Source organism: Agrococcus sp. ProA11 (assembly GCF_039880525.1).
GTDB classification, from domain to species: Bacteria; Actinomycetota; Actinomycetes; order Actinomycetales; family Microbacteriaceae; genus Agrococcus; species Agrococcus chionoecetis.
This window is the reverse complement of the sequence record NZ_CP156989.1, coordinates 2085820-2141843: the sequence shown is the minus strand read 5'-3', so window position 1 is coordinate 2141843 and position 56024 is coordinate 2085820. Positions and strand designations below refer to the sequence as shown.

The 56024-nt window shown below is 71.3% G+C and carries 52 protein-coding genes and 3 tRNA genes (1 of these 55 running past the window's edge); 34 read left to right on the top strand and 21 right to left on the bottom strand.

The genetic code is table 11. From position 1 onward, the window contains the following. Window positions 1-21: 21 nt before the first annotated feature. From ABG090_RS10255 to ABG090_RS10240, 4 genes are all read left to right on the top strand, one after another. Complete coding sequence (locus tag ABG090_RS10255; RefSeq protein WP_347754382.1) at window positions 22-1323, top strand: aspartate kinase; 1302 nt, start codon at window positions 22-24, stop codon at window positions 1321-1323. Further along, on the top strand, window positions 1320-1856 hold the full coding sequence (gene ectA, locus ABG090_RS10250) for a diaminobutyrate acetyltransferase (RefSeq protein ID WP_347754381.1): 537 nt from the start codon (window positions 1320-1322) through the stop codon (window positions 1854-1856). The genes ABG090_RS10255 and ectA overlap by 4 nt, the downstream gene beginning before the upstream one ends. Before the next feature lie 20 nt (window positions 1857-1876). Beyond that, complete coding sequence (gene ectB, locus ABG090_RS10245) at window positions 1877-3154, top strand: diaminobutyrate--2-oxoglutarate transaminase (RefSeq protein WP_347757590.1); 1278 nt, start codon at window positions 1877-1879, stop codon at window positions 3152-3154. Window positions 3155-3237: 83 nt separating this feature from the next. Then, window positions 3238-3621, top strand: a complete 384-nt coding sequence (locus ABG090_RS10240) for an ectoine synthase (RefSeq protein WP_347754380.1) — start codon at window positions 3238-3240, stop codon at window positions 3619-3621. A 23-nt stretch (window positions 3622-3644) separates the two neighbouring features. Here the strand turns inward: ABG090_RS10240 and ABG090_RS10235 are convergent. Next, window positions 3645-3717 (bottom strand) — tRNA-Lys (locus ABG090_RS10235). 70 nt (window positions 3718-3787) lie between these two features. Between ABG090_RS10235 and ABG090_RS10230 the strand changes: the two genes are divergently transcribed. The 6 genes from ABG090_RS10230 (at window position 3788) to pstB (ending at window position 9491) form a co-directional block, all read left to right on the top strand. Beyond that, window positions 3788-4417 (top strand): DNA-directed RNA polymerase subunit beta, encoded by a 630-nt coding sequence (locus ABG090_RS10230; protein ID WP_347754379.1) that lies wholly within the window; start codon window positions 3788-3790, stop codon window positions 4415-4417. An 83-nt stretch (window positions 4418-4500) separates the two neighbouring features. Beyond that, window positions 4501-5103: a hypothetical protein gene (locus tag ABG090_RS10225; RefSeq protein ID WP_347754378.1), complete on the top strand. Its 603-nt coding sequence runs from the start codon at window positions 4501-4503 to the stop codon at window positions 5101-5103. A 361-nt stretch (window positions 5104-5464) separates the two neighbouring features. Continuing rightward, entirely contained in the window at window positions 5465-6571 is a 1107-nt protein-coding gene (locus tag ABG090_RS10220; RefSeq protein ID WP_347754377.1) for a phosphate ABC transporter substrate-binding protein PstS, read from the top strand. Window positions 6572-6684: 113 nt separating this feature from the next. Next, a complete protein-coding gene (gene pstC / locus ABG090_RS10215) occupies window positions 6685-7623 on the top strand; it encodes a phosphate ABC transporter permease subunit PstC (RefSeq protein ID WP_347754376.1) in 939 nt (312 codons plus the stop codon). 2 nt (window positions 7624-7625) lie between these two features. Then, window positions 7626-8705, top strand: coding sequence for a phosphate ABC transporter permease PstA (gene pstA / locus ABG090_RS10210; RefSeq protein WP_347754375.1), 1080 nt, complete (start codon window positions 7626-7628; stop codon window positions 8703-8705). Window positions 8706-8711: 6 nt separating this feature from the next. Beyond that, window positions 8712-9491 carry a phosphate ABC transporter ATP-binding protein PstB gene (gene pstB / locus ABG090_RS10205; RefSeq protein ID WP_347754374.1) on the top strand — a complete coding sequence of 260 codons (780 nt, stop codon included), beginning with the start codon at window positions 8712-8714 and terminating at the stop codon, window positions 9489-9491. Window positions 9492-9639: 148 nt separating this feature from the next. Here the strand turns inward: pstB and ABG090_RS10200 are convergent, their stop codons facing one another. From ABG090_RS10200 to ABG090_RS10185, 4 genes are read right to left on the bottom strand one after another with little or no spacing between them, the layout of a single operon-like run. Further along, complete coding sequence (locus ABG090_RS10200) at window positions 9640-10590, bottom strand: NUDIX hydrolase (protein WP_347754373.1); 951 nt, start codon at window positions 10588-10590, stop codon at window positions 9640-9642. Next, a complete protein-coding gene (locus tag ABG090_RS10195; protein ID WP_347754372.1) occupies window positions 10587-12845 on the bottom strand; it encodes an RNA degradosome polyphosphate kinase in 2259 nt (752 codons plus the stop codon). The genes ABG090_RS10200 and ABG090_RS10195 overlap by 4 nt, the downstream gene beginning before the upstream one ends. A 12-nt stretch (window positions 12846-12857) precedes the next feature. Beyond that, window positions 12858-13691 carry a mycothiol synthase gene (gene mshD / locus ABG090_RS10190; RefSeq protein WP_347754371.1) on the bottom strand — a complete coding sequence of 278 codons (834 nt, stop codon included), beginning with the start codon at window positions 13689-13691 and terminating at the stop codon, window positions 12858-12860. Then, window positions 13688-14332, bottom strand: a complete 645-nt coding sequence (locus tag ABG090_RS10185; RefSeq protein ID WP_347754370.1) for a winged helix-turn-helix domain-containing protein — start codon at window positions 14330-14332, stop codon at window positions 13688-13690. Before ABG090_RS10185 ends, mshD begins: the two co-directional genes overlap by 4 nt. 156 nt (window positions 14333-14488) lie before the next feature. Between ABG090_RS10185 and ABG090_RS10180 the strand changes: the two genes are divergently transcribed. Genes ABG090_RS10180 through ABG090_RS10160 form a run of 5 tightly spaced genes read left to right on the top strand, consistent with a single transcriptional unit; the run spans window position 14489 to window position 17447 of the window. After that, entirely contained in the window at window positions 14489-14776 is a 288-nt protein-coding gene (locus ABG090_RS10180) for a hypothetical protein (RefSeq protein WP_347754369.1), read from the top strand. A gap of 59 nt (window positions 14777-14835) precedes the next feature. Beyond that, window positions 14836-14958: a hypothetical protein gene (locus ABG090_RS10175; protein ID WP_347754368.1), complete on the top strand. Its 123-nt coding sequence runs from the start codon at window positions 14836-14838 to the stop codon at window positions 14956-14958. A 3-nt stretch (window positions 14959-14961) separates the two neighbouring features. Then, a complete protein-coding gene (locus tag ABG090_RS10170) occupies window positions 14962-15579 on the top strand; it encodes an FABP family protein (protein WP_347754367.1) in 618 nt (205 codons plus the stop codon). After that, window positions 15576-16652 (top strand): folate-binding protein, encoded by a 1077-nt coding sequence (locus tag ABG090_RS10165; RefSeq protein WP_347754366.1) that lies wholly within the window; start codon window positions 15576-15578, stop codon window positions 16650-16652. The genes ABG090_RS10170 and ABG090_RS10165 overlap by 4 nt, the downstream gene beginning before the upstream one ends. A 48-nt stretch (window positions 16653-16700) precedes the next feature. Further along, complete coding sequence (locus ABG090_RS10160; RefSeq protein ID WP_347754365.1) at window positions 16701-17447, top strand: phosphoglyceromutase; 747 nt, start codon at window positions 16701-16703, stop codon at window positions 17445-17447. Between the two features lie 66 nt (window positions 17448-17513). Here the strand turns inward: ABG090_RS10160 and phoU are convergent, their stop codons facing one another. Further along, window positions 17514-18212, bottom strand: coding sequence for a phosphate signaling complex protein PhoU (gene phoU / locus ABG090_RS10155; protein ID WP_347754364.1), 699 nt, complete (start codon window positions 18210-18212; stop codon window positions 17514-17516). Between the two features lie 139 nt (window positions 18213-18351). Between phoU and ABG090_RS10150 the strand changes: the two genes are divergently transcribed. Then, window positions 18352-19503 (top strand): ATP-binding protein, encoded by a 1152-nt coding sequence (locus tag ABG090_RS10150; RefSeq protein ID WP_347754363.1) that lies wholly within the window; start codon window positions 18352-18354, stop codon window positions 19501-19503. Continuing rightward, window positions 19500-20180, top strand: a complete 681-nt coding sequence (locus ABG090_RS10145; protein WP_347754362.1) for a response regulator transcription factor — start codon at window positions 19500-19502, stop codon at window positions 20178-20180. The genes ABG090_RS10150 and ABG090_RS10145 overlap by 4 nt, the downstream gene beginning before the upstream one ends. Window positions 20181-20183: 3 nt before the next feature. Here the strand turns inward: ABG090_RS10145 and ABG090_RS10140 are convergent, their stop codons facing one another. Next, window positions 20184-20645 carry a hypothetical protein gene (locus ABG090_RS10140; protein WP_347754361.1) on the bottom strand — a complete coding sequence of 154 codons (462 nt, stop codon included), beginning with the start codon at window positions 20643-20645 and terminating at the stop codon, window positions 20184-20186. A gap of 95 nt (window positions 20646-20740) precedes the next feature. After that, window positions 20741-21223: a DUF1648 domain-containing protein gene (locus ABG090_RS10135; RefSeq protein ID WP_347754360.1), complete on the bottom strand. Its 483-nt coding sequence runs from the start codon at window positions 21221-21223 to the stop codon at window positions 20741-20743. Between the two features lie 107 nt (window positions 21224-21330). Between ABG090_RS10135 and ABG090_RS10130 the strand changes: the two genes are divergently transcribed. The 4 genes from ABG090_RS10130 to rlmB all read left to right on the top strand — a co-directional run bounded on the left by ABG090_RS10130 (window position 21331) and on the right by rlmB (window position 25769). Next, on the top strand, window positions 21331-21819 hold the full coding sequence (locus ABG090_RS10130; RefSeq protein WP_347754359.1) for a CarD family transcriptional regulator: 489 nt from the start codon (window positions 21331-21333) through the stop codon (window positions 21817-21819). 105 nt (window positions 21820-21924) lie between these two features. After that, window positions 21925-23124 carry a 2-C-methyl-D-erythritol 4-phosphate cytidylyltransferase gene (ispD, locus tag ABG090_RS10125; protein WP_347754358.1) on the top strand — a complete coding sequence of 400 codons (1200 nt, stop codon included), beginning with the start codon at window positions 21925-21927 and terminating at the stop codon, window positions 23122-23124. 246 nt (window positions 23125-23370) lie between these two features. Beyond that, window positions 23371-24798 (top strand): cysteine--tRNA ligase, encoded by a 1428-nt coding sequence (gene cysS, locus ABG090_RS10120; protein ID WP_347754357.1) that lies wholly within the window; start codon window positions 23371-23373, stop codon window positions 24796-24798. Then, window positions 24795-25769, top strand: coding sequence for a 23S rRNA (guanosine(2251)-2'-O)-methyltransferase RlmB (gene rlmB / locus ABG090_RS10115; RefSeq protein WP_347754356.1), 975 nt, complete (start codon window positions 24795-24797; stop codon window positions 25767-25769). The genes cysS and rlmB overlap by 4 nt, the downstream gene beginning before the upstream one ends. Window positions 25770-25772: 3 nt before the next feature. Here rlmB and ABG090_RS10110 read toward each other — a convergent pair whose 3' ends face one another. Then, window positions 25773-27077, bottom strand: a complete 1305-nt coding sequence (locus ABG090_RS10110; RefSeq protein WP_347754355.1) for a DUF4032 domain-containing protein — start codon at window positions 27075-27077, stop codon at window positions 25773-25775. A 75-nt stretch (window positions 27078-27152) separates the two neighbouring features. Next, entirely contained in the window at window positions 27153-28226 is a 1074-nt protein-coding gene (ugpC, locus tag ABG090_RS10105) for a sn-glycerol-3-phosphate ABC transporter ATP-binding protein UgpC (RefSeq protein WP_347754354.1), read from the bottom strand. A gap of 170 nt (window positions 28227-28396) precedes the next feature. On the opposite strand from ugpC, the gene ABG090_RS10100 reads away from it, so the two are divergent. Beyond that, window positions 28397-29311: a thioredoxin domain-containing protein gene (locus ABG090_RS10100; RefSeq protein ID WP_347754353.1), complete on the top strand. Its 915-nt coding sequence runs from the start codon at window positions 28397-28399 to the stop codon at window positions 29309-29311. Next, the gene (locus ABG090_RS10095; RefSeq protein ID WP_347754352.1) at window positions 29311-30303 is read left to right on the top strand and encodes a thioredoxin domain-containing protein; all 993 of its coding nucleotides are present in this window, start codon (window positions 29311-29313) and stop codon (window positions 30301-30303) included. The genes ABG090_RS10100 and ABG090_RS10095 overlap by 1 nt, the downstream gene beginning before the upstream one ends. 114 nt (window positions 30304-30417) lie before the next feature. Here ABG090_RS10095 and ABG090_RS10090 read toward each other — a convergent pair. Continuing rightward, window positions 30418-30489 (bottom strand) — tRNA-Thr (locus ABG090_RS10090). 86 nt (window positions 30490-30575) lie between these two features. On the opposite strand from ABG090_RS10090, the gene ABG090_RS10085 reads away from it, so the two are divergent. Continuing rightward, a complete protein-coding gene (locus tag ABG090_RS10085) occupies window positions 30576-31577 on the top strand; it encodes a DMT family transporter (RefSeq protein ID WP_347754351.1) in 1002 nt (333 codons plus the stop codon). Here the strand turns inward: ABG090_RS10085 and msrB are convergent. Continuing rightward, window positions 31561-31962: a peptide-methionine (R)-S-oxide reductase MsrB gene (gene msrB / locus ABG090_RS10080; protein WP_347754350.1), complete on the bottom strand. Its 402-nt coding sequence runs from the start codon at window positions 31960-31962 to the stop codon at window positions 31561-31563. The two genes, ABG090_RS10085 and msrB, sit on opposite strands and share 17 nt — an antisense overlap. Before the next feature lie 72 nt (window positions 31963-32034). On the opposite strand from msrB, the gene ABG090_RS10075 reads away from it, so the two are divergent. From ABG090_RS10075 to groL, 3 genes are all read left to right on the top strand, one after another. Next, complete coding sequence (locus ABG090_RS10075; protein ID WP_347754349.1) at window positions 32035-32391, top strand: DUF3263 domain-containing protein; 357 nt, start codon at window positions 32035-32037, stop codon at window positions 32389-32391. Then, window positions 32388-32945: a LytR C-terminal domain-containing protein gene (locus ABG090_RS10070; protein ID WP_347754348.1), complete on the top strand. Its 558-nt coding sequence runs from the start codon at window positions 32388-32390 to the stop codon at window positions 32943-32945. The genes ABG090_RS10075 and ABG090_RS10070 overlap by 4 nt, the downstream gene beginning before the upstream one ends. 153 nt (window positions 32946-33098) lie before the next feature. Next, window positions 33099-34718, top strand: coding sequence for a chaperonin GroEL (gene groL / locus ABG090_RS10065; RefSeq protein ID WP_347754347.1), 1620 nt, complete (start codon window positions 33099-33101; stop codon window positions 34716-34718). A 515-nt stretch (window positions 34719-35233) separates the two neighbouring features. On the opposite strand, the gene ABG090_RS10060 is transcribed toward groL, so the two are convergent. From ABG090_RS10060 to ABG090_RS10035, 6 genes are all read right to left on the bottom strand, one after another. Further along, window positions 35234-35524 (bottom strand): WXG100 family type VII secretion target, encoded by a 291-nt coding sequence (locus tag ABG090_RS10060; protein WP_347754346.1) that lies wholly within the window; start codon window positions 35522-35524, stop codon window positions 35234-35236. A 62-nt stretch (window positions 35525-35586) separates the two neighbouring features. Beyond that, the gene (locus tag ABG090_RS10055) at window positions 35587-37185 is read right to left on the bottom strand and encodes an ATP-binding protein (RefSeq protein ID WP_347754345.1); all 1599 of its coding nucleotides are present in this window, start codon (window positions 37183-37185) and stop codon (window positions 35587-35589) included. After that, window positions 37186-37881 carry a response regulator transcription factor gene (locus tag ABG090_RS10050; RefSeq protein WP_347754344.1) on the bottom strand — a complete coding sequence of 232 codons (696 nt, stop codon included), beginning with the start codon at window positions 37879-37881 and terminating at the stop codon, window positions 37186-37188. Window positions 37882-37923: 42 nt separating this feature from the next. Beyond that, window positions 37924-39576, bottom strand: a complete 1653-nt coding sequence (locus ABG090_RS10045) for a DNA repair helicase XPB (protein ID WP_347754343.1) — start codon at window positions 39574-39576, stop codon at window positions 37924-37926. Between the two features lie 180 nt (window positions 39577-39756). After that, on the bottom strand, window positions 39757-41400 hold the full coding sequence (locus ABG090_RS10040; protein WP_347754342.1) for a helicase-associated domain-containing protein: 1644 nt from the start codon (window positions 41398-41400) through the stop codon (window positions 39757-39759). Then, window positions 41400-41711: a hypothetical protein gene (locus ABG090_RS10035; RefSeq protein ID WP_347754341.1), complete on the bottom strand. Its 312-nt coding sequence runs from the start codon at window positions 41709-41711 to the stop codon at window positions 41400-41402. Before ABG090_RS10035 ends, ABG090_RS10040 begins: the two co-directional genes overlap by 1 nt. Window positions 41712-41805: 94 nt before the next feature. Between ABG090_RS10035 and ABG090_RS10030 the strand changes: the two genes are divergently transcribed. From ABG090_RS10030 to ABG090_RS10020, 3 genes are all read left to right on the top strand, one after another. Next, complete coding sequence (locus ABG090_RS10030) at window positions 41806-42180, top strand: cold shock domain-containing protein (RefSeq protein ID WP_347754340.1); 375 nt, start codon at window positions 41806-41808, stop codon at window positions 42178-42180. Continuing rightward, window positions 42164-42748, top strand: a complete 585-nt coding sequence (locus ABG090_RS10025) for a DUF3027 domain-containing protein (RefSeq protein ID WP_347754339.1) — start codon at window positions 42164-42166, stop codon at window positions 42746-42748. The genes ABG090_RS10030 and ABG090_RS10025 overlap by 17 nt, the downstream gene beginning before the upstream one ends. 125 nt (window positions 42749-42873) lie before the next feature. Then, the gene (locus ABG090_RS10020) at window positions 42874-44007 is read left to right on the top strand and encodes a hypothetical protein (protein ID WP_347754338.1); all 1134 of its coding nucleotides are present in this window, start codon (window positions 42874-42876) and stop codon (window positions 44005-44007) included. Window positions 44008-44018: 11 nt separating this feature from the next. Here ABG090_RS10020 and serC read toward each other — a convergent pair whose 3' ends face one another. Next, a complete protein-coding gene (gene serC / locus ABG090_RS10015) occupies window positions 44019-45119 on the bottom strand; it encodes a phosphoserine transaminase (protein ID WP_347754337.1) in 1101 nt (366 codons plus the stop codon). A gap of 96 nt (window positions 45120-45215) precedes the next feature. Between serC and ABG090_RS10010 the strand changes: the two genes are divergently transcribed. The 4 genes from ABG090_RS10010 to ABG090_RS09995 all read left to right on the top strand — a co-directional run bounded on the left by ABG090_RS10010 (window position 45216) and on the right by ABG090_RS09995 (window position 47892). Then, entirely contained in the window at window positions 45216-45887 is a 672-nt protein-coding gene (locus ABG090_RS10010) for an iron dependent repressor, metal binding and dimerization domain protein (protein WP_347754336.1), read from the top strand. A 156-nt stretch (window positions 45888-46043) separates the two neighbouring features. Continuing rightward, on the top strand, window positions 46044-46838 hold the full coding sequence (locus ABG090_RS10005) for a C40 family peptidase (RefSeq protein ID WP_347754335.1): 795 nt from the start codon (window positions 46044-46046) through the stop codon (window positions 46836-46838). A 99-nt stretch (window positions 46839-46937) separates the two neighbouring features. Continuing rightward, window positions 46938-47738, top strand: a complete 801-nt coding sequence (locus ABG090_RS10000; protein WP_347754334.1) for an NlpC/P60 family protein — start codon at window positions 46938-46940, stop codon at window positions 47736-47738. An 82-nt stretch (window positions 47739-47820) separates the two neighbouring features. Next, window positions 47821-47892: transfer RNA gene (locus tag ABG090_RS09995), tRNA-Arg, on the top strand. Between the two features lie 17 nt (window positions 47893-47909). On the opposite strand, the gene ABG090_RS09990 is transcribed toward ABG090_RS09995, so the two are convergent. Continuing rightward, complete coding sequence (locus ABG090_RS09990; protein ID WP_347754333.1) at window positions 47910-51632, bottom strand: hypothetical protein; 3723 nt, start codon at window positions 51630-51632, stop codon at window positions 47910-47912. Further along, on the bottom strand, window positions 51632-56024 hold the 3' portion of the coding sequence (locus tag ABG090_RS09985; protein WP_347754332.1) for a hypothetical protein. It continues 2342 nt past the right edge of the window; the window shows 4393 of its 6735 coding nt (coding positions 2343-6735); its start codon lies off the right edge, out of view — the gene reads right to left on this strand; its stop codon occupies window positions 51632-51634. Before ABG090_RS09985 ends, ABG090_RS09990 begins: the two co-directional genes overlap by 1 nt.

The following is a 56024-nucleotide window of genomic DNA, read 5'->3' as shown; positions in this document are numbered from 1 at the left end:
GTTCACTGACCGAGGAGATGCATGTCCCTGATCGTCCAGAAGTACGGCGGCTCATCCGTCGCCGATTCCGACCGACTGCAGATGGTCGCGCGCCGCATCGTCGCCACCCGCGACGCCGGCCACGACGTGGCCGTCGTGGTGTCGGCGATGGGCGACACCACTGACGAGCTCATGCAGCTGGCGCTCGGCGTCTCCTCCAAGCCCGTCGCGCGCGAGCTCGACATGCTGCTCACCTCCGGCGAGCGCATCTCGACGTCGCTGCTCGCGATGGCGCTGCAGGAGCTCGGCCACGACGCCGCGTCCTTCACGGGCGTGCAGGCGGGGCTCCGCACCGACGAGGAGTTCGGCGACGCCCGCATCCTGGAGGTGCAGCCGGGCAGGATCCAAGCCGCCATCGCCGCGGGCACCATCCCGATCGTCGCTGGCTTCCAGGGCGGGTCCGCCGACCAGGGGGTCACGACCCTCGGCCGCGGCGGCTCCGACACCACCGCGGTCGCGCTCGCGGCGGCGCTCGGCGCCGACATCTGCGAGATCTGCACCGACGTCGACGGCCTGTTCACCGCCGACCCGCGCGTGGTGCCGCACGCCCAGCGCCTGCCGCAGCTGACGACCGAGGAGGCGCTCGAGCTGACCGCGCACGGCGCCAAGGTGCTGCACCGCCGATCGGTGGAGATCGCTCGCCGGCACGATGTGCCGCTGCGCGTGCGCTCGAGCTTCGGCGCCGGCGCCGGCACCTGGGTCATCGACCGCCCCATCGCACCCGAGCTCATCGCAGATCCGACCACCGCAACACCCGAGGAGGCCTCCGTGGAACAGTCCATCGTCAGTGGAGTCACGCACACCGATGACCAGTCCATGCTGACCGTGGTGGGGGTGCCGGATGTGCCGGGCACGGCCGCCGCCATCTTCGCCGTCATCACCGGCGCCGTCGCCACCGTCGACATGGTGGGGCAGACGCACACCGCCGCCGACACCGGCCTGATCGACTTCTCGTTCGCGCTGCCCGGCGACGACGCGACGCGCGCGGCCAAGGCGCTGCAGCGCGAGCAGGAGCGCCTCGGCTTCGCAACCCTCACGCTGACCGACGACGTCGGCAAGGTGTCGATCGTCGGCAACGGCATGCGCTCGAGCCCGCAGGTGTCGGCGCAGCTGTTCGAGGCGCTCAGCGAGGAGGGCGTCACGGTGCACCTCATCGCGCAGAGCGAGATCCGGCTGTCGGTGGTCGTGCCGCTCGAGCAGCTCGAGCACGCGACGCGCGTGCTGCACCGGGCCTTCGGCCTCGATGCGGCCGAGATCGCCACGGTCGCGGGAGTCGCAGCATGATCGGCACCATCTCGCTCCGGTCGCCGCGACTCGACGAGGGCGCCGCCCTGTGGGCGCTCGCGCGAGACAGCGAGCGACTCGATCTGAACGCGCCGTACGCCTACATGATGTGGGCGCGCGACTTCCACGCGACCACGATCGTCGCCGACGTCGACGACGAGATCGTCGGCTTCATCACCGGCTACTGGCGCCCCGACAGCCCCACGACGCTGATGGTGTGGCAGGTCGCCGTCGACGAGCGTCACCGGGGTCGCGGGATCGCCGGGCGCATGCTGGACGCGCTCGCGGAGCGCACCGGTGCGGCAGCGGTCGAGACGACCATCACGCGCGCCAACGAGGCCTCGGTGCGACTGTTCTCGTCGTTCGCCGAGCGCCGCGGCGCCGAGCACGACGTCACCGGCCTGTTCGACGTCGAGCACTTCCCGGGCGACGACAGCTGGGAGCCCGAGCTGCTGCACCGCATCGCCCCGCTGCGCGCCGAGCCGCGCGAGGAGACCGACGCACTCAACGCCATGGAGGAGGCCATCCGATGATCAACGCCACGACCACCACGATGGAACGGCCGGACGCACGGAGCACCGGCGCAGCCGACAGCGACACGAGCGTGTTCGAGCGCCGCGAATCCGCGGTGCGCTCCTACGCCCGCTCGTGGCCCGCGGTGTTCGCCGCCGCGGCCGGCGCCGAGCAGATCACCGAGCAGGGCGAGACCTACCTCGACTTCTTCGCCGGTGCGGGCGCGCTCAACTACGGTCACAACCACCCCGTGCTGCAGCAGGCGGCGATCGACTACCTCGCCAGCGGCGCCGTCGTGCACTCGCTCGACACCCACACGCCCGCGAAGCGCGCGTTCCTGGAGGCGTTCGAGCAGCACATCCTCGCGCCGCGCGGCCTCGATCACCGGGTGCTCTTCCCCGGCCCGACCGGCACGAATGCGGTCGAGGCGGCGCTGAAGACCGCGCGCAAGGCCACCGGGCGGCAGACCATCGTGTCGTTCACGAACGCGTTCCACGGCATGACGCTCGGCTCGCTCGCGGTCACGGGCAACGCCAAGAAGCGCGCTGCCGCCGGCGTGCCGCTGCCGTTCGGCGTCACCGCGCCGTACGAGGAGCCGGGCATGGATGCGGTGGCGTGGCTCGAGCGCGCGTGGTCCGACAGCGGCTCCGGCATCGACCTGCCGGCGGGCGTCATCGTCGAGACGGTGCAGGGTGAGGGCGGTCTCCGCGTCGCGAGCGCCGAGTGGCTGCGCGCGCTCGCCGACCTGTGCGCCCGCTTCGGCGTGCTGCTCATCGTGGACGAGGTGCAGACCGGATGCGGCCGCACCGGCACGTTCTTCTCCTTCGAGGCCGCTGGCATCGTGCCCGACATCATCTGCGTGTCGAAGTCGCTCTCCGGCTACGGCATGCCGATGGCGCTGACCCTGCTGCGGCCCGCGCTCGACGTGTGGCAGCCGGGCGAGCACAACGGCACCTTCCGCGGCTTCGCTCCCGCGTTCGCGACCGCGACGGCCGCGCTCGAGACCTTCTGGGCCGACGGCGACTTCGCCGCTGCGGTCCGCGCCAAGGCCGAGGCGCTCGACGCCGGGCTGCAGCGGATCGCGGACGACTCCGGCGCCACCCTGCGCGGTCGCGGCATGCTGCGCGGCATCCGCTTCGAGGACCCCAGCGTTGCCGGCCTCGTCGCAGCGGCGGCATTCGACCGCAAGCTGCTGGTCGAGACCTCCGGATCGAACGACGAGGTCGTGAAGCTCATGCCCCCGCTCACGATCACCGATGAGGAGCTGCAGCGAGGCATCGCGCTGCTCCACGAGGCAGTGCGCGCCGCGACGGCGTGAGCTGACTCCGCACCCGACACCACGGCGCCCGACACCACGGCGCCCGACACCGCGACGCCCGACACCACGACGAGAGGACACCCATGAAGGTCATCCACATCGACCAGCTCGACAGCACCGACCGCGACGTCGACCACGGCACCTGGCGCAGCCGGCGCTTCGTGCTCGCCGACGACGAAGTCGGCTTCTCCTTCCACGACACCCTGCTGCGCGCGGGCACCGAGACCGAGATGTGGTACGCCAACCACATCGAGTGCGTCTACGTCTACCAGGGCGAGGGCACGCTCGTGAACCGCGAGACGGGCGAGGAGCACCCGCTGCGCCCCGGCACCATGTACCTGCTCGACGAGCACGACAAGCACACGGTCAGGGCGGAGACCGACATCCGCTGCGCCTGCGTCTTCAACCCGCCGGTCACCGGTCGTGAGGTGCACGACGAGCACGGCGTCTACCCGCTGCTGCGCTGAGGCGGCGTCGCCCGCGCGACCGGTGGGCCCGGTGGGGCTCGAACCCACGACCAGCGGATTAAAAGTCCGATGCTCTACCGACTGAGCTACAGGCCCGTCACTCCAGAATAGGGGCGACGCTCGCTGGACGCGCACTGCAGGGCAGCCGTGGGAGGATCGTCAGCCCATGGCTGACGACTTCCACCGCCCCACCCGCTTCTCCAACGACTGGTTCGAACGAGTCGAGGGCGATGTCGACCCGGTCGTGCGGCTGCAGCTCGCCAGCGAGACGGCGAACGCACTGCTCTCCCGTGTGCGCTCCGGCGCCGACCCCGAGGTGGTCGAGCGCATCCTGCGCGTCGCGCGCGAGGATGGCATCGACATCGTGGCCGAGCTCTGGTCGCAGGCGCGCCCGCACACCCTGCCCGGCACGCTGTGGCGCGTGCACCTGCTGCACGCGCTCGTGACGCAGCGCGCAGACGAGACCTCCCACCTCTACCAGGCGGGGGCGGATGCGCTGCAGACAGCAGCGCCGGTCGTGGCCGGAGTGCCGGCACCCGCAACTCCTGCGGAGCTGCGCTCCCTGTCAGAGACGATCCTGCGCGGCGTCTTCTCCGGCGACTTCGCGATGGCGCTCGACCGCGCGGCCGCGTTCGCCACCGTGACCGCTGCGGGTGCCGTCCACGTCGCGCACGAGGATGAGCCGGTGCATCCGGAACGAGCACGAGCGCGCACACTGATGGCGGGCCGGCTGACGGACATCGCGGAGGACCTGCGCGTCAGCGCTGGCATGTGGCGAGCCGACTCGCTCGCCTGAGCGAAGACGCTTGGAGTTCCCAGCGTTCCAGACGTATCTTCGGAGCGTGGCGGCCCGCAGTCGCCGATCGATCGGAGACGCTCATGCTCAAGGCCCGCCGCCCCGCCGCAGCCGCACTGATCCTCGGTGTCGGCGCGCTCGCCCTCACCGGCTGCTTCTCGCCGCCGCCGCTGCCGTCGGCCGCCCCCGAGCCGCCTGCTGCGCCCAGCACGAGCGCCGAGCCTTCGCCGACGGGGGAGCCTACGGAGCCCACCGAGGAGCCGACCACGAGCAGCGAGCCGGCTGCCTCGGGCGACCTGCCGTTCACGGTCGATGACGGACTCGGCGATATCTGGTCGTTCGACGTCGTCGAGCTGGTCTCGAATCCGCCGTTGAGCTCGGGCGAGCCCGAACCGGGCACATACGTGGTCGGGGTGATCATCGACGCCGAGCACGTCGAGGGCGGGGTGAGCTTCGCCAATTGCTTCGACATCCTGGTCGAGGGCTCCGACGGCGAGATCTACGACTACGCGGACACGATCGGGATCACGCCCGAGGACGACATCTACTTCGCCGACGACGATGCCTTCACGGGCGCCGTCGCGGCGGTGCAGCTACCAGAGGGCGTCGACCCGGTGAGCGTGACGATGCGGTCGACGTACGGCCACCCCGAAGTCGAGGATGTGGTGATCAATATCACCTCCTGACGGCGAATCCGATGCCGCTTGGAGCGGCGATCGTTCCCGTGTTCGCAGTGAGCAAACCGGCCTGCGTGTCGGAGCGAGGCTCGCTACGCTGGCTGAGCCGGGCCGCGTAACCCCGGGCTCCAATATTCGCCGCTGCGAGCGGCCATCCGCCGAGAGGCGTTCGCGGCCCGGCTCTCTCCTGCCGGCAGCGGTCCCCGCGGCGGCGTACCGCGTTCGCGGCGCACGCAGCGCTGTTCACCGTCCGTTCACCTGCCGGGGCCCTTCGCGCCACTCGGGGTGCCTAGCGTGTACCTCGGCGCGCTGATGCGTGCCTGATCCAGGGCGGAAGCGCCCTGCACCACACCACCCCGGAGGGAACACCGTGAAGTTCACGAAGCTTGGCCGCGCTGCGGTCGTCGCCGCAGCAGGTGCGCTGCTGCTCAGCTCCTGCGCCGCCAACGAAGGCACGGAGACCGCGCCCGAGGGCGAGGGTGCCTCGGGCGAGACGCAGCTGTCGGGCAACCTGGCAGGGGCGGGCGCCTCGTCGATGGGCGCCGCGCAGGAGGCCTGGATCGCTGGCTTCCAGACCCAGAACCAGGACGTCAACATCACGTACGACCCCGCAGGCTCCGGCGCCGGCCGCGAGCAGTTCATCGCCGGCGGCGTCGGCTTCGCCGGCTCGGACGCGTACCTGAAGGATGAGGAGCTCGAGGGCACCTTCGGCGCCTGCGCTCCCGACAGCCTCCCGGTCGACCTGCCGATCTACATCTCGCCGATCGCCGTCATCTTCAACGTCGAGGGCGTCGACACGCTCAACCTCGACGCGAGCACCATCGCGCAGATCTTCTCCGGCGAGATCACCAACTGGAACGACCCGGCGATCGCCGACCAGAACCCGGACGCGACGCTGCCGGATGCCACCATCACCGCCGTGCACCGCTCGGACGACTCGGGCACGACCGAGAACTTCACCGAGTACCTGGCCGCCACCGCGGAGTCCGACTGGAGCGAGGGCGTCTTCGAGACCTGGCCGTCCACCTACGGCGGTGAGGGCGCGCAGGGCACCTCTGGCGTCGTCGACGCTGTGACCAACGGCACGAACACGATCGGCTACGCGGACGCCTCGCGCGCCGGCGGGCTCGGCACCGTCGCGCTGCAGGTCGGCGAGGAGTACGTGCCGTTCACCGCGGAGGCCGCCGCCGCAGCGGTCGACGCGTCGCCGCGCGTGGAGGGCCGCCACGAGGGCGACCTCGCCGTCGAGCTCGACCGCACCACCACCGAGGCCGGCGTCTACCCGCTCGTGCTCATCTCCTACGCGATCGCCTGCACCGAGTACACGGATGCCGACACCGCTGAGCTCGTGAAGGGCTACCTGAGCTACATCGCCTCGGAGGAGGGCCAGCAGGCCGGAGCCGAGAACGCGGGCAACGCCCCGATCTCTGACGACCTGCGCGCCGAGATCCTCGCGGTCGTCGACACCATTCAGTAGGCAATACTGGATCTGCATCCCGCACGCCTTCTGGCCTGCACCGCCTGTCCGGGGCGAGACCATCGCCCCGGACAGGCGCATTCGTCCGGCACTCCGACCTCGCAGGGAGCCTCATGACTACCGCTGCACCGGCCGCACCGCGCTCGGCAGTCACCAATCGGCCCGCCGACATCGTCTTCCGCGCGATCTCCACGACCGCTGGCGTGCTGATCCTCATCGCGCTCGGCGGCGTCGCGATCTTCCTGGTCGCGCAGGCCGTGCCCGCGATCATCGGACCGATCCCGGAGTCGGAGGGCGCCAACTTCTGGGCCTGGGTCTGGCCCATCACCTTCGGCACCCTCTGGTCCGCGTTCCTGGCCATGATCATGGCGGTGCCGCTCGCAGTCGCGATCGCCCTGTTCATCACCCACTTCGCACCACGCAGGTTCGCGCAGTTCCTCGGCTACGTCATCGACCTGCTCGCCGCCATCCCCTCGGTCATCTACGGCCTCTGGGGCATCGTCGTGCTGGCTCCGTTCTTCCAGCCCGGCTTCGCCTGGTTGGCCGAGAACCTCGGCTGGATCCCGCTGTTCTCGCCGCCGGCCTCCGGCACCGGCCGCACCATCCTCACCGCGGCCATCGTGCTCGCGGTCATGGTGCTGCCGATCATCACCGCCCTCTGCCGCGAGATCTTCCTGCAGACGCCGCGCTTGAACGAGGAGGCCGCGCTGGCGCTCGGCGCGACGCGCTGGGAGATGATCACGATGGCGGTGCTGCCGCACGGCCGCTCGGGCATCATCGCCTCCTCCATCCTGGGCCTCGGGCGCGCGCTGGGCGAGACGATGGCGGTCGCCATGGTGCTCGCCTCGTCGGGCGCCGTCACCTTCGCGCTGATCGGTTCGCAGAACCCCTCGACGATCGCCGCGAACATCGCGCTCCGCTTCCCCGAGGCGCACGGCATCACCGTGAACATGCTGATCGGTTCCGGCCTGGTGCTGTTCGCGATCACCCTGCTGGTGAACGCCATCTCCCGCGTGATCATCGCCAAGACCACGGTCGACGGAGGTCGCTGAGCATGAGCACCATCACCCCCTCGCGCCAGGCGCAGAACCCGCTCACCGCCGGTCAGCTCTCGAACTGGGCGCCATGGGCGCTGCTGGGCGCCTCGATCGCGGTCGGTGTCGCGGTGGCGGCGCTGCTCGCCGGCGCCGCCGGCTCCGCGTTCAGCATCGTGGTCGTCGCACTCGTCGGCTACGTGCTCTACCTCGTCTCCATCACCGTCGTCAGCCAGCTGATCGAGGGCGGCCGCCGTGCCACCGATCGGCTCGTCACCGGCATCGTCGTGGGCGCCTTCCTGCTCGCACTCATCCCGCTCGTCTCGCTCATCGTCACCGTGGTCGCCAACGGCGTCGCGCGCTTCGACCTGCAGTTCTTCACCTACTCGATGCGCAACGTGGTCGGTGAGGGCGGCGGCGTCGTGCACGCGATCGTCGGCACCGTGCTCGTCACGCTCTGGGCGGCGATCATCTCGGTGCCGGTCGGCATCTTCACGGCCATCTACCTGGTCGAGTACGGCAAGGGGGCGCTGGCGAAGGCGATCACCTTCTTCGTCGACGTCATGACCGGCATCCCCTCCATCGTCGCCGGCCTGTTCGCCTACGCGCTGTTCGCGCTGTTCGCGGGCGAGGGTGTGCGCAGCGGCATCGGCGGCGCGGTCGCGCTCAGCCTGCTGATGATCCCCACCGTCGTCAGGTCCACAGAGGAGATGCTGAAGCTGGTGCCGAACGACCTGCGCGAGGCGTCGCTGGCGCTGGGCGTGCCGAAGTGGCTGACGATCGCGAAGGTCGTGCTGCCCACGGCGCTCGCGGGCATCGTGACGGGCGTCACGCTCGCGATCGCCCGCGTGATCGGCGAGACCGCCCCGCTGCTCATCATCGCGGGCTTCACGACCAACATGAACTACAACGTCTTCGACGGTCGGATGATGACGCTGCCGGTGTTCGCCTACAACCAGTACGTCAGCCCCGGCGTGCAGGAGCAGGCCTACTTCGACCGCGCGTGGTCGGCGGCCCTTGTCCTCATCCTCATCGTCATGATCCTCAACATCGGCGCGCGCGTCATCGCGCACTTCTTCGCGCCGAAGTCTGGAAGGTAACGCAGCATGTCCAAGCGCATCGAGATCAACGACCTCGACATCTACTACGGCGCCTTCAAGGCTGTCGAGGGCGTCTCCGTCGACATCGAGCCCCGCGCCGTCACCGCGTTCATCGGCCCGTCCGGCTGCGGCAAGTCGACGGTGCTCCGCTCGATCAACCGCATGCACGAGGTCATCGCGGGCGCGTGGGTCGACGGCGAGGTGCTGCTCGACGGCGCCAACCTCTACGGTCCCGGCGTCGACCCGGTCAACGTGCGTCGCCAGATCGGCATGGTCTTCCAGCGCCCGAACCCGTTCCCGACCATGACCATCCGCGAGAACGTGCTCGCCGGCGTGCTGCTCAACAACAAGCGGATGTCGAAGAGCGACCAGGACGACCTGGTGGAGCGCTCGCTGCGCGGCGCCAACCTCTGGAACGAGGTCAAGGACCGGCTCGGCGTACCGGGCTCCGGCCTCTCCGGCGGCCAGCAGCAGCGGCTCTGCATCGCCCGCGCGATCGCCGTCAGCCCCGAGGTGCTGCTGATGGACGAGCCCTGCTCGGCCCTCGACCCGATCTCGACGCTCGCGATCGAGGACCTCATCGAGGAGCTCAAGACCGAGTACACGATCGTCATCGTGACCCACAACATGCAGCAGGCCAGCCGCGTGAGCGACAAGACGGCGTTCTTCAACATCGCCGGCACCGGCAAGCCGGGCAAGCTCATCGAGTTCGACGAGACGACCAAGATCTTCTCGAACCCGAGCGTGCAGGCCACCGAGGACTACGTCTCCGGCCGCTTCGGCTGATCCCGCCGGCGCCCGATGGCGGCCGCCGGCCGCCCATCCCGTTCCCACGAGAGGACGGATCGGCCCTTCGGCACCCAGGGGAGGACGGATCGTCCTCTCCCGGGCGCATGTCCTCCATTCGGAGCACAGCCGCGCGACGCCGCCGCCGCTACAGCTCGCGCGCCCCGTGCGTCTCGAGCGCCACGAGCGCGGGGACGTCCCCGGCGCTCACGTGCAGCACGGTGAACTCGGCCGTGTGCAGCATCGATGCGCGATGCGTGCGCTCCGACTCCAGCCCATCCGCCGCATGCACCACCGCGGTGACGATCTCGGGGATGACCGGGGCGTGACTGCACAGCACCGTGCCGCGGCGCCGCTGCACCGCCTTGGCGACGCGGCGCTCGATCTCGGCGCGCGGATGCTCGGGTGACTCCTGGCTGATGAGCGCCGTGGGCTTCGGCTTGACGCCCAGCAATCGGCTGAGCGGTTCCACGGTCTGCTGGCAGCGCACCGCATCGGACGTCATGATCCGCTCCGGACCGTAGGCCGCGATGCCCGGCGCGATCAGCTTCGCCTGCTTCTCGCCGCGGGACGTGAGCGTGCGCTCCGCATCCGCTCCCTCCCAGTCGAAGGGGTTGGCCGCCTTCGCATGCCGCAGCGCGATGACCGCGAAGGTCTCGGCGTGCCCGTCGGCGAGTCGCTGCTCGAAGACCTCGATCACCTCGGTGTCGTGCCGGTAGGTGCAGCGCGCCTTCGCCTCGGCCACCGGCAGCCACTCGAGCGCCAGGATCTCGTCGTTGGGGGAGAAGCGCGCGTCGGCGACGGTCTGCTCCGAGACGCGGGCCTGCCAGTAGTAGACGACCTTGTCGCGGCCGTCCGGCAGGCGGTACTCGCTCTGCGGCAGGGGCGCGCCCAGCGTGATGGCGAGCCCGGTCTCCTCCTCGATCTCGCGCACCGCGCATTCCGGCAGCGTCTCGCCCGGGTCGAGCTTGCCCTTCGGCAGCGAGAAGTCGCGGTGCTGCGTGCGCTCGACAAGCAGCACGAGCGGCTCGCCGTCGACGAGGCGCCACACGAGCGCCCCCGCGGCCAGCACGGGTCTGGCCGGGTTCGTCGGCGTCACCGCGACGACCGCTTCCGGCGCTGGATCTGGATCATGCGGTCGCGGTGCAGGTCGTCGAGCAGTGTGCCGTCCTCGGCGGTGAAGCGGCGCGTCCAGGTGCCGTCGGGCTCGCCCCACCAGGAGGCCGTTTTCGGCGACATCGCCTTGTCGAAGTGCTGCGAGATGTCGAGCCGGTGCTCGGAGGAGGAGAGCTGGATGAGCGTCTCCACGCGGCGGTCGAGGTTGCGGTGCATCATGTCGGCCGAGCCGATGAAGACCTCCTCGTCGCCGTCGTTCCAGAAGGCGAACACCCGCGAATGCTCCAGGTAGCGACCGACGATCGAGCGCAGCGTGATGTTCTCGCTCAGCCCCGGCACGCCCGGCTTGATCGAGCAGATGCCGCGCACCCAGATCTGCACCTCGACGCCCGCGCGGCTGGCGCGGTAGAGCGCGTCGATGATCTGCTCGTCGACGATCGAGTTGATCTTCAGACGGATGCGCGCCTTGCGGCCGGCGAGCGCCGTGCGGGTCTCGCGGTCGATGCGCGAGAGCAGCCCCTTGCGCAGGTGCCTGGGCGCGACGAGCAGCCGCTGGTACGACTTCTCCTTCGCGTAGCCCGAGAGCTCGTTGAACAGCCGCGTGATGTCGCGGCCGACCTGGTCGTTGTCGGTGAACAGGCCGAAGTCCTCATAGATGCGGCTCGTCTTCGGGTTGTAGTTGCCGGTGCCGATGTGGCAGTAGTGCCGCAGGCGACCGTTCTCGCGCCGCACGATCATCATGAGCTTGCAGTGCGTCTTGAGCCCGACCATGCCGTAGACGACGTGCACGCCGGCCCGCTCCAGCTGCCGCGCCCAGCGGATGTTGGCCTGCTCGTCGAAGCGCGCCTTGATCTCCACCAGCGCCAGCACCTGCTTGCCGGCCGCGGCCGCGCGGATCAGCGCCGCCACCACCGGCGAATCGCCGGAGGTGCGGTACAGCGTCTGCTTGATCGCGAGCACGTCGGGATCCTCGACGGCCTGCTCGAGCAGTGCCTGCACGCTGGTCGCGAAGGACTCGTAGGGGTGGTGGACGAGCACGTCCTTGCGCGTGATCGACTGGAAGAAGTCGGTCGCCTCATCCTTCTCGGTCGGCAGGAACGCGGCGGCGGTGACCGGCACGCGCTTCGTGTAGCGCAGGTCGGGCCGATCGAGGTCGCCGAGCTGGAACAGCCCGGTGAGGTCGAGCAGGCCCGGCAGCTTGTAGACCTCGTTATGCGTGATGCCCAGCTCGTCGACGAGCAGGCCGAGGGTGTCGTCGTCGATGTCCTCCGACACCTCGAGGCGGATCGGCGGCCCGAACTTGCGCCGCGAGAGCTCGTGCTCGAGCGCCTTGATGAGGTTCTCGGTGTCGTCCTCGTCGATCGTCATATCCTCGTTCCGCGTGACGCGGAACAGGTGATGCTCGACGACCTCCATGCCGGAGAACACCTCGTCGAGGTTGTTCGCGATCAGGTCCTCGAGCGGCAAGAAGCGCTGCGCGCCGCCGACGCGCTCGAGCTCGACGAAGCGCGGCAGCACCGCGGGCACCTTGAGCCTGGCGAACTGCTCCTCGGGCTCGCCCGGCACGCGCACGCGCACCGCGAGGTTGAGCGACAGGCCGGAGATGTAGGGGAACGGATGCGCCGGGTCGACCGCGAGGGGCATCAGCACCGGGAAGATCTCGTCGTCGAAGCGCTGCGACATCTCCTCGCGCTCGGTGTCGGTCAGATCCTCCCAGCGCTCGACGTGGATGCCGGCCGCGCGCAGCTCGGGCATGAAGTCGGTCTGCGCGGCATTCGCGTGCCGCAGCTGCAGCTGGTGCGCGTGCTGCACGATCTCGTCGAGCAGCTGCTGCGCCGCCGTGCCCACGTTGGTCGGCACCGCGAGTCCCGTGGCGATGCGCCGCTTGAGGCCCGCGACGCGCACCATGAAGAACTCGTCCATGTTGGAGCCGAAGATCGCCAGGAAGCTCGCGCGCTCCAGCAGGGGGGTGTTGCGATCCTCCGCCATCTCCAGCACGCGCTGGTTGAACTCCAGCCATGAGAGCTCGCGATCGACGAACCGATCGGCGGGCAGGCCGTCCTCGGTCGCGACCCCCTGCATCTCGGCCGACCAGGCGAGCTCCTCGTCGAAGTCGTCGCGATCGAAGTCCGCCTCGTTGGCGTCGTGGAAGGTGTGCTCCTCCTCGAGCGTCTTCGGGGCTCGCTCGATGCGCGGCTCCTCGGTGGTGCCGGGCGCTGTCGTGGTGCCGTCGCTCATGTGCTCATTGTGTCAACTGCTGCTGGATAGCGCGTGCCGCCATCGCACATCGATCGCCCACTGCTCGAAGCCCGCGCGCCGGTAGAGCGCCAGTGCGGCGTCGTTGTCGCCCTCGACGTAGAGGTGTGCGGCCGTCGCGCCCAGCGCGCGCATCCGCACGAAGGTGGCGTCGAGCATCCGTCGCCCCAGACCCGCGCCCTGGATCGCGGGGGAGACGCCGAGCACGTACAGCTCGGCCACGTCGCGATCCCCGTCGGGCTTCACCCAGGTGAAGGCGTCGAGGCCCGCCTCGCCCGGCAGCACGATGAGGTTCGCGTCGTCGTGCCAGGGCTCGGCCATGCGCGCCTCCAGATCGGTGAGCGACATCCGTCCCTGCTCGGGGTGAGCGGCGAACGCGGCCGCGTTCAGCGCCAGCAGCGCGGATGCGTCGCTCGGCGCATAGGGCCGAGTGCCGTCCGGCAGGCGGTCGTCATCGGTGCTCGCGGGCGGCACGGGCGCGCGCAGCTGCAGCAGCGTGCGGACGCGCTGCATGCCGAAGCGCTCGGCGATCGCGCGCGCCGCGGGCAGGTCGCCGTGCGCCCAGGCATCGAAGCCGCCGAGCTCCTCGACCAGCCGGGTCACGAGCGCCGTGCCGAGCCCGCGGCCACGACGATCCGGATGCACGGCCAGCTCGACCTCGCCCTCCGCATCGCTCACGACCGCGAGCGCGTCCGCGTCGCCGACCGCGCGTCGCTCGCCGCGGCGCAGCTCGACGAGCGCCTGATCGTTGAACGGCGGCACGCCGTCCGCGGCGAGGCAGGCCGTCCCCAGCGCCTCGACGCGCTCGAACGCTGCGCTTGCGCTCATGAGGGCTCCGCCCGTTCGAATCGGTAGCCGACGCCGCGCACGGTGCCGATGAGGCTCTCGAGGTCACCGAGCTTGGCGCGCAGGCGTCGCACGTGCACATCGACCGTGCGGGCACCGCCGAAGTAGTCGTAGCCCCACACCTCGCTGAGCAGCTGTTCGCGGGTGAAGACGCGCGCGGGGTTCGAGGCGAGGAAGCGCAGCAGCTCGAACTCCTTGAAGGTGAGGTCGACCGGTTTGCCGTCGAGCGTCGCCTGGTAGCTGGGCTCGTCGATCGTCAGTCCGCTCGACGAGATGGGCCCCGCGACGCGCGCGGCCGCGAGGGCAAGGCGGATGCGCGCCTCCAGCTCCGCAGGCCCCACCGTGTCGAGCACGATGTCGTTCGCGCCCCACTCGGGCGTCACCGCGGCGAAGCCGCCCTCGCTCAGCACCAGCAGCACGGGCGCGGCGCCGCCTGCCAGCAGGCGGCAGACGGTCTTCGCGGCGGGGAGGTCACCCACCGCATCCACGACGAGCAGGTCGCCCTCCGGTGCGCGCGCGGCGGCCTCCGCCGACGCCGGCACCGTGCTGATGCGGTGCTCCAGCAGCTGCAAGCTTGCCAGCACGTCCCGGTCGCGGCGGGTGAAGATCACGATGTGCGCCATCCAGCCCTCCTGCCGCGCCAATCGTATTCCGACCCGCGTGCCTCTCCGCACCCCGCCCCCGCCCCACCCCCACTCGGTGCGCAGAAGTGTCGCTTGCGGCTCGCATCCCGCGGCCTTCCGAGCACATGGCGACACATCTGCGCCACAATGGGCGGCATGGAGGGTGGCGGCACGAGCAAGGCGGGCTCCTGGCAGTGGGCCAGCGTGTGGCCCGTGTGGCTGCTGGCGGCGCTCGGCGCGACCGGTGTCGGTCTGCTCACGCCGCTGGACGGCATCGTCTGGCTCCCGATCGTGCTCGGCGCGTGCACGCTGGTCGCGTTCGCGATCCAGCTCGGCGGCCCGACCGAGCCCGGCCTCGTCGACCGCCTGGCGGCGGCGATCTTCGGCTCCGTGGTGGTGCTCGCGGTGGCGAGCGCGATCCTGGTGCCGTTCACCGCGCTCTGAGCGGCGCGGACGTGTCGCGGGCACGGCAGCATCCCATCGGCGCGCGATAGGATCGCGGCATGGATGCCATCCCCATCGTCGCCCTCGAGATCTTCTACCTCGGTCTGCTCGGCCTCGCGATGCTCGCGATCACCGGCGTCTCGTTCGTCGTGATCCGCAACCTCTTCCGGGGGCAGCGCTAGCCGATGCTGGAGCTCGACCCGACGCTCCCCGCAGAGCTGGGCCCGCTGCAGTGGCTGATCGGCACGTGGGAGGGCACCGGTGTGCTGTCGTTCCCGGTGGGCGAGCGCACGATCGAGCAGGAGTTCGGTCAGCGCGTCTCGTTCGCGCACCACGGGCATCCATACCTGGTCTACGAGGCCTACGCCTGGCAGCTCGATGATGAGTTGACCCCGCTGGCGGCCGAGAGCGGCTTCTGGCGCTTGGCGCGCCCCGCGAATGACGCCGACGCGGGCCCGGGGATGCTGCCGCCCGCTGGCCACCCGGCCTACCCCGACGCCGAGGCGGTCGAGGGGCTGCGCCGGCCCGACGGCGCCTTCGACCTCCAGGCGCTCATCTCGCACCCGACGGGAGTCGCCGAGCTCTACCTCGGCACCATCACCGGCCCCCGCATCGACCTGGCGACGGACGCGGTGCTGCGCGGCGCGAGCGCCAAGGAGCACACGGCCTCCACCCGCATGTACGGGCTGGTCGAGAACCACCTCCTCTGGGCCTGGGATCTCGCCGCGCTCGGCCAAGGGCTCGAGAGCCACGCCTCTGCGCGTCTCGCGCGTCGCACGCCGAGCGAGGCGAGCGAGCAGTGACCGCCCGCGAGATCGCCGCCGGCATTCCGGACGCCGTGCTCGACGAGCGCACCCGCCTGCCGCTGCATGTCGGCAATCCGATCGCCGAGCAGCGTCGGCTGCGCGCTGGCAGCCTGGTGCTGCTGCCTCGCGAGGTGCTGCGCCTCACCGGACCCGACACGCTGCCCTGGCTCGACTCGATCACCAGCCAGGCGCTCGGGCGACTCGCGCCCGGCGCCTCGACCGAGACCCTGGTGCTCTCGCCCGTCGGCCGCATCGAGCACGCGCTGCGCCTGCACTGGACGGGGGATGCGCTCTGGGCGATCGTCGACGCCGACACCGCCGACGCGCTCGAGACCTGGCTGACGCGGATGCGCTTCGCGAAGCGGGTCGAGATCGAGCGCCCCGACGTCGTGGTCGTTGGCACTGCGGGCGAGCCGACGGATGCGCTCGCCGACGCGCCGCGGTGGGTGGACGGCTGGCCGGAGGTCTCGCCGGGCGGCATCCGCTACGGCGAGCCGACGGGGGAGCCGCTGCACTGGTCGGAGTCGATCCTGACGCTCGCGCAGGCGGCCGCGATCGCGCCCGACCGATTCGTCGGCACCATGGCTGCGGATGCCCTGCGCATCGCCGCCGGCCGACCTGCGCTCGCCGAGGTCGACGACCGCACCATCCCGCACGAGCTCGACTGGTTGACGACGGCCGTGCACCTCGACAAGGGCTGCTACCGCGGCCAAGAGACGGTCGCCAAGGTGCACAACCTCGGCGCGCCGCCCCGACGCATCGTGCTGCTGCACCTCGACGGCAGCCAGAACGCGCAGGTCGCGCCGGGTGACGCCGTGCTCGCCGGCGAGCAGGCGGCCGGTGCAGTGACGTCGGTCGCGATCCACGACGAGCTCGGCCCGATCGCGCTCGCGGTGGTGCGCCGCTCGACGCCCGCCGACCAGGATCTTGTCGTGCGCACCGCGGAGGGCCTGGATGTCGCGGCCGGCCAGCAGCTGCTCGTGCCGCCGAGCGCGGGCCACGCGAACCGCCCGCCGCGCCTGCCGCGGCTGGGCGCCGTGCGCCGCCCGGCCGCACCGCCCGCGTCCTGACCGCGCCGCGCATCCCCGCGCGCGACGGGCGTTGACTAGGCTTGCGGCATGACTGAGCGCACCCTGATCCTGCTCCGCCACGGCCAGTCCGACTGGAACGAGAAGAATCTCTTCACCGGTTGGGTCGACGTCGGGCTCACTGCGAAGGGCGAGGCGGAGGCGAAGCGCGGCGGCGAGCTGCTGCGCGAGCGCGACCTGCTCCCGGACGTGCTCTACACGTCGTTGCTCCGCCGCGCCATCCAGACCGCGAACATCGCGCTCGATGCCGCCGAGCGCTCCTGGATCCCCGTGCACCGCTCGTGGCGTCTCAATGAGCGCCACTACGGCGACCTGCAGGGCAAGAACAAGGCCGAGACGCTCGAGCAGTACGGCGAGGAGCTGTTCATGACCTGGCGCCGGTCGTTCGATACCCCGCCGCCGCCCATCTCCGACGACAACGAGTTCTCGCAGGCCGGCGACCCGCGCTATGACGACATCGACGGCGAGCTGCCCAAGACCGAGTGCCTCAAGGACGTCATCGATCGCTTCCTGCCCTACTGGGACTCGACCATCACGAAGGATCTCGACGCGGGCAAGACGGTGCTCGTCACCGCGCACGGCAACTCGTTGCGCGCGCTCGTCAAGCACCTCGACGGCATCTCGGACGACGACATCGCCGAGCTCAACATCCCTACGGGCATCCCGCTGGTCTACAAGCTCGGCGAGGACAACATGCCGCTGGAGCCGGGGGAGTACCTCGACCCCGAGGCGGCCGCAGCCGGAGCCGCGGCAGTCGCGAGCCAGGGCAAGCACTGACCCGCCGGAGCTGAGCGCACGGGCCCTGCTGAGGGCACGGGCCCTTGCGGGCCCTCGCCGCTCGGCCTAGGAGATCGGCTGCACCGGCTCCAGGGCGTCATCGCTGGGCCCGTCGTCGTCGGCGCCGACCCAGTCGCCGGTGGCGAGGTACTGCACCTTCTTGGCGATGCCGACCGCGTGGTCGGCGAATCGCTCGTGGTAGCGGCTCGCGAGCGTGGCGTCGACCGTCGAATGGGCTGCGCCCTGCCACTGGGTGCCGAGCACGTGCGAGAAGACCTCGCGGTGCAGCTCATCGACGCGGTCGTCGGCGGTCTGCAGGCGCTCCGCGAGCGAGAGGTCCTGCGTCTCGAGCAGGTCGCGCAGCATCTTCGCGATCTCGATGTCCTGGCTGCCCATCTCGGCGAAGGTCGGCTGCAGCGGCTCCGGCACGACCTGCATCGGGAAGCGGTACCTGGCCAGCAGCGCGATGTGGCGCGCGAGGTCGCCCATGCGCTCGAGCGACGCCGAGATGCGCAGGGCCGACACGACGATGCGCAGGTCGCGTGCGACGGGCGACTGGCGGGCGATGATGTTGATGACGAGCTCGTCGAGCGACGCCGCCTTGTCGTCGATGACGGGGTCGGTCGCGATCACCTGCTCGGCGAGCTGCACGTTGGAGTCGCCGAACGCGCGCACGGCCGACTCGATCGAGACGACCACGTGGTTGGCGATGTCGACGAGGCGATCCTGCACCTCGGCGAGCTCCTGCTGGAATACGTCGCGCATGCTGCTGCTCCTTCTGCTGTGCCTGGACCCGCTCGGGGCCGGGCACGTGTCGAACCCCGAGTGTTCCGCGGCCAGGTTACCGCCGGGTGTCCGACGGCTGAACCACGGGGGCCGCGTCCAGCCAGGATACGATCGAAGCGTGGATGCGTCCTGGTATGTGCTCCTGGCGCTCTTGCTGGGCTTCGCTCTCGGGTCCGGCTCCGTGTATCTGCTCGGCATCGCCGCGCAGCGCGGCCGGCAGGTAATGGCGATCGCGTCCGAGCCCATCCCGGACGGCATCGCGGCGATGGTCGATGTGCTGGAGTCCGCGGGCATCGTCCTCGACGGCTCCAACCAGGTGATCCTCGCCTCTCCGGGTGCGCATGGGCTCGACCTGGTCGACGGTCGGGAGCTGCGCTCCAGGGAGATCATGGATGCGGTGCGTCGCACCTGGCGGACGGGCGAGGCCGAGGTGCTCGACATCGTCTACCGGCGCGGCCGCATCGGCGTCGGCACCGAGCTGCAGCTGCGGGCGCGCGTCGCGCCGCTCGGCAACCGCTTCATGCTGGTGCTGGTCTCCGACCGCACCGAGGAGCTGCGCCTCGCCGGCGTGCGACGCGACTTCGTCGCCAACATCAGCCACGAGCTGAAGACGCCGATCGGTGCGCTGTCGCTGCTCTCCGAGGCGATCGAGGCGGCCGCCGACGATCCCGCTCGGGTGCGTGCGTTCTCGCAGCGGATGCAGGTCGAGGCCGATCGGCTGGGCCGCATGACCAAGGAGCTCATCGACCTCTCGCGCATCCAGGCCGACGATCCGCTCGAGCATGCGGAGCGCTTCTCCATCTCGCACGTCGTCGACGTGGCGGTCGATCGCAACTCGGTGCTCGCGGAGACGAAGCGCATGCGCGTGCTGCCGCGCGTGCTCGACGAGGCCGAGGTGCTGGGCTCCGAGGAGCTCGTGACCATGGCGGTGCAGAACCTGATCGCGAACGCCGTGCAGTACTCGCCCGCCGCGACCCACGTGGGCGTCGGCGTCCGCGTCGTGGACGAGGTGGTCGAGATCGCGGTGACCGACAACGGGGTCGGCATCGCGCAGGAGGACCACGAGCGCGTGTTCGAGCGCTTCTACCGGATCGACCCGGCGCGCAGCCGCGTCACGGGCGGCACCGGCCTCGGCCTCAGCATCGTCAAGCACGTCGCCATCAGCCACGGGGGCGAGGTGCGACTGTGGTCGCATCCCGGCCAGGGCTCCACCTTCACCCTGCGGCTCCCGGTCGCAGCGGCAACAGCAACCCGCAAGGAGAACGCATGACGCGCATCCTGATCGTCGAGGACGAGATCGCGCTCGCCGAGCCGCTCGCCTACCTGCTCGAGCTCGAGGGCTACGAGACGGCGCACGCCGCCGACGGCATCCGCGCGCTGGACATGTTCGAGGAGCAGGGCGCCGATCTGGTGCTGCTAGACCTCATGCTCCCCGGCCGCAGCGGCACCGAGGTGTGCAAGCTCATGCGCCAGCGCTCGCAGGTGCCGATCATCATGGTGACGGCGAAGGACAGCGAGGTGGACACGGTGGTCGGGCTCGAACTGGGGGCCGACGACTACGTCACCAAGCCGTACTCGACGCGCGAGCTGGTCGCGCGCATCCGCGCCGTGCTCCGACGTCGCGCCGTCGAGGAGGACGACGATGACGACGTGGTGGAGATCGGGCGGGTGCGGCTCGACGCCGACAGCCACACGGTGCACGTCGCCGGCGAGCCCGTGGCGATGCCGCTGCGAGAGTTCGAGCTGCTCGAGTACCTCATGCGCAACGCCGGGCGCGTGCTGACGCGGGCGCAGCTGATCGACCGCGTCTGGGGCAGCGACTACTTCGGCGATACCAAGACGCTCGACGTGCACATCAAGCGGCTGCGGGCGAAGATCGAGGAGGATCCCGCCAACCCGGTCCGCGTCGCGACGCTGCGCGGGCTCGGCTACCGCTTCGAGCGCTGAGCGCTATTCGGCGGCCGGAGCGAGCGTCTCGTAGCCGACGACCTCGGTCGAGATCGCGGGTACGCGCAGGCCGGCCGGCTCGGCGCCGTCGGCCGTGAACGCGACGTTCTGCAGCGAGCCGAAGGTGAGGTCGTCCGACGAGGGGAGGATCAGCTGCTGCTCGGGGAAGCCGTAGGTCGTGACGCCCTCCGGCACGCGCACCTGCTCGACCGCGTCCTCGTAGCGCACCTCGACGAACGTCGCCTCGCCATCGTTCGTGAACGTGGCCGCGAGGCTCAGTTCGTCGCCGCCGGGCTCACCGATGAGCATCGCGTTGTGGATCATGACGGTGCCCGTGGTACCCGAGACGCCGTCGGAGGGGTCGTACTCGATCAGCGTCGCCTGCGGTGTGACGAGGTTGCATCCGGTCGCGGCGAAGGCGACGACGACGGCTGCGGCTGCTGCGGCGGCGATGCGAGGCTGCACGGGGACCCTTTCGACAGGTGATGCTGGCGCCCGCCCGGGGGAGGTGGCGCGGATGCAGACAGTCTAGTGCGTGGCGTGTCGGCTGCGGGGCGGGCTCAAGCCGCGCGCAGCAGGCGCGCGACCCCAATGGCCGTGACCGCGAGCAAGCCTCCCGTGCCGAGCAGCAGCAGCGGCGCAGCGGGCACGGACAGCTGGCTCAGCGCGATGCCCGCGAACAGCACCGCGATGGGCACCAGCAGCCACGCCAGCATCCGCTCGGCCTCGCGATAGAGCCGCTGCGCGTTCGACGGCGTGACCGCGGCGGGATAGTTGGCCCAGTGCGGTTTCGTCGAGAGCCAGGCGATCGCTCCCGACATCACGACGAACACGGCGATGAGCAGCAGCACGTTCGACTTGTCGCCCCACGCGTCGGCCGTGCCGCCGGCGTCGAAGTGCGTCGGCACGCGCTGCGGGAGCGCGGGATAGAGCAGCAGCAGCCAGACCGCGATGCTCGCGACGCCGACGAGCGCGACGACGCGCACGGCGCGCGTGAGCGGGTCGGTCGCATAGCTGCGGGTCGGTCGCTGAGGTCGGGGCATGCCTCTACGGTAGGCGCGCGAGGCGTGATCCAACCACTTGGTGCAAGGCGCTGGCGAGCGACACGCTGTGATAAAATCAAGGTTCTGGCTATGACGAGGAGCATTCGATGAACTTTGAGGTCGGAGAGACAGTCGTCTACCCCCACCACGGCGCTGCGACGATCACCGAGGTCAAGGTCCGCAAGGTCAAGGGCATCGAGATGACGTACCTCAAGCTCAACGTTGCGCAGGGCGGATTGACGATCGAGGTCCCCGCCGCCAACGTCGACATGGTCGGCGTCCGCGATGTCATCGGCGAGGAGGGCCTCGACCGCGTGTTCGAGGTGCTGCGCGCCGACTTCACCGAGGAGCCCACCAACTGGGCCCGCCGCTACAAGGCGAACGTCGAGAAGCTCGCTTCCGGCGATGTGATCAAGGTGAGCGAGGTCGTGCGCGACCTCAGCCGCCGCGACCAGGATCGCGGCCTCTCGGCCGGCGAGAAGCGCATGCTGGCGAAGGCGCGCCAGATCCTGGTCTCCGAGCTCGCGCTCGCCGAGAAGACCGACGAGGATGCCGCGGCAGCCCGCCTCGACGCGGCACTGGCCCCCGCGAGCTGACACTCGACTGACCGCGACGGCACCTGCACCCTGTGTGCGGGTGCCGTTCTGGTTTCCGCCCGTCCCGAGCGGGACGGCCGCCGCTGCCGCCCTAGGCTGTCGGCTGTGGACACCGCGCTGATCGTCGTTGCCGCAGGCAGCGGCACCCGATTGGGTCGCGGCGTGCCCAAGGCCTTCGCGGAGGTTGCCGGAGCGACCATCCTCGAGCACGCCCTGCGCGGCCTCGCGGGCCTCGACGCCGCGGTCGTGCTCGTGGTGCCCGAGGGCTGGGAGGCGGATGCCGCCGCGATCGCCGAGCGCGCCGGGATGGGTGTGTCCGCGGGTGCCAGCGCCGCTGCCACGGTGGTGGCCGGCGGCGCGACCAGGGCCGACTCCGTCGCGGCAGGGCTTGCCGCCGCGGGCGACGCCCGCTGGGTGCTGGTGCACGACGCAGCTCGCGCGCTCATGCCGCTGACGCAGGTCGAGCGCGTCATGGCCGCCTTGCACGCGGGCGCGCGCGCCGTCGTGCCGGTGCTGCCGGTCGTCGACACCGTGCGCGAGGCGAGCGACGGCGAGCTGGGCGGGATCGTCGACCGTTCCCGGCTGCGCGCGATGCAGACGCCGCAGGGATTCGATACCGCCCTGCTCCGGCGGGCGTATGCCGCGGCCGGCGTTGCGCGCGCGACCTCCACGGACGACGCGCAGCTCGTGCAGGCGCTCGGCGAGACGGTCGTGCCCGTCGAGGGCTCCGAGCTCGCGTTCAAGATCACGACGCAGGCCGATGCGCAGCGTGCCGAGCTGCTGCTGGCTGCCGACGAGGGCCCGGTGACGGAGACGACCATGAGCGAGCCCACGATCGAGATCAGGACCGGCGTCGGCGTCGACGTGCACGGCTTCGGCGGCGACGGCCCGCTGCGGCTCGCCGGACTCGCGTGGGAGGGGCAGGGACTCGCCGGCCACTCCGACGGGGATGTCGTCTGTCACGCGATCGTCGATGCGCTGCTGAGCGCGGCGGGGCTCGGCGACATCGGCGGACTCGTCGGCGTCGACGATCCGCAGCATGCCGGGGCCTTCGGTGAGGTCTTCGTGCGCGCCGCCGTCGAGCGGCTCGCCGAGCACGGCTGGGCACCGGTCAACGTGGCGGTGCAGGTACTCGGCAACCGGCCGCGCATCGGGCCGCGACGGGACGAGGCGCAGCGCGTGCTCACGGCGATGGTCGGCGCGCCCGTCAGCGTCGCCGGCACCACGACCGACGGCCTGGGCGCGATCGGCCGCGGCGAGGGCGTGCAGGCGGTCGCGACCGCCCTCATCCGCCGCCTCCCGTAGCCCCCACGCCCGAGGTCCAGGAGCGGGCGGCGGAGCCGCCCGCGGGCAACCCCGTAGGTCGAGGAGCGGGCGGCGGAGCCGTCCGCGTCACGAGACCGGATGCGACGCGCCTGCCCGGTCTCGAGACGGCGGCGTCCCTGCGGGCCGCCGCCGTCTCGACCTACGGTGGGGGGCCGCCGGCTCGACCTGCGGCTGAGGGGGCGGCGCCTCCTCGAGCGGCGGGATGGCCCACTAGCCTTGGGAGCCGTGACCGTGCGCATCTACGACTCGAAGCAGCAGGCCGTCGTCGCCCTGCGTCCTCTGCGACCCGGTGCCGTGTCGATGTACGTCTGCGGGCCGACCGTGCAGTCCTCGCCGCACATCGGCCACGTGCGCAGCGCCGTCGCCTACGACGTGTGGCGCCGCTGGCTGACGCACCGCGGCCACGACGTGACCTTCGTGCGCAACGTCACCGACATCGACGACAAGGTGCTCGCGGGCGCCACCGACGAGCCGTGGTGGGCGCTGGCGTACCGCGTCGAGCTCGAGTTCACGGCCGCCTACCGGGCCGTCGGCGTGCTCGCGCCCACCTACGAGCCGCGCGCCACCGCATCCGTGCCCGAGATGCATGCGCTCATCGCCCTGCTCATCGAGCGCGGCCACGCCTATCCGGCGCTCGACGGCTCCGCCGACGTCTACTTCGACGTGCGCTCCTGGCCCGCCTACGGCGCGCTCACGCGCCAATCGATCGACAAGATGGAGTCGGCCGCCGACGCCGACCCGCGCGGCAAGCGCGACCCGCGCGACTTCGCCCTCTGGAAGGCGCGGAAGGATGACGAGCCGGCATCGGCCTCGTGGGATTCGCCATGGGGTCCCGGACGCCCCGGATGGCACATCGAGTGCTCGGCAATGTCGCGCCGATACCTCGGCGACGCCTTCGACATCCACGGCGGCGGCCTCGATCTGCGGTTCCCGCACCACGAGAACGAGCTGGCGCAGTCGGCCGCCGCGGGCCTCGGATTCGCGCAGGTGTGGAGCCACAACGGGCTCGTCAGCGTCGACGGCGAGAAGATGTCGAAGTCGCTGGGCAACTCGATCTTCGCCGCCGACCTGCTGCGCCAGGTGCGCCCGATCGTCGCCCGCTACTTCCTCGTCGCCCCGCACTACCGCTCGACGATCGATCTGCGCACCGCCGACGGCAGCCTGGCCGGCGGCTCGCTCGCGGAGGCCGAAGCCGCGTTCGGCCGCATCGAGTCGATGCTCGAGCGCGCCGCCCGGGTGGGCGAGCTGGCAGATGCCGCGGTGCCGGATGCGTTCGCTGCGGCCATGGACGACGACCTCTCCACACCGCAGGCAGTGGCCGTGCTGCATGACGCCACGCGCAGCGCGAATGCGGCCCTGGATGCGGGCGATCAGGCGGCCGCGCTCGCTCGCGCCGGCGAGGTGCGCGCGATGCTGCGCGTGCTGGGACTCGACCCGGCGGACTCGGTGTGGCAATCTGGAGTGTCGGCCGAGTCCGGCGCCTCCCCGCAGACCATCGCCCTGGACCACCTCGTCGAGACGCTGCTGGCAGAGCGCCGCGCGGCTCGTGCGGCAAAGGACTTCGCCGCCTCCGATCGCATCCGCGACACGCTCGCGGCAGCCGGGATCCTCGTCGAGGACGGCAAAGACACCACCACTTGGAGCATCGCATGAGCAAGCCGCAGCGTCCCGCGCGCAAGAAGGGCCCGCTGAAGGGCACCGGCGGTCACGGCCGCAAGTCCCTCGAGGGCAAGGGCCCGACGCCGAAGGCGGAGGATCGCTCCTGGCATCCAGCCGGCCAGCGGAAGGCGGCGCGTGAGCGCTACGAGGCCGTCGCAGGCAAGAGCGGCCGCAAGCCGGAGCCGCCGCGTCACCGCAAGCCCTCCTCGGCGAAGGACGACTCCGAGCTGGTCACCGGCCGCAACTCCGTGCTCGAGGCGCTGAAGGCGAAGATCCCCGCCACCGCGCTGATCCTCGCGGCTCGGCTCGAGATGGATGACCGCGTCAAGGAGATCCTCTCGCTCGCGAACAAGCGGGGCGTGCCGGTCATGGAGGTCATGCGGCCCGAGCTCGACCGCATCTCCGGCCACGACAGCGTGCACCAGGGCGTGGCGCTCAAGGTGCCGCCCTACAAGTACGCGCACCCTTCCGACCTGCTGGAGACCGTGCGCAGCCGCGGCCAGAACCCGCTGTTCATCGCGCTCGACGGCGTCACCGACCCGCGCAACCTGGGTGCGATCATCCGCTCCGCCGCCGCCTTCGGCGCGCAGGGCGTGATCGTGCCGCAGCGCCGCTCGGTCGGCGTGACCGCGAGCGCCTGGAAGACCTCCGCCGGCGCCGCCGCGCGCGTGCCGGTCGCGATGGCCTCGAACCTCACCGCCACGCTCAAGGAGCTCAAGGGCGAGGGGATGTTCGTGATCGGGCTGGACGGCGACGGCGACGTGCCGCTGCACGAGCTCGAGCTCGCCGATGGACCGCTCATCGTGGTCGTCGGCAGCGAGGGCAAGGGCATCTCGCGCCTGGTGGCCGAGACCTGCGACGCGATCGTCTCGATCCCGATCGAGTCGATGACCGAGTCGCTGAACGCGGGCATCGCGGCATCCGTCACCCTCTACGAGGTCGCGAAGATCCGCTCGCACCGGTAGCGCTCAGACGAGATCGCGCCAATCGGCCTCGTCCTCGTCGTCGTCCGGCTCCGCTGGCGTGACGATCGGCATCGTCACGGTGACCGGCACGTCGAGCAGGGCGGCCTCGTCGCGCCGGAAGGCGAGCTGGGTCTCGATGTAGCTCTCGGTCGCCTCCTGGGTCGTGACCTCCCGCTGCCGCTGCTCCGAGAGGAACCAACGGTGCTCGAGCACCTCGTGGAAGACCTGCGGGCCCTCGAGCTTGCCGCGCAGCTCGATCGGCACGGCCGCGACCACGCGCGAGAAGACGCGCTCGAACCATTCGTTGGCGAGCGCATCCTCGCCGACCGTCGGTCGTAGGTGGTGCTGCACGGCGACGTACTCGTCGAGGTCGTTCAGCAGCCGCCGAGCCTGGTTCTCCTGCGCGTCGATGCCCGTGAGCGACTGCAATCGGCGGTGGTGGTGGCCCGGGTCGACGACCTTCGGCTGGATGGCGACCTTCGTGCCGCCGTCGGTGGTGCTGATGGCGAGCTCGCCGATGTCGAAGCCGAGCGCGTTCAGGCGCTCGATGCGGTCCCGGATGCGGTAGCGCTCGGAGGCGGGCACGACCTGGTCGCTGTGCAGCTCGTGCCAGAGCGAGTTGTACTGCTGCACGATCGAACCGGCCACCGCGACCGGGTCGATCGCGTCGTCGAGGCGGCCGCCGGCCGCGAGGTCGAGCAGCTCGCCGGCGATGTTGACGCGGGCGACCTCGAGGTCGTCGTCACGGCGCCCGTCGGAGAGCCCGTTCGGCTCGATGGTGCCGGTCTCGGCGTCCACCAGGTAGGCCGCGAAGGAGCCCGCATCCCGTCGGAAGAGCGTGTTCGACAGCGACACGTCGCCCCAGTAGAAGCCGACGAGGTGCAGCCGCACCAGCAGTCCGGCGAGCGCATCGACGAGGCGCTGCGCGGTCGCGGCCTGCATCGCCGCGCTGTAGAGCGCGCGGTAGGGGAGCGAGAAGCGCAGGTGGCGCGTGATGAGCACCGCCGCGAGCGGCTCGCCGTCCTCGCTGGTGCGCTCGGCGATGACCGCGAGCGGCTCGACGCACGGCACCTCGAGGCGCTGCAGCTGGCGCAGCATGGCGTACTCGCGGTTGGCCATCTCGGCGGTGGTCTCCTTGATCGCGACCACGCGGCCGCTCACGCGGGCGAAGCGCACGAGGTGGCGGGAGATGCCCTTCGGCAGCTGCACCACGTCGTCCTCGGTCCACTCGTCGAGCGGGAGGTGCCATGGCAGGTCGAGCAGCGTCGCATCCATGAGCGACGAGGTGATGCGCAGATCCGAGGGCATGCCGCAATCGTAGGCGCGTGCCGCGCCGAGCACAGCAATGGCCCCGACCGAGGTCGGGGCCATTGCGGGAGTGACTCAGAGGCGGTTGCCGGTCGCCTTGTCGAAGACGTGCAGGTGCGTCGGGTCGGGCGTGATGTAGACCGTGTCACCCAGCTTGGCGTGGTTGCGGCCGTCGACGCGGGCGACGATGTCGACGCGCTTGCCCTCGACATCCGCGTGCCCGTAGAGGTAGCCGTCTGCGCCGAGCTCCTCGACCAGATCGACCTCCACCGGCAGGCCATCGCCCTGTTCGGCGACGTTGACGTCCTCGGGGCGGACGCCCACGATGACGCCGTCCTTCGCGCCCGAGACCTGCTCGCGCGGAATGGGCACCAGGTGGTTGCCGAAGTGCGCACCCTGGTCGCTGACGGTCAGCTCCATCAGGTTCATGGCCGGGCTGCCGATGAAGCCTGCGACGAACACGTTGGCGGGCGATCCGTAGAGATCGCTCGGCGTGCCCACCTGCTGCAGCAGGCCGTCCTTGAGCACCGCGATGCGGTCGCCCATGGTGAGCGCCTCGGTCTGGTCGTGGGTGACGTAGACCGTGGTGACGCCGAGGCGGCGCTGCAGCGACGCGATCTGCGTGCGCGTCTGCACCCGCAGCTTGGCGTCGAGGTTGGACAGCGGCTCATCCATCAGGAACACCTGCGGCTGGCGCACGATCGCGCGACCCATGGCGACGCGCTGGCGCTGACCGCCGGAGAGCGCCTTCGGCTTGCGGCCGAGGTAGGGCTCGAGGTCGAGCAGCTTAGCGGCCTCCTCGACGCGCTTCGCCCGCTCCTCCTTGGCGACGCCGGCGATCTTGAGCGCGAAGCCCATGTTCTCGGCGACCGTCATGTGCGGGTAGAGCGCGTAGTTCTGGAAGACCATCGCGATGTCGCGGTCCTTCGGGGGCATGTCGGTGACGTCACGGTCACCGATCAGGATGCGACCGTCGCTGACCTCTTCGAGGCCGGCGAGCATGCGCAGGGTGGTGGACTTGCCGCAGCCGGACGGGCCGACCAGCACCAGGAACTCGCCGTCGGCGATCTCCAGGTCGATCTGATCCACAGCGGGCTTCGTGCTTCCCGGGTAGACCCGCGAAGCCTTGTCGAACGTCACAGACGCCATTGTTGTTTCCTCCCACCGGCAGGTACGTGCCGGACGATCCGTTGTGCGAAGACGGGCGACGGTGCCCGTGCGGACATCTTTGCACGCCGGGTGCCCGGTACCCTAGAGGACGGTGCGTGACCCGATCGCGCCGCATGCCGGATTCCCGGCCGACCGCAGGACAAGGACGCATGAGCGAGAAGCTGACGAAGAACGAGCGCCGCGCGCAGGCGCGCGACCAGGCCAGGAAGATGCAGGAGGAGCGCCGTCGCAGGGAGCGCCTCAAGAAGGGGCTGACCGTCGGTGGCATCATCGTCGCTGCCGTGGCCATCGTCGCCATCGTCGCGATCGTGATCGTCAACAGCATCCGTCCCGCCGGTCCCGGGCCGGAGAACATGGCGTCGAACGGCATCGTCATCGGGCAGGACTTCGTCGCCGAGCGCACGGACGCCGTGCCCGCGGAGGCCGAGCCGGTGCCGACCGAGCCGCGCCAGGACATCATCCAGATCGAGATCTACCAGGACTACATGTGCCCGGTGTGCGGCGCCTTCGATGAGGCCAACCGCGCGACGCTCGAGCAGCTCATGTCCACCGGTGCCGCGACCGTGGAGATCCATCCCATCGCGATCCTCGACCGTGCATCGCTGGGCACCAAGTTCTCCACCCGTTCCGCCTCGGCTGCGGGCTGCGTCGCCGAGTTCGCGCCCGATCAGTTCTGGGACTTCAACAGCGCGATGTACGACAACCAGCCGGCGGAATCCACCGCGGGCCTGTCGAACGAGGAGATCGTGGGCGTCGCCGAGGGTGCCGGCATCGACACCTCCGGCGGGCTCGCCGACTGCATCACCGAGGGTCGCTTCATGAGCTGGGCGGAGAACGCCACCGTGCGCGCCGGCACGCAGCCGCTGCCGGGCACCGATGGCGTGGTCGCCGACCGCACCCCGACGGTGCTCGTCAACGGCCAGCAGTACCCCGGTGCCGCATCCGACGCCGCAGGCTTCTCGGCATTCGTCACCGCGACCGCCGGCCAGCTCTCGGGTGAGCCCACGGAGACGCCCGAGCCCACCGAGGCTCCGGCCGACACCGAGCCCGCAGACGAGGGCTGATGCTGCGAGCCGCCCGACCGGTCGGGGCCGCGCTGATCGCGTTCGCCCTGCTGGTCGGGTGCGCCTCGGAGCCTCCACCGCCGATCACGACGATCGGTGAGCTCGGTGCCGCCTACCTCGCTGCCGGCGGCGAGTGCGGCGAGCTCGTCGAGCAGTACCGCGCTTCGGACGACGAGCCGGTGGTCGCGAGCTGCGGCGCCGACACCGAGCTGATCCTCGCCGCCGATGGCGATGCGGCGCAGGCCATCGCGACGCAGCGCCAGCTGCAGGAGCAGACGGTGCTGGTGTCGGGTCGGTGGGTGATCCGCGATCCGCAGCTGGAGACCATCCAGCAGGCCATGGGCGGGCAGATCGTCACACTCACCGCCGCCGACGGCCCGGCCAACATGGCCGACGCCATCGCGTTCGATGGCGCCGGCGCCGTCGCGGCGGATCCGGTGCCGGCCGACGGTGAGCCCGCGGGCGTGGAGACCGCCGGCGACGCGCGCGACGTTCTGGTGGTGATCGACGCGAACTGCGAGTACTGCGACCGGCTGCTGGCTGCCAGCGGCGCGATGCTGACCGCGATGGCCGACAGCGGCCAGGCGCGCGTCGCCTACCTGCCGGTCGCGCTCGGCGACTCGATCGACAGCGGCTACGCGTCCACCCTGGGCGCGAACGCACTGGCCTGCGTCGCCGATCAGTCGCCCGACGTCTACCGCCCCTTCCAGACGGCGCTGCTCGCGCACCTGCAGGAGCGAGCCTTCGAGGCGAGCGAGGTCTCGGCGCTGGCTGCCGAGCAGGGCGCCGACGTCGCCGCATGCGTCGAGTCGGCGCAGTTCGCCTGGTGGGTGCGGCAGGCGACGGTGCGCGCGATCGATGCGCCGCTGCAGGGCACCGAGCCGCTGCGCGGCGTGCCGACCGTGATGGTCGACGGCGTCAGCTTCGCGGGCGATGTGAGCGATGCGGCGGCGCTGGAGGCGTTCATCGCCGACCCCGCGCAGCTGCCCTAGTTGCCGCGCGCCAGCGACGGCGTCCGCGGTGCGAGCGTGTCAGGTTGTTGCACTGATCGCCGCCGCTGCCTGCAACAACCCAACACGCTGCTGCGCTCGCGCTCGAAGCAGGGGAGCCCCCTGTCAGGATTGAACTGACGACCTACGCTTTACAAGAGCGTTGCTCTACCACTGAGCTAAGGAGGCCTGCCGCGCTGGCGGCACCGAGCCATTCTAGGTGGGTCGGAGGTGCGGCCGCATGCGCGGTCGGCGGGGCGCTCTAGGCTTGACCGGTGACTGAGCAGCCTTCGACCGCCGCCGCGCCCGCCCCGGTGACCGAGCCCGACCACCGCGGCGCGCTCGCGTGGACGCTGGTCGCGGTGCTCGCCGGTGCCGGGCTCGCCGCGCAGGGCAGGGTGAACGGTGAGCTGGGCGTGCGGCTCGAGCACGGCATCCTCGCGGCGTTCATCTCGTTCGTGGTCGGCTGCATCCTGCTCGCAGTGGTGCTGGCGCTGTCGAAGCGCGACCGCGCCGGCATGCGCAGGCTCATCAGCGGCGTGCGCGACGGCTCGCTGCCGTGGTGGTACCTCTCGACCGGCTTCATCGGCGCCTTCCTGGTCGCGACGCAGGGCCTCGTGGTCGGCACGATCGGCGTCGCGCTCTTCACGGTCGGAGTCGTCGCCGGTCAGACGATCAGCGGACTCGCGGTCGACCGGATGGCCTTCGGTGGCCTGGCGCGCAAGCCGATCACGGCGCCACGCGTCATCGGCGCGATGCTGGCGCTCGTGGCGGTCGGCCTCGCGCTGGTCGGCACGGGGCAGCTCGACGGCGTCTGGCTGGTGGTGCTGCCCTTCGCCGCCGGCCTGCTCCAGGCGCTGCAGCAGGCGATGGCGGGTCTGGTGCAGCGGCACACGCGCTCGGCGATCACGCAGGCCGCCCAGAACTTCGCGGTCGGCACCCTGGCCCTCGGACTGGTCGTCGCGGTGCAGACGCTCGCGGGCAAGGGGTGGCAGCCGCTGCCCGCGGAGCCCTGGCTCTACGTCGGCGGCGCGCTCGGCGTGATCTTCGTCGCGCTCAGCTCGGTCGCCGTGCACCACCTGGGCGTGCTGGCGCTCGGCCTCGCGGTCATCTGCGGGCAGGTGGTCGGCTCGCTCGCGCTCGACCTGCTGTTCCCGGCCGAGCAGCCGGTGACGGTGTGGTCGCTCGCGGGTGCTGCACTGACGATCGCGGCGGTGGCGGTGTCGTCGATCCGGCGGCCCGCGCGCGGCCGCGCGGCGGTCAGTCCTCGGGCGTGAAGTTCAGCGCCAGCGAGTTCATGCAGTAGCGGTCGCCCGTGGGCGTCTGCGGTGCATCGTCGAAGATGTGCCCCAGGTGGCTGTGGCAGTTCGCGCACCGCACCTCGGTGCGCACCATGCCGAGGGTGCGGTCCTCGATCAGCTCGACGGCATCCTCGCGCACCGTCTCGTAGAAGCTCGGCCAGCCGCAGCCGGCGTCGAACTTCGTCTCGTCGCGGAACAGCTCGTTGCCGCACGCGCCGCAGGTGTACACACCCTGGCGCTGCTCGTCGAGCAGCGCGCCCGTCCACGGACGCTCGGTGCCTGCCTCGCGCAGGACCTTGAAGGCTTCGGGGGAGAGTGCGGCGCGCCACTCGGCGTCGGACCGCTGCACGGATTCGCTCATGCCTCCAGCGTACGACCGCCGCGCATGCGTTTCGCGCCAGGCGGAACGGTTGCCCGGTCGTAGGATCGGGGCATGGCCATCGACCCGCGAACGCATGCGCGCTCGCGCCGTGAGGCCGCGACGGACGAGGCCGCGGCGCTGGCATTCGCGAGCGCCGAGTCACGGACATCCGAGCCGGACGGCCGGGGGTCGGATGCCGAGGCTCACGACCTCGCCTCGGCGCGCGAGGAGCGCATCCGGCGCCTGCTCGACTTCGAGGCCGGCTGGGTGAACCACGGCGGGGCGAAAGCGCGTGCCATCCGCGCCGAGTTCGGATGGAGCACGACGCGCTACTACCAGGTGCTCGACGGATGCCTCGAGACCGAGACGGCGCTGCGTCACGACCCGATGCTGGTGCGCCGGCTGCTGCGGCTGCGCGAGGCGCGATGAGCCGCACGCTCCGCGTCGGCGCCCATCGTTCCAGCGCCACCAGGCGGTGGCCGCGCTGGGCGATCCTGCTCGGCGCGCTGGCGGCTGCGATCGTGCTGGCCGCGATCGGCCTCTTCGCGCTCGACGCGCTGCGCCCGCGCGAGGTGGTCACAGCCGAGCCGACGCAGCCCGCGGTGGTGACGGATCCGAGCGCCATCGATCCCGCGCTCGACGCATCCATCACCGTGCTCGACGGCTCCGGGGAGCCCGCGTTCGCGGCCGGCGTCGGCCAAGCGCTCGCGGACGCCGGCTGGGACGTCGTGGCGACCGCGGGCAGCACGGAGACGAGCGAGACGACCGTGGTCTGGTTCGACGACGAGGCGCTCGCTCCGATCGCCCGCGGACTCGCCGTCCAGCTCGGCGTGGGCACGGAGCAGCAGTCGGACGGCCGTCTCTCGGGCACGCCCATCACGATCGTGGTGGCCCCGGATGCCGTCAACACGGCACCGAGCGCGGAGCCGCGCGACGACGGGGACGTCGACCACGCCCCCGTCACCGAGACGCCGGCGCCGTAGCGGGCCTCGCCGTCGGGATCCGAGCATCCGCCGCCGACACGGCACCGCTCGCGCGCTTGCACTCGACCACGACGAGTGCCAGACTTGCGATTGGCACTCCCGCTGATGGAGTGCCAGTTGAACGTACTGGCGTCCAGGAGGGACGAGACTGCAATGGCAAAGATGATCGCATTCGACGAAGAGGCCCGCCGCGGGCTCGAGCGTGGACTCAACCAGCTCGCCGACGCGGTGAAGGTGACCCTCGGGCCGCGCGGCCGCAACGTCGTGCTCGAGAAGAAGTGGGGCGCCCCCACCATCACGAACGATGGCGTCTCGATCGCCAAGGAGATCGAGCTGGAGGACCCCTACGAGCGGATCGGCGCAGAGCTGGTCAAGGAGGTCGCGAAGAAGACCGACGACGTCGCCGGTGACGGCACGACCACGTCGGTGGTGCTCGCTCAGGCGCTCGTCCGCGAGGGCCTGCGCAACGTCGCGGCCGGTGCTGACCCGATCAGCCTCAAGCGCGGCATCGACAAGGCTGCCGCAGCTGTTTCCGAGCAGCTGCTCAAGAACGCCAAGGAGGTCGAGACCAAGGAGGAGATCGCCGCCACGGCCGCGATCTCTGCCGCTGACCCCGAGATCGGCGCGCTCATCGCCGAGGCCATCGACAAGGTCGGCAAGGAGGGCGTCGTCACCGTCGAGGAGTCGAACACCTTCGGCACCGAGCTCGAGCTGACCGAGGGCATGCGCTTCGACAAGGGCTTCCTGTCGCAGTACTTCGTCACGGACCCCGAGCGCCAGGAGACGGTCTTCGAGGACCCCTACGTCCTGATCGTCAACTCGAAGATCTCGAACATCAAGGACCTCCTCCCGGTCGTCGACAAGGTGATCCAGGCGGGCAAGCAGCTCGTCATCATCGCCGAGGACGTCGACGGTGAGGCGCTCGCGACGCTCGTCGTGAACAAGATCCGTGGCATCTTCAAGTCGGTCGCCGTCAAGGCTCCCGGCTTCGGCGACCGCCGCAAGGCGATGCTCGCCGACATGGCGATCCTCACGGGCGGCCAGGTCATCTCCGAGGAGGTCGGCCTCAAGCTCGAGAACACGACCCTCGACATGCTCGGCCGTGCGCGCAAGGTCGTCATCACCAAGGACGAGACCACGATCGTCGAGGGCGCCGGCGAAGCCGACGCCATCGCGGGCCGCGTGCGTCAGATCCGCCAGGAGATCGAGAACACCGACAGCGACTACGACCGCGAGAAGCTCCAGGAGCGCCTCGCGAAGCTCGCCGGTGGCGTCGCCGTCATCAAGGCCGGCGCTGCGACCGAGGTCGAGCTCAAGGAGCGCAAGCACCGCATCGAGGACGCCGTCCGCAACGCGAAGGCTGCTGTCGAGGAGGGCATCGTCGCCGGTGGTGGCGTTGCGCTCATCCAGGCCGCCAAGAGCGCGTTCGAGGGCCTCGAGCTCTCGGGCGACGAGGTGACCGGCGCGAACATCGTCAAGGTCGCCGTCGACGCTCCGCTGAAGCAGATCGCCCTCAACGCCGGCCTCGAGCCGGGCGTCGTGGCCGAGAAGGTGCGCAACCTCGAGGTGGGCTTCGGCCTCAACGCCGCGACGGGTGAGTACGTCGACATGCTCGCCGCGGGCATCTCCGACCCGGTGAAGGTCACGCGCTCCGCGCTGGCCAACGCCGCGTCGATCGCCGGCCTCTTCCTCACCACCGAGGCAGTCGTCGCCGAGAAGCCCGAGAAGTCGCAGCCGATGCCGGCCGACCCCACGGGCGGCATGGACTTCTGATGTCGTAGCGCTCAGGTCCGCACAGCGGGCCTGAGCGCGGAGGCATCAGGCTCGAGGAGCGCGCGGCACGCAGTGCCGCACGCGTCACGAGACCCAGGAGCTCCACTATGGAAGGGCCCCAGCAGCAATGCTGGGGCCCTTCCGCGTTGCCCGGCGCTCTGCGTCGCCGGGCGCTCTGCGTCGCCGCACACTCAGCGTCGCCGGACACTCCGCGTCACCGGACGCTCTGCGCCACCAACGGAGGACGCATCCGCGATCCGTCACGAGCAGAGGACGGATCGTCCTCCGTTCGCGACGCGTCCTCCGCTCGGCACGGCGTCCGGTCTCGTGACGCGCGCTGCCTGCGGCAGCGTGCTCCTCGACCTGCGGGGTGCAGCCCCGACCTGCGGGGTGCAGCCCCGACCTGCGGGATGGAACCTACGGCACGGCGTCCGGTCTCGTGACGCGCGCTGCCTGCGGCAGCGTGCTCCTCGACCTGCGGCAGGCGGGTCCGGTCTCGTGAGGCGACGGGGATGCTAGGCGGCGAACATGCGCAGGTTGCCCTGCTCGACCTCGTCGTACTGCCGGCCGGCGTGCGCGAGCGCCTCGTTGATCGCCGCGAGCGACTCCTCCACACGCACCTGCGTCGCCCGCCACTCCTGGACGACGCCCTGGAACGCGACCGACGCCTGGCCGCTCCACGAGTCCTGCAGCGCCTGCAGGTGGCTGTGCATCGCCGAGACCTCCGACTGCACCCGGCTGGCGGTGCCGCGCACCGCGATGTGGGCGCCGTGGATGGCCTCCGCGTCGACGACATACCTGGTCATGATCCCCTCACTCCCGCGCGGAGCATCCGCGCTCAGGAGCAGACGGTAGGGGAGCGGGACCGTCAGCCGTGCGGCGTGCCGATGGTCTGTGGATGGCCGCCGGTGGTCTCCGGCCGCAGTCGGTGGCTGAGCGCCATGACGGCGGCGGAGTCGGCGAGCGGGATCGCGATCCTGAACGTGGCGCCGCCGCCCGGGGTCTCGACGACGTCGACCCTGCCCGAGTGGGCACGCACGATGCCCTGCACGATCGCCAGCCCGAGGCCGGTGCCGCCGGTGTCGCGCGCGCGCGACACCTCGGTGCGGAAGAAGCGCTGGAACACGCGTTCGCGCAGCTCGGCCGGGATGCCGTCACCGTGGTCGATCACCATCGCGATCGCTTCGCGACGGCGGTTCGACACCCCGACGCCGAGCTCGATCGGGGTGCCCTCGGGCGTGTAGCGGGTGGCGTTGCCGATGAGGTTCGAGAGCAGCTGCCGCAGCGCATGCTCGTCGCCCTGCACGATGGCGGGCGGCTGCAGCGGTGGCGGCGCGAACACCTCGACCGTCGGCGGGCGGTCGTCATCGCCCGCGATCGGGCCGAGCGCATCCGCATCGACGGGGATGACCGTGACGGTCCTGTCCGTCGTGCTCACGCGCGCGTCGCTCGCGGCGTCGTTGACCAGCGGCACGAGGTCGAGCGGCTGCAGGTCAAGGGGTCGGCGCTCGTCCAGCCGCGCGAGCAGCAGCAGATCCTCCACCAGGCGTGCCATCCGCTTGGCCTCGCCCTCGATGCGCTCCATCGCGTTCTTGACGGCGTCGGGCTCGGAGATCGCGCCCATCCGATACAGCTCGGCGTAGCCGCGCACCGTCACGAGCGGCGTGCGGAGCTCGTGGCTGGCGTCGCCGACGAACTGGCGCATCTGCGCCACCGAGGCGTCCCGCTGCTCGATGGCGGCCTCGACGCGGTCGAGCATGGTGTTGAGCGAGAGCTGCAGGGAGCCCACCTCGGTGCGCGGCGGCTCGCCGGTGAGCCGGGTGTCGTAGTCGCCGTCGGCGAAGCGCTGCGCCTCGGCGGCGGTCTTGCGCAGGCTGCGCAGCGTCGAGACGGCCAGGATGCGCGTGAGCGCGGCGCCGAGCACCACCGCGAGCAGGGAGAAGCCGCCGAAGACCAGCGTGAAGGTGCCGGTCGTCTCCTCGGTGGTCGTCAGGTCGATCGCCACGATCGAGACCAGCAGCTCGCCGGTCTCCTGCACCGTGCTGGTCGCCACCAGCGTGCGCCACTGGGTCTGGCCATCGATCGACCCCAGCGTGAAGGCACGGGGCTGCTCGGCGACCGTGCCGAGCGTGATGCCGGACAGGTCGGGGTTGGTCGGCCCCGGCAGCTTGTTGTCGCAGAGCACCTGCCCGGACGCATCCGCCACACCCAGGTAGTAGATGTTGGGCATGCGCTGCGCCAGCGCGCACTGCTCCGGCGAGTCGGAGCGCGTGATCTCCTCGTCGGTGAACGCGCGCATCGCCTGATCGAGGTCGCGGTCGACCGCGGCGACCTGCGAGTCGCGGATGATCGAGAGCGTGCCGACGCCGGCGAGCGCGAGCCCGAAGGTCATGACGACGATGATGAGCGTCGTGATCCGCCCGGCCAGCGACATCCGGCCGAGCAGGCGCGTCAGCGTCGCGCGCACCTACGCCTTCGGCGTCTTCAGCATGTAGCCGAAGCCGCGCTTGGTCACGATCATGGGCTCGCTGACGCGATCGTCGATCTTGCGACGCAGGTAGGAGATGTAGGACTCGACGATGCCGACGTCGCCGTTGAAGTCGTACTCCCAGACGTGGTCGAGGATCTGCGACTTCGACAGCACGCGGTTGGCGTTCAGCATCAGGTAGCGCAGCAGCTTGAACTCGGTGGGGGAGAGCTCGATCTCCTCGCCCGCGACCGTGATCTCGTGCGTGTCCTGGTTCATCGCCAGCTCGCCGACGTGCAGGGTCGCCTCGTCGGACTCGGCCATCGTGCGGCGCAGGATCGCCTTGATGCGCGCGATGATCTCGTCGAGCGAGAACGGCTTGGTCACGTAGTCGTCGCCGCCGACCGTGAGGCCGGTGATCTTGTCGTCGGTGTCGTCCTTCGCCGTGAGGAAGAGGATGGGCGAGGTGAAGCCGGATGCGCGGAGCCGCTTCGTGACGCCGAAGCCGCTGATGTCGGGGAGCATCACGTCGAGCAGGATCAGGTCGGGCTCGTCGTCGAGCACCGCGGAGATCGCCGCGGCGCCCGCGCCGACGGCGCGCACGTCGAAGCCGGCGAAGCGGAGGCTCGTCGTCAGCAGGTCGCGGATGTGGGGCTCGTCGTCGACGACCAGGATCTTGGCGCTCGGCTCAGTCATTGCCTCAGTCTCTGACCGTCTGCTGAGCGTATCCTGAGAGCGTCATGCGGTGGCGTGATCGGCCACGCCGATCTCGTGCTCGTCGAGGATCGTGTACGCGTAGCCCTGCTCCGCGAGGAACCGCTGCCGGCCGAGCGCGAACTCCTGATCCACGGTGTCGCGGGCGACGATCGTGTAGAAGCTGGCCGTCCGCCCGCCCTTCGGGCGCAGCAGGCGACCGAGCCGCTGCGCCTCCTCCTGCCGGGAGCCGAACGAGCCCGAGACCTGCACCGCGAGCGACGCATCCGGCAGGTCGACCGAGAAGTTCGCGACCTTCGAGACGACCAGCACCCGCTCGGTGCCGTCGCGGAACGCCTGGAAGAGCTCCTGCCGCTCGGCCACCGGCGTCTCGCCGGTGATGAGGGGCGCGTCGAGCGCTGCCGAGAGCTCGTCGAGCTGGTCGAGGTACTGCCCGATCACGAGCGTCGGCTCGTCCGGGTGCTCGGCGAGCACGCGCTTGACGGTGTCGATCTTGCGCGGGCTCGATGCGGCGATGCGGTAGCGGTCGCGGTCGCCGGAGGCGGCGTACTCGAGCCGCTCATCCTCGTCGAGCGTGATGCGCACCTCGAAGCACGCGGCCGGCGCGATGAAGCCCTGCTCCTCGATCTCCTTCCACGGCGCATCGAAGCGCTTGGGGCCGATGAGGCTGAAGACGTCCGACTCGCGACCGTCCTCGCGCACCAGCGTGGCGGTGAGGCCGAGGCGACGGCGGGCCTGCAGGTCGGCCGTGAGCTTGAACACCGGCGCCGGCAGCAGGTGCACCTCGTCATAGACGATCAGGCCCCAGTCGAGCGCGTCCAGCACGCCGAGATGCGCGTACTCGCCGCCGCGCTTGACGGTGAGGATCTGGTAGGTCGCGATGGTGACCGGCTTGATCTCCTTCGACTGCCCGGAGTACTCGCCGATCTCGTCCTCGGTGAGGCTCGTGCGGGCGAGCAGCTCGGCGCGCCACTGCCGCGCGGAGACGGTGTTGGTGACCAGGATGAGCGTGGTGGTGTTGGTGGCGGCCATCGCGGCCGCGCCGACGATCGTCTTGCCTGCGCCGCAGGGGAGCACCACGACGCCCGAACCCGCGTTGGAGAAGTGCGTGACCGCATCCGCCTGGTACGGCCGCATCGACCAGCCGTCCTCGACCAGATCGATCTCGAGCGGCGTGCCGGGCGTGTAGCCGGCGAGATCCTCAGCCGGCCAGCCGAGCTTGACGAGCTGCTGCTTCAGCTCGCCGCGCGCCCAGTCGATGATGCGGATGCCGCCCTCGACCGGGTCGCCGAGCAGCGGCTGGATGCGCTTGGAGTGGCGCACCTCTTCGAGCACCGGGCGATCGTCGCTGCGCAGCATCAGGCCCTCGTCGTCGCGCACGATGACCAGGCGGCCGTAGCGGCCGATCGTCTCGCGGATGTCGTGGGCGACACCCGGGGGCACGGGGAACTTGGCGTGCGTGTCGAGGGTGCCGATGATCTCGTCGGCGGTGTGCCCGGCGGCGCGCGCGTTCCACAGGCCCAGGCGCGTGACGCGGTAGGTGTGGATGTGCTCCGGCGCGCGCTCCAGCTCGGCGAACACCTGCAGCGCCTGTCGCGCCGTGGCGGCATCCGGGTGCGCGACCTCGAGCAGCACCGTCCGGTCGGACTGCACGATGAGGGGGCCTGGGAGTGTCACAGCCTTCGAGTCTACCCGGCCGCCCTGGAGCGCCGCTCGCGCGGCGCGGCCGCGCGCGCCTGAGCGCAGAGTTGTCACGAACGGTCGGCATCCGGCCGTCTTGGCGACCGCTTGTGACATTTCTGCGACCCGGCCGGGCGGGCGGGCGGGCGCAGGGAGAGGGGGAGGGGGAAGGCGGGGTCAGTCGACGGCGCCGAGGCCGGCGACCTTCGTGATGGCGCTCAGCGGCAGCGTCCGCTCGATGTCGCGGTTCGCGTCGCGGGCGCGCAGGCGGCCGTTGGCGACGGCGAGCGGCACCAGCTCGACGTCGACCGGGTCGGTGGCGGTGCTGACCGTGAGGCGCACGGGCATGCGGTCGCGGATGGCGCCCTGCAGCTGCCGCTCGAGCCAGGCGCGCTCGTGCTCGCCCACCTCGAAGCCCGCGTCGCGCAGGCGATCGACCAGTCGATGCCGCTCGTGGGTATGCCGAGGCGCGCGCTCGGGCGTGCGCCGCACGAGCTCGCCCGCCTCATCCTCCAGCACGGCCGGGTAGCGCTCCTCGAGCAGCGCCTCGAGCGCCTCCTCGGCGCTGGTGCGGAAGGTGACCCGGTGCGGGCCGGTCTGCAGCGGACCCGCGTTCGCGAGCGCGCGGTCGACCGCGATGGTGCGGATCAGCTGCTCGTCATCGCTGCGCGCCTGCGAGCGTGCGCCGCCCTCCGTGCGCGTGTCGACGGGCCGGACGCGCAGGGAGCCGAACTTCGCGGCGGTGTCGCGCACGAGATACGTCACCGGCTGCGGCAGCCCCGTGAGCGAGATCTCGGCGAGGAAGGCGAGCACGCTGTCGGCGTCATCCCCGGCGGCGAGGCCGGCGGCGATCGACTGCGGGCTGATGCGCCAGTGCGAGGCGATGCCGGCGCGCTCGATGCTGGCGATGCGGCGCAGCCTGGTCTCCACGCGACCCTCGAGCGGACCGGGCGCCACGGCGGAGAGGTCGGGCTGCAGATAGACGGAGGCGGTGGCCGGCGGCACGTGCGCCGCGAGCGCCGCGCGGGCGGCATCCGGGCGCTCCCGCAGGTCGACGCCGAGCATCGTGGGGGCGCCGCGATCGGCGAGACCGAGCCGCTGCGCCTGGCGATGCTGGCGCTCGCGAACGGCGAGCACCGCGGCGTCGGCGAGCGGGAACTCCGCGCGGGGATCGCCGGCGACGGCCTGCGCGTCGGGCGTGGCGGCGAGCCAGGCGGTCGCGAGCGTGCACCAGCGCTCGGGCACCGGCGCGGCGAGCCATGCGTCGGCATCGACGGTGGCGCGCAGCCGCCCGTCGCGGCGGTCGATGAGGCCGGCGAGCACGGCGGGCTCCAGCCGCTCCTCCAGCCGCGCGGGATCGCCGTCGATGGCGGCCGCCAGCGCGCGCGCGGTCGCCGCCGGCAGCTGCGAGCGGCTGCGCAGCACGATCGGGGCATCGGCGACTCGGTGCACGAGCTCTGCGATCTTGATCGTCTCGTCGATCGCGGTCTGCGGCGCGGTCGCGCTCTCGACCGCGACGAGCGGCTCGGTGGCAACGATGCTCGCTGCCGCCGCGAGCTCGCGCACCCGGGGGAGCGCGACGCCATCGACGCCCAGCAGCAGCGCGTCGAGCCGCGGTGTGGAGCGGCCGTCGCTGAGCGCCGCGAGCTCGGCAGCGGTCCGCCAGGCGAGCGCCTGCTGCACGGACGCGTCCTTGACGAGGTGCTCGGCGAGGTCGAACGTGGAGGCGAGCTGCAGCGGCGCCTGCCGCTCGACGACGAGCATGTCGAGCGCATCGTCCGTCATCGCCTGGATGCGGGCGGCGAGCTCGACCACGCGCATCAGCGGCTGCGCGCCTTGCCGCTCGCGTTCGAGATCACGAGGACCACGACGCAGATGATCATCAGCGGCAGCGCGACCAGCGGCAGCCAGTAGGCGTACTGCCACGCGATGCCGGCGAAGAACGCGTTGCCGTCGCGGAAGGCCACGTGCGCCAGCGTGGCGGCGAAGCCCAGCAGCGCTATGCCACCGAAGACCACGACCAGGATCGCGAGCACCCGCTCGAAGCGATCGCGACCCGACTCGCGCGCGGGGGCGGTCGGCGATGAGCGCTGCTTCGGGCGCTGCGTCGGGTTGCTCCTGGCCTTCGGCATCCGGCCAGGATATCGCGGCGGGCGGGATCAGCGGACCCCACTACCCTGGTGCCAGCGGCAGGGCGCCGCGCAAGGATCGCAGCGGGAGGGTGCCATGCCGACCGGCAGGGTGAAGTTCTTCGACGAGGCCAAGGGATTCGGCTTCATCGCCGGCGATGACGGCGGCGAGGTCTTCCTGCACGCCTCCGCGGTGCCGGAGGGCGTGCAGATCAAGCCTGGCGCCAAGATCGAGTACGGCGTGGCCGACGGCCGCCGCGGTCCGCAGGCGCTGTCGGTGCGCGTCATCGGCCCGAGCGCGGTGAAGGCCGCAAGGCGCGACACCGAAGACATGGCGATCATCGTCGAGGACCTCGTGCGCCTGCTCGACACCATCGGAAACGACCTGCGTCGTGGCCGCTATCCGAGCGCTGCGCACGGCTCGACGGTGGCGCAGATGCTGCGAAGGGTCGCCGATGACCTCGACGCCTGAGTCCGACCAGGCCACCGAGCCCGTCGTCACCGAGGAGCAGTCCACTCCGGCCTCGGAGCCGGCCGCCTCGGAGTCGGCTGCGCTCCAGCCGACCGCGCCGACCACGCCGACCGCGCAGGAGCTCGAGCTCGCGATGGCGGCGCTCGACGAGGTCGCGCCGCGCGGTGCCGTCGGCCAGGTGCAGGATGCCCGGGCAGAGGGCGGCGCTGACGGGCAGGCGCAGGTCGTGGCGATCCGGCACGCGTCGACGCTGGCCGGCTATCCCGACTGGTCCTGGACCGTGCTGCTGTCGCGCGGCGTCGAAGGCGGCCCGACGGTGCTGGAAGTGGCGCTGCTGCCGGGCGACACCTCGCTGCTCGCGCCCTCCTGGGTGCCGTGGACCGATCGCCTCGCCGACTACCTCGCCGCCAAGGACGCCGACGAGGTCGACGACGATGCGGATCTCGACGCCGAGCTGGAATCCGATCTCGAATCGGATCTCGAGGACGACTTCGACGACGACTTCGTGGAGGACGACTTCGACGAGGCCGATGACGCCGACGACGCAGAGGGCGACGGCAGGGACTGACGCGCCGCGCGATTGCTGCTGCGGCCTCGCGCATTGCAGGGACAATAGCGGCTGCAATTCCGCATGAATTGCACACGCATTCACTATTGCTTGCCCTCCTGAATAGGCGGGAGTAGAATAGCAATATGACTATTGATATTCCCTCCTCAAGCGATATCGTCGATCTGTCTGAGCATCGAGCCACGAGCAGTGTCTCGATCTACCTCGCCTCCGGCACCGGCACCGAGCGTCAGCCGTTCTCGGTCGACTCGGAGGCGGCGCGCCTGGCGCTGCGCTCGGCCGCGACCAGCGCGATGGCCGAACTGCGCGAGCTCGGGGTCGATCGGCAGGAGCGCGATGCCATCGAGGAAGCGGTGCGGGCACTCGACCGCGACCGTGAGCTGTGGTCGACCCAGGCGCGAAGCCTCGCGGTCTTCCTCGCGCCCGGCGTCGTGCGCACATTCCGACTGATGAACGAGCTGCCCTCCCACACCGCCGTGGGGGACCGCTTCGACATCGGCCCGCTCCTGCGCGCGACCTCCTTCGAGCACTCGGGGTACGTGCTCGCCATCACCGAGGGCGATGTGCGACTGGTGTTCCTCGGCCCGGACGCGTCGAGCGAGGAGAAGGCGCTCCCGGCGCTCCCCGATGACGTGGCCGAGAACCTGGAGCGGACCACGACCGGAGGCCGCTTCGACCGGGTCCGCGCGCAGGGCGCGCTGGGGCCGAAGATCGAGCAGCGCACCTACGCGTCCGCGGTGCAGGACGCCGTGCTCGACGTGATCGGCGACTCCAGGCTGCCGCTGGTGCTCTGCGCGGCGCACGATCTCGAGCCCGCGTATCGCGAGGTCAACACCTACAGCGGCCTGCTCGAGCACGGCATCGACGCGAACCCCTCCTCCCTGTCGACCCAGGAGCTGGAGTCGAGAGCGCGCGGGATCCTCGAGCAGCACCGCGACGACGAATTGGCCGCATGGCGCGAGCGCTTCGGCACCCTGCGCGCCGACGGGCGCGCCAGCGCGCAGCTGAGTGACATCGCGCGAGCCGCCGCCAGCGGTCTGGTCGACACACTGCTGTTCGACCTGGAGTCCACCGATGAGGGCACGATCGACGAGTGGGGCGCCATCACGCTCGCCGATGCGCCCGGACCGACGACCTACGGCCTGCTCGACGAGCTCGCGGCGCGGGTGCTGCGCGGCGGGGGCACGGTGAAGGCCGTGCGCCGCGCCGATCTGCCCGACGGGAGCCAGGCGGCGGCGACCTTCCGCGCAGCCCTCTAGCGGCGGCCGAGCTAGCGGTCGAGCAGGAAGTCGAGGCAGCGCGTCAGCTGCACCACGTCGGTCGGCTCGATCGCGGCGAAGGTCGCGACGCGCAGCTGGTTGCGCCCGAGCTTGCGATAAGGCTCGGTGTCGACCACGCCGTTGGCGCGCAGCGCCTTCGCCAGCGCTGCCGCGTCGACGGCGTCGTCGAAGTCGATGGTGACCACGACGTTGGAGCGGTGGTCGGGGTCGGCGACGAACGGCGTCGCCTCCGGCCGACCCTCCGCCCAGCCGTAGAGCGTCGCGGCCGATTCGGCGGTCCGCGCTGCCATGGCGTCCATGCCGCCGCCGGCGAGCATCCACCGGATCTGCTCGTCGAGCAGCAGCAGCGTCGACAGCGCCGGCGTGTTGAGTGTCTGATCCAGGCGGGAGTTCGTCACCGCCTGCTGCAGCGACAGGAAGTCGGGGATGTAGCGGTCGGAGGCGGCGATGCGCTCGATGCGCTCGATCGCGGCGGGGGATGCGAGCGCGAGCCACAGGCCACCGTCGGCGGCGAAGTTCTTCTGCGGCGCGAAGTAGTAGACGTCACTCTGCGCCACGTCGACGGCGAGGCCACCGGCAGCGCTCGTGGCGTCCACGACCGTGAGTGCGCCCTCCTGGCCGCGTACGACCGGGTGGAAGACGCCGGTGGATGTCTCGTTGTGCGGGTAGGCGACGACGTCGACGCCCTCGACGGGCGCGAGCTCGGGCCGCGAACCCGGCTCGGCGCTCGCGATGCTGGGCGCCTCCAGCCACGGGGCCGCGGCCGCCTTGCCGAACTTCGCACCGAACTCGCCGAAGGTCAGGTGGTGCGATCGGCGCTCGATGAGGCCGAATGCGGCCGCATCCCAGAATGCGGTCGATCCGCCATTGCCGAGCAGCACCTCGTAGCCGTCGGGCACCGCGAACAGCTCCGCGAGCCCCTCGCGCACCGAGCGCACGAGCGACTTCACCGGCGCCTGCCGGTGGCTGGTGCCGAGCAGGTCCATGCTCGAGCGCAGGCGTTCCACCTGCTCGGGCCGCACCTTGGACGGGCCGCAGCCGAAGCGGCCGTCGACGGGAAGCAGGTCGTGGGGGATGACGATGTCGCTCACAGGACGATCCTACGAGCGCGCGGGCCAATAAGGTGGAGCCGTAGTTGGCTCAGCCGAACGCGGCTCGCGCCGGAGCGCAGGGGGAAGGGGGTGCGGATGACCGATCTCGTCGACACGACCGAGATGTACCTCCGCACGATCCTCGACCTCGAGGAGGAGGGCATCACGCCCCTCCGTGCCCGGATCTCGGAGCGATTGAACCACTCGGGGCCGACGGTCTCGCAGACTGTCGCGCGCATGGAGCGGGACGGCCTCGTCGTGGTCGGCGCCGACCGTCACCTCGCGTTGACCGAGGATGGCCGCGCGCTCGCGACGCGCGTGCTGCGCAAGCACCGGCTCGCCGAGCGGCTGCTCGCCGACGTCATCGGGCTCGACTGGAGCCTCGTGCATGATGAGGCGTGCCGCTGGGAGCACGTGATGAGCGAGCAGGTCGAGCGGCGCCTGATCGCACTGCTGGGCAACCCGACGGAGTCGCCGTACGGCACGCCCATCCCGGGTCTGGCCGAGCTGGGCCTCACCCCGGCTGCCGCCTTCCTCGACGGCGTCGAGGCTGCGACGGATGCGCGCGGCCCGCGGATCGTGCGCCGGCTGGGGGAGCCGATCCAGGATGACGTCGACGGTCTGGCCGAGCTGCAGGCTGCGGGCGTGCTCCCCGGTGCGAGCGTCGAGGTGAGCGAGGCCGCCGGGCGCATCCGCCTGAGCGTCGTCGGTGGCGCCGTGATCGACCTGCCGATCGAGCTGGCGCAGCACGTCTACCTCGCTCGCTGAGCGCGCTTCATTCAGGCTTCATCCAGGCCACGTGCAGGCTCGCCGAGAGCCCGGATCCGATTGTGACGAAATGGTAACGGTCGGGTAGTGTCGCCGGGTCAGCCCTGCACAGCGAAGTGCGGGGGCCTGCAGGAAAGTCCCGGGGGAACACCTACGTTGAAGCAGCACACCACGGCCGTCCAGGTCGCGCAGCAGCCCGCCCGCTCTGCCTCCGCATCGCTGCGTCGAGGCGCGAAGAGCTTCGGCGTCGTCAGCATCGCCGCAGCGCTCATCGGTGCGCTCTCGCTGCCGGCCGCAGCGTTGTCGCCGCAGAGCCCCGAGTTCACCGACGCGGAGCTCGCGAGCGTCGTTGCGGAGAACTCCCAGACCATCACGGTCGCCAGCGATGCACGCATCGAGGCGATCGCCCGCGACGGCATCTCCGGCACCACCGCCGTCGAGCTCGAGCAGTTGCGCGCTGCAGCGCAGGAGGCGGAGGACGCGCGGCAGGCCGAGCTCGCCGCCGCCCGCGAGGCCGCTGCCGCCAACGGCGCCGCCACCGGCACGAGCGCGGCCGGGACCGACACCGCCGCCGCGGCGCCCGCGACCGTCAGCATCCCCGCGAACAGCGGCATCGTCGGGATCGCCCAGTCGCAGCTCGGCGCCCCCTACGTCTGGGGCGGCGCGAGCCCCGCAACCGGCTTCGACTGCTCGGGCTACACCGCGTGGGTCTACGGCCAGGCCGGCTACTATGTGCCGCACTCCTCGGCGGCTCAGCGTGGCGTGGGCACGCCCGTGCCCGCCGCCCAGGTCGCCGCCGGCGACCTGCTGGTCTGGGACGGCCACGTAGGGATCTATGCCGGCAACGGACAGATCCTGCATGCCGCGGTCAGTGGAAAGCCCGTCAAGTACTCGAACTACGCTGCGATGGTCGCCGCGTTCGGCACGCCGGATGTCCGTCGCTTCGGCTGATCCTGCGCGTGTGGTGACAAACACATAACGATTTGGTAACGTAAGCCTCTGTGTCGCTCAGCGGCACACGAACACAACAACAGTTTTGGAGCTCTACCTGTGACGACTTCTACCGAGATGACCGGCATCGAGTCCGGCGCGAAGCGGTTCAGCCGCGCATCGGTCGTGCGGAACGCCCGTCGGGTCGGCGTGATCGCTGTCGCCGCCGCGTTCGCGACACCGCTGGCCCTGCCGGCATTCGCCACGTCCTCCGACGCAGGCTCGCAGGAGTCGCTGACGGCGCTTGTCGCGCAGGACGCCCAGCAGGTCTCCGGCGTCGTGACCGCTGGTGAGAGCGGACTCGGGACCGATCGCCTTGACGTACAGGCCACCACCCGCGAGGAGCTCGAGCAGATCCTCGCCGAACTCGAGGCCGCCGCAGCCGCCGAGATCGAGGCGCAGGAGCAGGCCCAGGCCGAGGAGGCAGCGGCCGCGAACGCGAGCAGCGGCACCGCAGGGGTCGGTTCGTCGAGCGGCGCGTCATCGTCGGCCGCGCCCGCAGCGCCCGCAGCGCCCGCCGCGGCATCCGCGGGCGCATCGGGCAGCGTCATCGCAAATGCGGCGCTCAGCCAGGTCGGCGTCTCGCAGGACTGCGTCGCGATGGTTCGCAAGGCGATCGCTGCTGCTGGTCTTCCCTACTCCGGGATGGGTTCGCTGTTCAACCTCGGCCCGACCATCCCCATGTCGGCGGCATCGCCCGGCGACGTGATCTACTACGCCGACGGTGGAGTCGGCCGCGCCCACATCGGGATCTACATCGGCGGCGGCCGCGCGGTGCACGGCGGCTGGAGCGGCTACAACACCGTCGTCGCCGGCGTCGACATCGGCGGCTCGGCCCCGGTGTTCATCGACATCACGTGAACTGATCCCCGCGCGCAGCGCCCGTCCTCCTCGCGAGGGCGGGCGCTTCGCTCATCCGGCCCGCGCTAGAATCATCGGGCCTGCCTCTGTAGCTCAATGGAAGAGCATCTCCGTCCTAAGGAGCTGGTTGGGGGTTCGAATCCCTCCAGGGGCACTCGCGGCTGCGGAGCGTCACCGCGGCCCGATCACCAGCCGGTCGCCCACGTCGACACTGACGGCTCCGGCGGCGCCGCTCGGCCCGGTGAGCCGGGCGACGAGCGTGAACGGCGGCTTCATGCGGATGAAGACCGCGTAGGCGCCCTTGTCCCTGCGGGGCAGGCGCAGGTCGCCAGCGATGCGGCGCACCTGGATCACCCCGCGGCCCACGGGCGTGCGCTCGGTGGGGATCGCTGAGAGCGCGGACGACCAGGTCACGGGCCGCGGTCGGATGCCGCGCAGCGGCGCCCGCGGCTTGACGGTGATCGTCAGGCTCCACTCCGGCGTGCGGGGCGCCTTCGTCGAGAGCGTCAGCCCGACGCCGCGCGGCTCGATCGTCGGACCGTCGACGAGCGTGAGGCCGAACGCGGGGTCGTCGGGCACCGCCGGCGCCGTCCCGATCCCGTGGGTGCTGCGTCCGATGGGGTCGGTGACCGAGATCCGGGCCTGCACCGCGTCGTCGGCGCTGGGCCGCTGCCACCAGACTGCCAGCGGCGTCATCCCGCCGACGCGCGGCCCGCGCAGCACCAGCGGAGGCTGCGAGGCGAGCGGGATCGCGCTCGGCTGCGCCGTCACATCCACCACGGCTGCGACATCGCCCAGCGGCACCGCAGTCGTCGTCTGGCTCTCGGCCCCCGAATCGACACGGACGCGGATCGTGAACGCTCCCTCGTCGATGGTCGTCGCCAGGGCGTCGGTGCCGCTCTGGAACGCGACCAGATCGGTGCGGACGGAGCGCCCCAGGACCGGGGCGACGAACGGGCCGTCGGAGGGGCGGAGGTCGACGGGCACGACGGGGGAGTCGGGCGACCGCATGCCGCGCAGCGCGAGCACGCCGACGGCATCGACCGGCACGGCGACGGCGCGCACGAACCACGGCGTCCAGCTGTCGGCCAGCGGGGCGACGGCCACCGCCGTGTAGCGCTGCATCCCCTGCTCGGCGGGGATCTCCGGCGTCCAGGCAGCATCGAGCGTGGCGATCGGGGCGATCACCGGTGGGCCCATCGACGAGGCCACGCGCGAGGCAGCCGAGGATCGGGTGGCGAAGACCTCGAAGCGGGCGACCGGGATGCGGCTGAGGCAGCGCAGCTCGACGGCGAGGCCGGCGGCGACGGGTGTGGCTCGCACGGCCGGGACCGCCGGCGCGACCAGGCGCGGTGCCATGACTGCATGCAGGTACTGATGCGGCGCGATCGCGCCGCCGCCCTGCGGCCACTCCGACTCGACCCCCTCCGCGGTGGTCGCGGTGAGGCCGAAGAGGTGGATGTCGGTCGAGCCGCGCGGCAGCACGACGTCGGCAACGCCCGTGGTGGCGTCGACCGTGAGCGCTCGGCGGAACACGGCGCGCCGACGGGTCGCGCTCAACCCGTCGTACACGGCCCGCAGCTGCACGAGGCGCTCGCTGGGCGTCGCGGTCTCCTCCGCCCGCTGCGCGAGCCCCGCCGCTGTGCGCAGCGCCGCCTCCGAGACCTCCCAGATGCTGACGGTGCGCGGGTTGGGGCCGTGCACGGTGACGGGGATGCTGGCGTGGCTGTGCCCCTGGGCGTCCGGCGTGCTCGCCAGCGGCACGGACGGCCCCTGCGTGACCAATGGCGGGCTCGGCGGCACCGGGCTGGCCGCGCGTGCCGTCATCGCGTAGGCGCTGGGCGGCCGCGGGTCGCCGGCTGGCACCGTCGGCACCCAGATGCTGGTCATGCCGAGCGCGAGGTGCGTGCGCGCCCAGATCTCCACACCCCACCACCGGGTGCCGCTGTAGTCGAGCGTGTGCGTGAGCACGATGCGATACCGGCGCCGCTTCTCGCCCTGATCGGCGCCGGGGAGCACGACCTGCTCGCCCTCCTCGTCGACGTGCTCGATGGTGACGGAGAAGCCGGCGGGCGGCGACGCCGGTGGCTGCAGCTCGTCGCCCAGGAACTGCAGGGTCAGCGGGATCGGGATCGTCGACGCGGGCGCCGCCGCCGGCGGCCGCGCGCCGGGAGCGTCTCCCGTCCGTGCCGTGGGGAAGAGCACCGGAAGCAGCTGGACGGCGCTCGGCACGCGGGTCTCCCAGTCGACGGTGAGGTCGAAGGTCGTGACGGTCGGGCACGCGGCCGGGTGCCCGTCGTACTGCGCCACCATCGACACATCCACGATGCCGGGCGCAGGCGGTGCGGGCGCGAGCGCGACGTGGTCGCGATCCTCCCAGGGCGACCAGACGCCGTACAGGTCGACGAGCGCGACGCTGTAGGAGACCGATCTCGCCCCCGTGGTCGCGGAAATCGTGAGCGCACCGTCGACCAGGCCGACGCGCCCCTCTCGGATGCGCGGCACCGTGTCGTCGGGGGGTGGGCCCTCGGCTGCGGGCGAGGTGGTGGGCAGCAGCGTGCGCGGCCCTCCGGCATCCCGCGGCGGCAGCAGCGAGTCGGCCCTGGTCGCCCCGAGCTCGGTGCGGGCGAAGGCTGCGCCCGAGGGCCGCTCCAGCGCGGCGCTGGCCGGCGACTCGGCCCAGCTCACCTGCGCATCGTCCGCCCACGGGCCGTCGGGCGCCTCAGGGGCGCGCAGCCCGGCGCTGCGGGTCTCGAGCAGCTGCGGCGCGGTGAGCCGGTGGTGCAGCGCCGGGGTGGGGATGAAGGCGGCGATCTCGTTGCTGCCTCCGCTGTCGGGGATCTCGTCGTCGTAGGTCGCCAGGATCAGGTAGTCGTCGGTGGCGCCCGCCTCCACATCGCCGTCCTGCGCGGCGTAGGCGGTGCCGAAGCCGAGGGCGAGCGCGAGCGGCGCTTCGGCCGAGGGCGGCAGGGTGAGGGAGTGGAACGGCCTGATCGTGGCGACCGTCTCCAGCGTGGAACCGTCGGGCGTCGCCCTGCGGGTGGTCGCGAACCGGGCCGCGGTGTGGGCTGGCCGGCCATCGAAGATCGGCTTGATCTCCTCTCTCAGCCCGAGCGTGACCTCCTTGACGAGCTCGGCCGGGTCGGGTGCGGACCAGTCGGGGGCGATCGTGGCGTCCTCCGTGGCCGGGAACCATCCGATCGGCGGCGAGCCGCGCTCGAGCCGCTGGATCGCGGCCGTCTCCGGGTCGGTGAGCGCCGTGACGAGTCCCTGCTCTCCGGCGTCGTAGGTGCCGACATCGAACGGCAGGCCGACGACCTCGATCAGCTCCCAGTCCGGCAGTGCCACGACGTCCTCGAGCAGGCCGACGGCGACCCGCGTCATCCGTCCCGGCGAGACCTCGATCACGGTCGCGCCGCTGCAGCGGATCTGCAGCCGCAGGCTCCCCGATGACGGCGCCACCCGGCTTGCGGCACCGACCATCTCCTCCACGCGGATGGGTCGATCATCGGCGTCGTCCGCTCGCGCTCCGACGCGCGATGCCGAGAGCGTCACCGTGCTCCCGGCGGGCGCGGTCACGTCGACCTCGATCACGGCTGCGACGCGATCGAGGGTCAGCCTCCTGCCGGAGCGGACCGGGATCTCCGCGAGCGGGATGCGCCCCGGCTGGCGGCGGAACACCTGGAACGGCTGGTTCGGCATCCCGAGCGTGGGTGCCACCATCCACCGCAGCTGCACGTCGGCCGGTCGATCCGCGATCGCGCGCTTGCGCGCTCGCAGCTGCTCGGGGTCGCCGCGTCCGCGGCCCGCGGCATCCTGCTCGCGGCTGATCGACGCCCAGGGGATCACCGCGCCCTCGCCCCGGAACGCGAACACGTCGCTCGAGATGGCCATCAGTCCTCCACCTCCCAGATGGGTTGGCTGAGCACGAAGGACGCCATCGGGGAGCGCTGCTCATCGCCGTCCCCCGGGGAGTCCGGCGATCGCCAGAACGGATCTGCGGGCACCACCAGGTCGATGCTGAGCGTCTTCCCGCGCTGCCCTGGCTCGAGCAGCACCACCAGCCGCGTGTCTCCCGGGCCGCGGATGCGCCGGCGGACGGCGGCGTCGCCGCTCGTCTCGACCGTCATCCAGTCGGTGGGGGTGCGGACCCACCAGGTGTGGCGAGGATCCTCGCTGTCCGCGTCGGCATGCTGCTCGACCGGCTGCGAACGGGAGCGCCAGAGCGTCTCGTTGCTCTCGATGATGACCGCGATCGGCTCCATCACGCCGCCCCGCACTCCCCAGGCGACGGTGGTCGACGAGACCCTCGGCACGGTGGGTGCATCGAGTCCGGCGGCCAGGAACGCTTCGTCGAGCTCGGCTCCGCTGGGCCGGTCCGTCAGGGAGTCGAGCGCGCTCGGGTTCGTGAGCGCGATGTCGCTCGTCGGGCCGAACCTGACCAGCGCGGCCAGCTCCCCGACGGTGTCGAAGCGGGAGGTCGTGAACGAGATCCGGTGCACGCGGTCGTCATCGGTGACGGTCGTGGCGCCGTCCGGGACGGCGAACACGTCGATCAGATACTCGGTGAGCGGATCGAAGTGGTAGGGGATGAAGATCTCCTCACGATCCGGCGCGGGCCCAGGGTCGACGCACGGGAGCGCGTCGGCGACCTCGCGCAGTCCCTTGTGGAAGGCGGAGGAGACGTCGACTGCGGGGCTCAGCGCGCGCCGGATGCCACCGGGATCCATCGGGATCAGCACCAGATCATCGGCCGCGCCGCCCGGAGGCGGCGGGTGCGATCCGCTGGCCGCGCGCACGCGCACCTGCAGCGTGCGGCCGTGCGCCGCGAACAGCCGCGTCACGCTCTGGCTCGAGAGCGCCAGGCGCACCGGCTGCGTGCACAGCACGCCGTGCTCTCCCGTCGTCGGTGCCGTGGCGAGCAGCCATGGCGAGAGGTCGGCCGGCCGCGCGTCGCGCTCGACGGTCCAGAACGTGTACTCCGCCGGAGCCCCGGGATCCCAGGCCCCCGGAACATCGCCGGGCCGCTCTGGCTGCTCCACCGTCTGCGACTGCCACGCCACCCGGACCGTGTACGAGCGGCCGGGGCGCAGCAGCGCGTGATCGCTCGGGTCCTGGGTCAGGGTCGTCTCGACGGCAGCGCGACGCTCCGCGAGGTAGTCGCTCTGGCGCGTGTGGCGCTCGCGCTCGGCGAGCGTCAGCCCGGCGAGCGCGATGACGAAGAACGGGCTCGCCGAGGGGGCGACGGCTCGCTGCCAGCCGATGTCGACCATCGCGGTCTCACCCGCGTCGGGCAGCTCGACGAACACCAGGGCGAACCTGCCCTTCTCGTCGGCCGGGCGCGACTGCGCGATCCGGGCCGCCGCGCGTCCCGCGCGCGAGACGGGGTCGGCCCACGGGCCGAGGTTCGGATCCCACCAGGTGGTGGGCACCGTCGCACCGGCGCCCACGCGGTGGGCCTGCGTGACCGCGGTTGCGTCGAGCTCCGATCCGTCTGCCTTCAGCCGCCGGATCGTCAGGGAGCCCGCGGCCAGCTGCCGGTCGGGAACCAGCAGCATGACGCTCATCGTGGTGAGGGCCGAGGTGGGGGTGATGCGCACGGCGTTGCGCAGCGCATTGGGCTCGTGCCGGGCCTGTTCCCAAGCCTCGACGACGACGCTGCGGTCGCTGGCCGGTCCCGCGACCGAGGGGTCGTCGTCGAGCCCGAGCGGCGCCTCGAGGATGCGTCCCTCGCAGCCGCCGACCTCGGGGTTCAGCTGCGGATCCCAGCCCAGGTCGGTGACCGCGGCGACGGCGTCGAGCAGCGATGCGCCGGCCGCCAGCGCCTCGGCGAGATCCTCGCGTCCGAGCGGCTGCTCCAGTCCCGCGGCCCGGCTGGCACGGATGTCGTCGCCCCAGGCCTGCAGCGACGGCGGGATCGCCTCCTCGCTCGCGCAGCCGACCGCGTCGCCGACGATCCGGCCAGGACTGGGACCGAGCAGGTCGGCGACCGCGTGCCCGGTGCGCCACGGCTCCGTGACGTGCAGGTCGACGCGCGTCCGCTGCGGCTCCTGCGTGTCGGCGGGGTCCGGCCAGCTCAGGCCGCGCAGGTGCCATCCGGTGGCGTCGGGTCCGAGTCGCTGGCGGTCGAACGTCCACAGCGACTCGGCCGGGGGTGCAGCGGGGGTGCACACATCCCACTCGCGGGTGAGCCCCTCGACCAGCGTCTCGCCGTAGGGCAGCGCATGCGGCGTGGCATTCGGGATCCAGCTCAGCAGCGCCAGGCTGTCGACCAGCGACGGATCCGGTGGGCTCTGCGCCCACCACGCCGACGGGGTCTGCTGGCCGTCGGGGTCGAACGTCGTGGAACCCTCCAGCAGCGTCACCGAGGTCACGCGGTACCGCACCCACAGGTCGCCGCGCTTCACCCATCCGCCCGTGAACCCGGCGCTGCTGGGGCCGACCGGCGCGGTGCCCAGCACCGTGCCGCCGGGCTCGAGGTCCGGCGTGGCGCTGAAGGCGATCACGGGGATGGCATCGATCGGCACCTGCAGGCGGTCGGCGACCGGGACCGCGCTGCCGTCGCCCGCCACGGCGACGCCGAGCTTGCCGTCGATGATGCGCTCCGCCCCATCGCCCTCGATCAGTGCGGGGCCGCGGCCGACGAGCGAGACGCCCAGCACCAGGTCCGGGGCGGGCGGCAGCGTCGGCTGGTGACCGATCTCGAGCGAGACGCACCCCTTGACGGAGAAGAAGAAGAAGTCGACCTTGCCGCAGACCTCGCCGAACACGAACGTCGTCTGGTCCGGCTGCGCGGGATCCTCCTGCCCCACCCGGATCTGCAGCTCGGCGCTGGCGCCGATGCTGATGATGAACAGGCGCAGCTCGCCGGTCACGTAGATGCGACCGGCGAGGAACACCGGCTCGAAGGCGAGGAGCACGTCGAAGCCCGCCGTCGCCTCCAGGTACAGCCCGATGCTCTTCGAGCCCATGAGCACGGCGCGCAGGTGGAACCCGGCGGTGACGGTGAGCCCGGTCGTGGTGACGCCGAGGTTGGGATGCGTCAGCCCGGCGCCGTGGATCATCAGGTAGCCGGTGCCCTCGAACGCGTCCAGCACCGCGACCGTGATCGGGTCGTCGAAGCTGCCGAGATCGATGAACCAGTGGCGCGTGTCGCCCTTCGTCGGGAAGAACGCGGTGACCGGCACCCGGATCTGCAGGATGCGCTCGATCGTGTATTCGGCGACGATCGCGATGGTGATGGTGCCGCGCACCACGTCGAGATCGAGCACGGCCAGGAACGTGGCGCTCTGGGTGGCGCCGAGCGCGGGCGGAGCCTTGATCACGTCGGCCTTCATGATCAGCAGCAGGCGAGGTCCGGGGATCTCGATCATCAGCATGCCCTTGAGGTGCATGAGGAAGCCGCCCTCAAGCGTGCCGACCAGCATCCCCGCCGCGATCGCGAACGTGCCGGAGTCGAGCGTCCAGCCCGATCCGTCCATGACCCCGTCGCCGGCGAGCTGGCGGTGCACCCACTGCAGCGCCGCGGTGGGCTCGCTGCCGCTGTTGCGCGTGTAGTTGATCGCCACGCCGCCGCTGAAGCCGAAGATGCCGAGCCCCGACCCTCCCAGCACCAGCGGCACCGGGAACTCGACCTCCGCGCCGACCAGCACGCCGGTGTAGCCGTCGGTGGGATGCGTGCTGACGGTGATGGTCGCCGCGGCCCGCAGGTTGATCGAGGTGAGCGTGATGTCGAGGGCGCCGCTGAACCCGTGCTCGTCGATGCTCACCGAGCCCTTGCCGTGCAGGGCGCCGGGGATCTCGATCGACGCCGCGAGCTTCGTCAGCTCGATGTCGGTGGGAGTGTCGAGCAGGATCCGCACGCGTGCGGAGTCGACCGAGATGACGCCGAGGTCGATGCCCAGCGCCACCTCGAGCTCGAGGTAGGCGGGATTGCTGCGGCTCACCTGCACGCCGAGGATCCGCAGCAGCTCATCGAGGGGCGGCGTCGCCGACATCGACCCGGCGGGGATGTCGAGCGTGTAGCCGCGCGACGCGTCGAAGACCGGCACGGGGGCGTAGTCGACCCCGCCCGATCCGTCGTCGACCTCATCCCAGCCGGCCCGCACGCCGATCGCCTTGTAGCGCGTCGTGACCGGCTTCGCGGGGTCGATCTCGATGATGCCGGCGTCGAACGAGAAGGCGGTCTCGATGTCGAACAGCAGGGTGATGGTCGTGCGAGTGGGCCCCGTCGCGTCGGTGGCGTCGATGAGCGTGTCGGCGACCACGAGCTCCACGCCGCGCAGG

Coding starts and splice junctions, on each gene's coding strand:
- ABG090_RS10180 (WP_347754369.1), top strand. CDS start 14,489: ATGGAGGGTGGCGGCACGAGCAAGGCGGGCTCCTGGCAGTGGGCCAGC.
- ABG090_RS10170 (WP_347754367.1), top strand. CDS start 14,962: ATGCTGGAGCTCGACCCGACGCTCCCCGCAGAGCTGGGCCCGCTGCAG.
- ABG090_RS09990 (WP_347754333.1), bottom strand. CDS start 51,632: ATGGCCATCTCGAGCGACGTGTTCGCGTTCCGGGGCGAGGGCGCGGTG.
- ABG090_RS10225 (WP_347754378.1), top strand. CDS start 4,501: ATGCTCAAGGCCCGCCGCCCCGCCGCAGCCGCACTGATCCTCGGTGTC.
- ABG090_RS10010 (WP_347754336.1), top strand. CDS start 45,216: ATGACCGATCTCGTCGACACGACCGAGATGTACCTCCGCACGATCCTC.
- mshD (WP_347754371.1), bottom strand. CDS start 13,691: ATGAGCGCAAGCGCAGCGTTCGAGCGCGTCGAGGCGCTGGGGACGGCC.
- ABG090_RS10110 (WP_347754355.1), bottom strand. CDS start 27,077: ATGCCCTCGGATCTGCGCATCACCTCGTCGCTCATGGATGCGACGCTG.
- msrB (WP_347754350.1), bottom strand. CDS start 31,962: ATGAGCGAATCCGTGCAGCGGTCCGACGCCGAGTGGCGCGCCGCACTC.
- ABG090_RS10050 (WP_347754344.1), bottom strand. CDS start 37,881: ATGACTGAGCCGAGCGCCAAGATCCTGGTCGTCGACGACGAGCCCCAC.
- ABG090_RS10025 (WP_347754339.1), top strand. CDS start 42,164: ATGACCTCGACGCCTGAGTCCGACCAGGCCACCGAGCCCGTCGTCACC.
- ABG090_RS10240 (WP_347754380.1), top strand. CDS start 3,238: ATGAAGGTCATCCACATCGACCAGCTCGACAGCACCGACCGCGACGTC.
- ABG090_RS10035 (WP_347754341.1), bottom strand. CDS start 41,711: ATGCCGAAGGCCAGGAGCAACCCGACGCAGCGCCCGAAGCAGCGCTCA.
- ABG090_RS10145 (WP_347754362.1), top strand. CDS start 19,500: ATGACGCGCATCCTGATCGTCGAGGACGAGATCGCGCTCGCCGAGCCG.
- pstA (WP_347754375.1), top strand. CDS start 7,626: ATGAGCACCATCACCCCCTCGCGCCAGGCGCAGAACCCGCTCACCGCC.
- ectA (WP_347754381.1), top strand. CDS start 1,320: ATGATCGGCACCATCTCGCTCCGGTCGCCGCGACTCGACGAGGGCGCC.
- ABG090_RS10195 (WP_347754372.1), bottom strand. CDS start 12,845: ATGAGCGACGGCACCACGACAGCGCCCGGCACCACCGAGGAGCCGCGC.
- ABG090_RS10160 (WP_347754365.1), top strand. CDS start 16,701: ATGACTGAGCGCACCCTGATCCTGCTCCGCCACGGCCAGTCCGACTGG.
- ABG090_RS10130 (WP_347754359.1), top strand. CDS start 21,331: ATGAACTTTGAGGTCGGAGAGACAGTCGTCTACCCCCACCACGGCGCT.
- ABG090_RS10060 (WP_347754346.1), bottom strand. CDS start 35,524: ATGACCAGGTATGTCGTCGACGCGGAGGCCATCCACGGCGCCCACATC.
- ABG090_RS10095 (WP_347754352.1), top strand. CDS start 29,311: ATGCTGCGAGCCGCCCGACCGGTCGGGGCCGCGCTGATCGCGTTCGCC.
- phoU (WP_347754364.1), bottom strand. CDS start 18,212: ATGCGCGACGTATTCCAGCAGGAGCTCGCCGAGGTGCAGGATCGCCTC.
- rlmB (WP_347754356.1), top strand. CDS start 24,795: ATGAGCAAGCCGCAGCGTCCCGCGCGCAAGAAGGGCCCGCTGAAGGGC.
- ABG090_RS10255 (WP_347754382.1), top strand. CDS start 22: ATGTCCCTGATCGTCCAGAAGTACGGCGGCTCATCCGTCGCCGATTCC.
- ABG090_RS10135 (WP_347754360.1), bottom strand. CDS start 21,223: ATGCCCCGACCTCAGCGACCGACCCGCAGCTATGCGACCGACCCGCTC.
- ABG090_RS10185 (WP_347754370.1), bottom strand. CDS start 14,332: ATGGCGCACATCGTGATCTTCACCCGCCGCGACCGGGACGTGCTGGCA.
- ABG090_RS10175 (WP_347754368.1), top strand. CDS start 14,836: ATGGATGCCATCCCCATCGTCGCCCTCGAGATCTTCTACCTCGGTCTG.
- ABG090_RS10020 (WP_347754338.1), top strand. CDS start 42,874: ATGACTATTGATATTCCCTCCTCAAGCGATATCGTCGATCTGTCTGAG.
- ABG090_RS10230 (WP_347754379.1), top strand. CDS start 3,788: ATGGCTGACGACTTCCACCGCCCCACCCGCTTCTCCAACGACTGGTTC.
- pstB (WP_347754374.1), top strand. CDS start 8,712: ATGTCCAAGCGCATCGAGATCAACGACCTCGACATCTACTACGGCGCC.
- ectB (WP_347757590.1), top strand. CDS start 1,877: ATGGAACGGCCGGACGCACGGAGCACCGGCGCAGCCGACAGCGACACG.
- pstC (WP_347754376.1), top strand. CDS start 6,685: ATGACTACCGCTGCACCGGCCGCACCGCGCTCGGCAGTCACCAATCGG.
- ugpC (WP_347754354.1), bottom strand. CDS start 28,226: ATGGCGTCTGTGACGTTCGACAAGGCTTCGCGGGTCTACCCGGGAAGC.
- ABG090_RS10040 (WP_347754342.1), bottom strand. CDS start 41,400: ATGCGCGTGGTCGAGCTCGCCGCCCGCATCCAGGCGATGACGGACGAT.
- ABG090_RS10070 (WP_347754348.1), top strand. CDS start 32,388: ATGAGCCGCACGCTCCGCGTCGGCGCCCATCGTTCCAGCGCCACCAGG.
- ABG090_RS10030 (WP_347754340.1), top strand. CDS start 41,806: ATGCCGACCGGCAGGGTGAAGTTCTTCGACGAGGCCAAGGGATTCGGC.
- ABG090_RS10075 (WP_347754349.1), top strand. CDS start 32,035: ATGGCCATCGACCCGCGAACGCATGCGCGCTCGCGCCGTGAGGCCGCG.
- ABG090_RS10100 (WP_347754353.1), top strand. CDS start 28,397: ATGAGCGAGAAGCTGACGAAGAACGAGCGCCGCGCGCAGGCGCGCGAC.
- groL (WP_347754347.1), top strand. CDS start 33,099: ATGGCAAAGATGATCGCATTCGACGAAGAGGCCCGCCGCGGGCTCGAG.